We start from the raw sequence: 53556 nt of genomic DNA, 5'->3' as shown, positions 1-53556 counted from the left end.
ACCCTGCCCGCACTTCGGCGTCCGGCACCGAGAACGGCGGTCCGTCGATCAATCCCTGGTCGTACTCCAGGGTCACCAGCAGCCCCCGACAGGCCGCCGGCAACCGCTCCCCCAGCAACGCCATGTACCGCTCGCGCATCGCCACCGGCAAGGCGATCAGCGCCGCCCGGTCATACACCCCCGCGCAATCCGCCAGATCCTCGGCGCGCAGGGCGAACACATCCCCGCACCACAGCTCCACCTCGTCGCTGCGCCACACCTCGAAGGCACCGTGCCGGGAAATTTGCGCCACCAAGCCATGCTCGGTGAAGAAGTCCGCCACCGCCCTGCGCGACAGCTCCACCCCCAGCACCCGATAACCCTGGGCGGCCAGCCAGAGCAGGTCCAGGCTCTTGCCGCACAGCGGCACCAGCACCCGCTCCCCCGGGGCCAGCCCCAAGGTCGGCCAGTGTGCCTGCAGATAGGGATTCACCTGCGGTTGGTGAAAGCCAATCTGGTTGTCCGCCCACCGCTTGTGCCAGAACGCCGGCTCCATGATCCCTCCCGGTTTTTCGATAAAAGACTATGAAAACTTATATTGGATCTCGATCGAAGGCTGATCGAAGATGGCTGCATCTTACCTGCCAGGACCCCGCCATGCTGCCCAGCCTGTTCATCTCCCACGGATCGCCCATGCTCGCCCTGCAACCCGGCGCCAGCGGCCCGGCCCTGGCCACGCTGGCCCGCACCTTGCCCCGCCCGAAAGCGATCGTGGTGGTGTCGGCGCACTGGGAGAGCCGCGAACTGCTGGTGATGGGCAACCCGCAGCCGCAGACCTGGCATGACTTCCATGGTTTTCCGCCGGCGCTGTATGCGGTGCAGTACCCGGCCCCCGGCGCACCGGCTCTGGCCAGGCGGTTGTCCGAACTTCTCGGGGCCCGACTGGATGAGCAGCGGCCCTTCGACCATGGTGCCTGGGTGCCGCTTTCACTGATGTATCCCGAGGCGGATATTCCAGTGGTCCAGGTGTCGCTACCCAGCCAGGCCGGTCCTGATCTGCAACTGAAGGTTGGCCGGGCGCTGTCGGCACTGCGCGAGGAAGGCATCCTGCTGATCGGCTCGGGCAGTATCACCCATAACCTGGGCGAGCTTGACTGGCACGCCGGGCCGGATGCGGTCGAGCCCTGGGCGCTGGCGTTTCGTGACTGGGTGGTGGATCGGTTGAGTGCCGGGGATGAGACGGGACTTGTGGATTATCGGCGGCAGGCGCCGTTTGCGGTGCGCAACCATCCCAGTGATGAACACCTTTTGCCGTTGTTCTTTGCCATGGGGGCTGGCGGGCGATTTGGCATCGTGCACCAGGGGTTTACGCTGGGGGCGCTGGGGATGGATATCTATCGGTTCGATTGAAGGGCCTCTCGCGGGGCAAGCCCGCTCCCACGCACCTCCCGCCTATGTTAGACCTGCAAAAAAAATCCCCGGCCAAGCAGCCGGGGATTTTTTTATTGCAGCGCCAGGATCAATCTTCGCGGTAGCGGCGCAGCTTCAGTTGCTTGCCGGCAACGCGGGTGTCCTTGAGCTTGGTCAGCAGGCGCTCGAGGCCGTCTTCCGGCAGCTCGATCAGACTGAAGCTGTCACGCACCTGGATGCGACCGATGGCGTCACGCGCCAGGCCACCCTCGTTGAGGATCGCGCCCAGCAGGTTCTTGGCGGCGATGCCGTCACGGGCACCCAGGGCGGTACGGCAACGCACGCGGCCTTCGGCCAGCGGCATCGGCGCGCGGCGCTCGCGGTCACCACGGTCCGGACGCTCGCCGCGCTCGGTGCGCTCACCACGCTCACGCGGGGTGTAGGTCGGCACCAGCGGCTGCTCGCGCTCCACCGAAGCCAGGTCCAGCGCCTGGCCGTTGGTGGCCTTGCGCAGCAGGGCCGCAGCCAGGGCACGCGGGGTGCAGCCCAGGTCGGCGGTCAGGCGGTCGAACAGTTCGCCGTGGCTGGCTTCGGACTCGGCCACCAGCGGCGCCAGGCTCTTGGTCAGCTTCTTGATGCGCGCATCCAGCACGGCTTGCGGGTTAGGCAGGCGGGCTTCGGCGACTTTCTGGCCGGTGACACGCTCGATCACCTGCAGCATGCGACGCTCGCGCGGGGTGACCAGCAGCAGCGCACGGCCATCGCGACCGGCACGGCCGGTACGGCCGATACGGTGCACGTAGGACTCCGGGTCGTACGGCATGTCGACGTTGAACACGTGGGTGATACGCGGCACGTCCAGGCCACGGGCAGCGACGTCGGTGGCGACGACGATGTCCAGGCGGCCGTCCTTGAGCGAGTCGATCACGCGCTCACGCTGGTTCTGGGCGATGTCGCCGTTCAGCGCTGCAGCCTTGTAGCCTTTGGCTTCCAGGGCGGCGGCCAGGTCCAGGGTGGCCTGCTTGGTGCGCACGAAGGCGATCAGCGCGTCGAACTCTTCCACTTCCAGCAGGCGCAGCACGGCCGGGATCTTCTGGTCGGCGTGGACCATCAGGTGGGCCTGCTCGATCGCGGTCACGGTCTGGGTCTTGCTCTGGATCTTGACGTGCTTCGGCTCGCGCAGGTGGCGCTCGGCGATGGCACGGATCGAGGCCGGCAGGGTGGCGGAGAACAGCACGGTCTGGCGGGTGGCAGGGATGGCATCGAAGATCACTTCGAGGTCATCCATGAAGCCCAGCTTGAGCATCTCGTCGGCTTCGTCGAGTACCAGGTACTGGACGGTGGACAGGACTTTCTCGTCGCGGCGCAGGTGGTCGCACAGGCGGCCCGGGGTGGCGACGACGATCTGTGCGCCATTGCGAATGGCACGCAGCTGTGGGCCCATCGGGGCACCACCGTACACGGCCACCACGTTAACGCCCGGCATCTGCTTGGCGTAGGTTTCGAAAGCGGTGGCTACTTGCAGCGCCAACTCACGGGTTGGCGCCAGGATCAGGGCTTGCGGTTCGCGCTTGCTCACGTCGATCTTGTTGAGGATCGGCAGGGCGAAGGCAGCGGTCTTGCCGGTGCCAGTCTGCGCCTGGCCGATCATGTCGTGACCGGCGAGGATGATCGGGATCGACTGTTGCTGGATGGCCGACGGCTCTTCATAGCCGGTGGCCAGGACGGCAGCAACGATGTTCGGATTGAGTTCGAGAGCGGCGAATCCGCCGGTTTCCTGGGTCATGGGTCTGCCTCTAGGTGCATCCGCAAAGACCCATGCTCCAAAGCTGCACATGCCTTGAAAGACCAAACGGTCACCCAGGCAGCTTTGGCGGCGGGGATTTGCGAAAACGATTGAAATAGGAACGTCTTGGGGAGGTCCGCCTAGCGGACGCGCAGCCGAAGCTGGATTCGGAGGATTTGCACCACCTGATTTTGAGGTCCGCTAAAAGACCGGCGCGTACTATACCTGAAATAGCCGGGAGTTGTGAGAAATATTTCGAAGATCCAGACTCACATTGGATCCAGGCTGAATCGTTTCCCTGTAGACGCGTACATCCGGATCAGGTCGCCGGACGGATGGCCTTGATCAGGTACTCCAGCGAATAGCCCAAACGCGGCGCCAACGCCTGCGCCCGCGCCCGCACGGCATCGATGTCCAGCGTCTGCTCCAGGTCCGCCGGCACCAGCAGGATCACGTTGCCCTCCTTCACCGGCAGCTCCCAGTAATGCCGGTGATACAACCCACGCAACAAGGCCGCGCCCAACGGCTTGCCGTCATCCCCGGCCCACTGGTTGATCACCAGCCAGCCATCGGGGTTGAGCTGCTTCTGGCAGTTCTCAAGGAACCCCCAGGCCAGGTGGCCGACGCCGGGGCCATAGTCGGTATACAGGTCGACGAACAGCAGGTCGGCCTTCTCGGCGCTGGGCAGCAGTTCGAGGGCGTCGCCCACCCGCACATACAGCCGCGGGTCGTCGTCAAGGCCCATGTACTCCATGGCCAGGCGCGGCACGTCGGGGCGCAGCTCGATGGCCTCGACATCCTCCAGCGGCAGGAACTTCAGGCACGCCTGGGTCAGGGTGCCGGCGCCAAGGCCGAGGAACAGCGCGCTCTCCGGCTGCCCGTGGCACAGCGCACCGACCAGCATGGCGCGGGTGTAGTCGTACTCCAGCCAGCTGGGGTCGGCGGTGAAGGTGCAGCTTTGCTCGATGGCGTCGCCGAACTCGAGGAAGCGATAGTCATCCACCTCGTAGACGCTGATGACGCCAAAGGCGTCCTCGACCCGTGCCAGCAGCCGCTCTTCCCGCTCCGTCGCCATCCTTACCACCCGCCCGCGCAAAACGCCCATTGTCCGCCAATGCCGGTGGTGCAACAAGCACACCCGGGCGTACCATGACCGGCAGGCCTTAACGACACTTATGGATAGAGCTTGCAATGACCCGACAATGGACCCCTGACAGCTGGCGCGCCCTGCCGATCCAGCAGCAACCGATCTACCCCGACGCCGCGCACCTGCTGAAGGTGGAGCAGACTTTGGCCAGCTACCCGCCGCTGGTGTTCGCCGGCGAAGCCCGCGAGCTGCGCCGGCAGTTCGCCGAGGTGACCCAGGGCCGGGCGTTCCTGCTGCAGGGCGGCGACTGCGCCGAAAGCTTCGCCGAGTTCTCCGCGGCGAAGATCCGCGACACCTTCAAGGTGCTGCTGCAGATGGCCATTGTCATGACCTTCGCCGCCGGCTGCCCGGTGGTCAAGGTCGGGCGCATGGCCGGCCAGTTCGCCAAGCCGCGCTCGGCCAATGACGAGACCATCGGCGACATCACCCTGCCGGCCTACCGTGGCGACATCGTCAACGGCATCGGCTTCGACGAAAAGAGCCGCGTCCCCGACCCGGAGCGCCTGCTGCAGGCCTACCACCAGGCCACCGCCAGCCTCAACCTGCTGCGCGCCTTCGCCCAGGGCGGCTTCGCCGACCTGCACCAGGTGCACAAGTGGAACCTGGACTTCATCGCCAACTCGGCGCTGGCCGACAAGTACCACCAGTTGGCCAACCGCATCGACGAGACCCTGGCCTTCATGCGCGCCTGCGGCCTGGACACCGCGCCGCAACTGCGTGAAACCAGCTTCTTCACCGCCCACGAAGCGCTGCTGCTCAACTACGAGGAAGCCTTCGTGCGCAGCGACAGCCTGACCGGCGACTACTACGACTGCTCGGCGCACATGCTGTGGATCGGCGACCGCACGCGCCAGCTCGACGGCGCCCATGTCGAGTTCCTGCGCGGCGTGCACAACCCGATCGGGGTCAAGGTCGGCCCGAGCATGAACCCCGAGGAGCTGATCCGCCTGATCGACGTGCTCAACCCGGACAACGACCCGGGCCGCCTGAACCTGATCGTGCGCATGGGCGCCGGCAAGGTCGGCGACCACCTACCGGGGCTGATCCGCACCGTGCAGCGCGAAGGCCGTCAGGTTCTGTGGAGCTCCGACCCGATGCACGGCAACACCATCAAGGCCAGCAGCGGCTACAAGACCCGCGATTTCGCGCAGATCCTCGACGAGGTCAAGCAGTTCTTCCAGGTGCACCAGGCCGAGGGCAGCCACGCCGGCGGTATCCACATCGAGATGACCGGGCAGAACGTCACCGAGTGCATCGGCGGCGCCCGACCGATCACCGAGGACGCCCTGTCCGACCGCTACCACACCCACTGCGACCCGCGGATGAACGCCGACCAGTCGCTGGAACTGGCGTTCCTGATCGCCGAAACCCTCAAGCAGGTGCGCCGCTGAGCAACGCCTGACGCAGCCGGCTGCCCTCGGCGCGGGGGCAGTTGAGCTGCACCCTCTCCAGCCCCAGCCAGGCGGCTAGCCGCTGCAAGTTGGCCGCCAGCGCCAGATACCCTTCCCCGTCCAGCCCTGCCGGTTCCTCGTGCACTGCATGCACCGCCAACCGCCCGTGGGCGCGCTCGGCGCGCAGATCCACCCGCGCGGCAATGCGCTCCCGATAAAGAAACGGCAGCACGTAGTAGCCGTACACCCGCTTGTGCGCCGGGGTGTAGATCTCCAGGCGGTAGCGGAAGTCGAACAGGCGCTCGGTACGCTCACGCGCCCAGACCAGTGAATCAAACGGCGAGAGCAAGGCGCTGGCTTCGATGCGCCGGGGAACCCGTGGCACGCCCGCGACATAGGCTGGTTGTTTCCAGCCCTGCACGGTACAGGCCTGCAGGCGCCCGTCCTCGACCAATACGGCCAGGGCGGCCTTGCTCTGCTGCGGCGAGAGGCGAAAGTAATCACGCAGGTCCTGTTCGGTGGCCACGCCCAGGGCGCCGGCGGCATGCAGCAGCAAGCCCTGGTGCGCTTCGATCTCGCTGGGCTGGGCCTGCTCGAGGATGGCCACCGGCAGGACCCGCTCGGGCAGGTCGTACAGGCGCTCGAACCCGCGACGCCCGGCCACGGTGACCTCGCCGGCGGCGAACAGCCATTCCAGCGCATGCTTTTCTTCGCTCCAGTCCCACCAGGGGCCGGCGCGTTCCTCGCGGGTGGACAGGCTGCCCGCGCCCAGCGCGCCCTGGTCGCGAACCGCCGCCAGCACTCGCTCGATCACCTCGCGCCGCTCGCGGCCGAACACAGCCAGTTGCCGGTAGATGCCCTTGCCGTCGGCGGCGTGGGCCATGCGCCAACGCATCATTGGGTAAAGCGCCAGCGGCAGCAGCGACGCTTCATGGCCCCAGTATTCGAACAACCGGCGCTGGCGGCGCGGCCCCCAGGCGAGCTGGTCGAGCAGGTCGTGCGGATAGTCGCCCAGGCGCGAGAACAGCGGCAGGTAGTGGGAGCGCACCAGGGCATTGACCGAGTCGATCTGTACCACGCCCAGGCGCTGGAACATGCGCGTGAGGCTGGCAGGGGTCGGCGGGCCGCCGGGCGACTTGCCGAAGCCCTGGGCGAACAAGGCCAGGCGGCGGGCCTGGGCGAGGGACAGGCTGAGGGACATGCAGTGGGCTCCGTCTGATGTTCAGACAGTAAAGACGCAATCGCCGGACAGGTTTGTCCGGCGATTGCAGCCCTCTTCATTTACGCAGCGGGTCTTCCCAGAAATGCCGGTCGGCCTCCTGCTGGATATCGGCCCGCGACAACCCCAGGTCGTGCAGCGTGGCATCGCTCAGGCGCGCCAGTTCGTCGCGCTGGCGGTGCAGTTCGTACCAGCGCAGCAGCCGCCCGCCGGCATCGTGCAACAGGTGGCCGAGGGTAGACCCAGGCTGGTGAGCAACGTTGAAATGACCTTTCATCTTGACGCCCTCCTTGTGGATGGCTCCAGTCTCTGCCCAGGCCTAAGATCAATCCAACGAATGTTTCTGATGCCATGCATCTCGGAGATTGATGCCATGTCCCAGTATCAGAGTCTCGACGCGGACGTGCTGCGCACCTTCGTCGCCATCGCCGAGCAAGGCGGCTTCACCCGCGCCGGCGAGGTGGTCAACCGCACCCAGTCAGCGGTGAGCATGCAGATGAAGCGCCTGGAGGAGGACATCCTGCAGCGCCAGCTGTTCGAGCGTGACGGCCGCCAGGTGCGCCTCACCGCCGAGGGCCAGGTCCTGCTGGGCTATGCCCGGCGCATCCTCAAGCTGCACGGCGAAGTGTTCAACACGCTGCGCATGCCGCACATGGTCGGCGTGGTGCGCATCGGCACTCCGGACGACTACGCCATGCGCTACCTGCCGGGCATCCTCACCCGTTTCGCCCAGGCGTACCCGCTGATCCATGTCGAGGTGCACTGCGACTCGTCCAAGCAGCTGATGCTGCGCCAGGACCTGGACCTGACCATCGTCACCCGCGAGCCGGGCAACGAGGTCGGCCAACTGCTGCGCCAGGAGCGCCTGGTGTGGGCCGCGGCGAAGGGTTTCTGCCCCCACGAGCAGCGGCCGATGCCGCTGGCGCTGTTCAACACCGACTGCTTCTGCCGCGCCTGGACCTGCAACGCCCTGGAGCGCCAGGGCATCGAGTACCGCATCGCCTACACCAGCCCGAGCCTGGCGGCGATCTTCGCCATCGTGCATGCCGGGCTGGCGGTGACCGCACAGTTGCAGAGCCTGATCGGCGGCGACCTGCGCATCCTCGGTGCGGACGACGGCCTGCCGCAGTTGCACATGGCCAATGTGATGCTGCTGCGCAACGACCAGCAGCATTCGCCGATCACCGACTGCATGGCCGAGTACATCGTCGAAGGGTTCAAGTAACACGTCAAAACTATCGCGGGGCAAGCCCGCTCCCACCAGTGATCAAGCATGGGAGCGGCGGTGCGCCGATGCGACTTGCCCCGCGATCAGGCAGACTGCGCCTAAAGCTCGAACCCAAGCATCACCGCACACACCACCAAAAACCCGCAGAACAGCGTGCGCAACACCTTCTCCGGCAACGCATGGGCCAGCTTCACCCCCCAGCTGATGCTCAGCAACCCACCCACGGCCAGTGGAATCCCGATGCCCCAGTCGACACTCTGGTGCACCCCGTAGGTCAACAGCGTCACCATGGTGCTCGGCGCCGCCAATGCCAGCGACAGCCCCTGGGCCACCACCTGGGTAGTGCCGAATACCGAGGTCAGGATCGGCGTGGCCACCACCGCCCCGCCCACGCCAAACAGCCCACCCATGGTCCCGGCGAAGCTGCCCAGCACGCCCAGCCAGGGCCACGGATAACGCAGCTGGTTGCTCGGCGGCCGCACCGGCAGGAACATCCGCGCCACATTCCAAACCGCCAGCGCCACCAGGAAACCGACGAAGTACAGGCGCATCGACTGGGCATCGATGCCCACCGCCCAGATCGACCCCAGCCAGGCGAACACGAAGCTGCACAGCGACAACGGCACGGCATGGCGCAGTTCGATGCGGTTGCGCTGGTGATAGCGCCACAGCGCCAGCAGCACGTTGGGCACCACCATCACCAGGGCGGTGCCCTGGGCCAACTGCTGGTCAAGGCCGAACAGCACGCCCAGCGCCGGAATGGCGATCAACCCGCCGCCGATGCCGAACAGCCCACCCAAGGTGCCGAGCGCGGCCCCCAGCACGATATACATCACCCACTCGATCATCAGCGCCTCATCCGCCTGCTTTCAGAGAATGAGGGCATGCTAGCCAGTCACGGCTGGCGGGGAAACGCACAGCAGCGCACAATGGCTTTGCGCATTTCGCACAAGCATCGAACCGCCATGAGCCCCGACATCCTCACCGAACAACTCAGCCTGTTCCTCGACGTACTGGAAACCGGCAGTTTCTCCGCCGCCGCCCGGCGCCATCCGTTGACGCCCTCCGCGGTGGCGCGGCGCATCGACAACCTGGAAAGCGCGGTGGGCAGCCGCCTGTTCTCGCGCAGCACCCACGCCGTGCGCCCGACGCCGGCTGGCAATGCCTTCGCCGAGCGGGCCCGGCGCATCATCGAGGAGCTGCGCCTGGCACGCGCCGAGGCGGTGTCGTTGAGCAATGCCCCGGAAGGCTTGATCCGCATCGACGCACCAGCCGCCTTCGGCCGTCGCCACCTGGCCCCGGCCATCGCCGATTTCCTGGTGGCCTATCCCGGGCTCGACGTGCAGCTGCGCCTGATCGACAGCTTCGTCGACCTGCACGGCAGCCACCTGGGCGAGGTGGACCTGGTGCTACGCGCCGGCCCCCTGGCCGACACCCGCCTGGTGGCCACGCCCCTGGCCTACATGGTGCGCATCGCCTGTGCCAGCCCCGCGTACCTGGCCAGCCGCGGGGTGCCGGCCTGCCCCAGCGAGCTGCCCGGGCACGACGGCCTCGACTGGGACGGACTGGCCCCGCCGTTCGCCTGGCGCTTCGCGGTCGCCGGCCAGACCCGCCTGTACCGCCCGGCACGCATGCGCATGGCCGCCAACAACGCCGAGACCCTGCTGTTTGGCGCCCTGGCCGGCTTGGGCGTCGCCCACCTGCCGACCTGGCTGATCAGCGACTACCTGCTGCGTGGCGAACTGCTCCCGCTGTTCTGCGACAACGGCCTGCCGGAGCCCGAGACCAGCGGCATTTACGCCCTGCGTCTGGAACATGAAACGAACTCTCGCAGCCGCTTGCTGCTCGAATTCCTCAAGAGCCGTTTCAGCCCGGTGCCACCCTGGGACCTGGCGCTGAGAAGCGAGCTGCGCTGGCAATGAGCGCACAAAGCTTTGGCGTGCTAGATTTCAACCCTTACCGATTCCAAGGACCTGCATGAACGCCGACACCCAAGCCCCCTGCGACGCGCTGCTGCTGGACAACCAGGTCTGCTTCGCCCTGCACTCGACCTCGTTGCTGATGACCAAGGTCTACAAGCCCCTGCTGCAAGCACTGGGCCTGACCTACCCGCAGTACCTGGCCATGCTGGTCTTGTGGGAACAGGACGGCCTGACCGTGGGCGAGATCAGCCAGCGCCTGCTCACCGACCCCGGTTCGCTGACACCGCTGCTCAAGCGCCTGGAAAGCGAGGGCCTGCTCAAGCGCAGCCGCAGCCGTGAGGATGAACGGGTGGTGCTGGTGCAACTGACCGACCAGGGCCGCGCCCTGCAGGCCGAGGCCCAGCGCGTGCCGCAGTGCATCCTGCAGGCCAGCGGCCACAGTGCCGAGCAACTGCGCAAGCTGCAGGCCGACCTGCTCGCCCTGCGTGCGCAGCTGCAAGAAAACCTCTGACGTCTAAGCTGTGAGATGGCTGTTCGGATGAATGGTCAAATATTTAACTTGCGCACTAAATAATTGCGCGCTAAGTTAATCCCATACCCACTCAGCGCCGACGGCGCACAGCACCCAAGCGAGGCTCAAGATGCAAAAGGTCACTCCGCTGTACATCGCAGAAGCCACTTCCACCGGTGGTCGTGATGGCAAATCCCGCTCCAGCGACGGCAAGCTGGAAGTCAAGCTGAGCACCCCCAAGGAACTGGGTGGCGCAGGCGGTGACGGCACCAACCCCGAGCAGATGTTCGCCGCCGGCTACTCGGCCTGCTTCATCGGCGCGCTGAAGTTCGTCGCCGGCCAGGAGAAAAAGGCCCTGCCGGCGGATGCGTCGATCACCGCCAAGGTCGGCATCGGCCAGATCCCGGGCGGATTCGGCCTGGACATCGACCTGCACATCAACCTGCCGGGCCTGGCCCAGGCCGACGCCGAAGGGCTGGTGGAAAAGGCGCATAAGGTCTGCCCTTACTCCAATGCCACCCGCGGCAATGTGGATGTGCGGTTGCATGTGACTGTCTGAGGACGCCGCTGCGACTTGCCCCGCGATGAAGGCGGCACGGTTCCACAGACACAAAAAAACCCGGCCGAGGCCGGGTTTTTCGTGCTCATCGCAAGAAGGATTACTTCTTGGAACGGCCCTTGAAGGAGCCATCGCGAGTGTCGATGTCGATCATCTCGTCGATTTCGATGAAGTCGGCAACTTGTACTTCGGTACCGTTGGCCAGCTTGGCAGGCTTCATGACCTTGCCCGAGGTGTCGCCGCGAGCAGCGTTCTCGGTGTAGACGACCTGACGGCTGATGGTGGTCGGCAGTTCTACCGAAACCACTTTCTCTTCGTACATGGTCAGGGCGCAGACGTCCTGCATGCCTTCTTCGATGTACGGCAGAACGGCGTCGATGTCCTCGGCGTTCAGTTCGTACATGGTGTAGTCGGTGGTGTCCATGAAGGTGTACGCGTCACCACTGATGAAGGACAGGGTCACTTCCTTGCGGTCGAGGATCACGTCGTCCAGTTTGTCGTCGGCGAAGTAGACGGTTTCGGTCTTGTAGCCGGTCAACAGGTTCTTCAGCTTGGTCTTCATGATCGCGCTGTTGCGACCGGACTTGGTGAACTCGGCTTTCTGGACCAGCCACGGGTCGTTGTCGATCCGCAGTACGGTACCGGGTTTCAGCTCTTTACCAGTTTTCATTACGCAATATCCGAATCTGGATGGATTTATAAAAATCGAGGCCGCGTATCATAGCGAATTTCGGTAAAACTGTACCAGCGTCGTGGCAAGGTCCGGCCGAGCGGCCTGAACCGCGCACCATTGGTCGGCGTGCCGTTGCAGCTCCGGCAAGTGCCGCAGCACCCCACGCCAGGCCGCGCCCATGTCGCGGTCCATGTTCCAGGCCCGCCACAATTCCACCAGTACGTCGCCCGCCGCCTCCGACAGGCCCTGGCGATAATGCGCCAGGAACGCCTCGAGTTTTTCCCAATGGGCGTTCTCATCCTGTACGTAGATGTGCCAGAGCAGCGGCTTGCCCGCCCACTGCGCACGGACGAACGAGTCCTCGCCGCGCACGGCGTTGAAATCGCAGCACCAGAGCAGGCGATCATAGTCGTCCTGGCTGACGAACGGCAGTACCTGCAACGTCAACGCGCCCTGCTGGCGGACATCGCCTACGCCGAAGCCGGGTTCGCCCAGCCAGGCGCGCAGATCGGCCAGGATGCGCCCCTCGGGCACCAGCAGATGGCTGGGCACGTCGTCCTGGACCATGGCATCGAGCCAACTCCCCAACTGGCCGTTTTCATAGGCGAACAGTGAAATCAGCCGCGTGCCGGGTTGCGCGTGCACGCCGAGCCCGGCGAGGAAAGCCTGGCGCGTGGCCGAGTCGCCCAGCAGCGCGTCACGCCGCGCCAGCAACGGGCCTTCGCGCAGCAGCCCGCCGGTGCCCTCGGTGAACCCTGGAAAGAAGAACACCGTGCGCAGGCCATTGCCCTGGGGCGAGGTCAGGCCATGGCAACCTTCGACCCAGTCCTCGGCGCTGAGGTACTCGAGGTTCAACCACAGCGCGCGCGGCTGGCGCGTGGCCAGGGCCTCGACATAGGCCGGTGGCAGGCGGCAGCCGAAGGCGCCGATCACCACGTCGGCGGGCGCCAGCGCCTGCCAGTCCGCCGGCCAGTGGCGCACTTCCACGCCCTGCTGCCATTGCTGCGCGGCGCCGCCATCGGCTTCGGGACACAGGCGCACGAAAGCCTGCAGGTCGTCCACCCACAGGCGCACCGCCAGGTCGTGCTCGGCCACCAGCTGGCGCGCCAGGCGCCAGGTGACGCCAATGTCGCCATAGTTGTCGACGACCGTGCAGAAGATGTCCCAGGTGGTTTTCATCGCCACGTTCCGTTACCTGCGAAAAAGACCGCGGATTTTGCGGATATTTGCCCGCCAGCAAAAGCGCGGCGCTGAAAAAACCTGTCGCGCCATGCGAGAATGGCCCCCACTAACCTGCCTGCCAGGAGGCCGCCATGCCCCGCCCCCGCGAATTGAAGATCACCCTCAGCCCCGTGCAACTGGTGCTGTGCGTCGCCCTGGGCCTGTGGCTCGGCGCCGTTGCCATCGCCCTGAGCCTGTGGCTGGCCTTGCGCCTGTGGCCGGCACAGGTGCAGCCGCTGGTCGAGGCCGCCGTCCCCGCCGTGGTACAGCCTGCGCCTGCCGCCGCGCCGGCACAACCGGCCGACGCCCAGGCGCAGATGTTCGAGCGCTACAAGGAGATCCTGCACAAGCAGGAACTGCAACAGGCCGCCGAGGCCGCCCAGGGCAACCCGCGCAACCTCAACAGCCCCAAGTGCCAGTTCTGGCTGCAGCAGAACCGCACCGCGCCGACCGACAAGAGCCAGGCCAACGTGCTGGAGTTCTGCTACTGACCATGGACAAGGCCAGCCTGCTGCAACTCATCATCGCCACCCTCGAGCACGACATGGAGGTGCTGCGCCGCGCCGCCCAGACCGCCTACGAGGCAGCCACCGCCGAAGAGAACATCGCCGAGAACAAGTACGACACCCTGGGGCTTGAGGCGTCGTACCTGGCCACCGGGCAGGCGCGGCGCACGGCCGAGATCCGCCAGGCGTTGCTGACCTACCAGCAGTTGGCGCTGCGCGACTACGACCCGGCGCGGGGGATCCAGATCGGTTGCCTGGTGACCCTGGAAGACGAGGCGGGCCAGCGGCGCCGGCTGTTCCTCGGGCCGGAAGGAGCCGGGCTGAAGATTGGCGAGGGGGATGGGCTGGTAACGGTGATCACGCCGCGCGCACCACTGGGGCAGCAACTGCTCGGCAAGCGGGTGGATGATGAAGTGAGCCTGGTGGTGTCCGCAGTGGCGCAGGTGCAGTTCATCATCGAGATCACCTGAGCCAGCGCGATCGCGGGGCCATCAATGACCCTGCAACGCATCGAACCGCCCCGCCAGCCCCCGCTCGGCGAACTGCTCCACCACGAAATCGATGAAGGCCCGGGTCTTGCCCGGCAACAGCTTGCGCTCGGCGTAGTACAGGCTGATATGTCCATCGTCCACGTACCAGTCCGGCAATACTCGGCTCAGGCGCCCTTCGGTCAGGTAGGGCAAGGCGAACGGCAGGCTGACCAGGGCGATGCCCAGGCCTTGCTCGGCCACCGCGCAGGCGGCGTCCGAATCGCTCATGGTCAGGCGCTGGGGCAGTTGCAGCGGCTGTTGCTCCTGCCAGCGACTGGTCAGCGGCCAGCTGCGCACCCGGCCGGTCTGCGGCGAGCGGATAAGGATGCCGGCGCACGCCTGCAACTGCTCAGGGCGGCTCAGTGGTCCGTGCTGTTGCAGGTAGCCCGGCGAAGCGACCAGCACCCGGTGCGCCGGGGTCAGCTTGCGTGCCACCACCCCGGGCGGCAGTTCGAAGCCACCACCGATGGCGGCATCGAAGCCCTGGCCGATCAGGTCGACCTGGCGGTTGTCGAAGTGCCAGTCCGCGGTCACCGCCGGAAAACGGGCGAGGAACTCACCTAAAAGCGGCAACACGTACAGGCGCCCGAATACCGTGCCCATGCTGACCCGCAGCACGCCCGAAGGATGCCCTTCGCAGTTGGCGAGGTTGGCCACGGCATATTGGATGGTGCGAAAACTCTCGCTCACCTCGGCCAGAAAGCGCTGCCCGGCCTCGGTCAGGGTCAGCTTGCGCGTGCTGCGCAGAAACAGGCGCACGCCGAGCCGCGCCTCGAGCTGGGCGACGTTCTTGCCGACCGCCGCCGGGGTGAGCGACAGGCGCCTGGCCGCCTCGGCAAAGCTGCCGACTTCGGCGCTGCGGATGAAGCATTCCAGGCTGCTGAACGATTCCACCACGGCCATTATCAACTCCAGGTTTATTCTAAGTAACTCGATTGCCATCTTATCAACAGGTAATCGAGCGCGGATACTGCGTCCATCCCAAGGCATCCGGCCTTGCTTCACTGCAGGAGATCAGCATGTCCCAAACACTTCCCCTCACCGGCAAGGTGGCCCTGGTCCAGGGCGGTTCACGCGGTATCGGCGCGGCCATTGTCCGGCGCCTGGCCCGCGACGGCGCCAAGGTCGCCTTTACCTACGTCAGCTCCAACGCCAGCGCCGAGGCCCTGGCCGGTGAAATCAACAACGCCGGCGGCCAGGCCCTGGCCCTGCGCGCCGACAGCGCCGATATCCAGGCCGTGCAACAGGCCGTCGCCGACACCGCCAAGGCCTTCGGCGGCCTCGATATCCTGGTCAACAACGCCGGCGTGCTGGCGGTGGCGCCGGTGGCCGAGTTCGACCTGGCCGACTTCGACCGCCTGCTGGCAATCAACGTGCGCAGCGTGTTCGTGGCCACCCAGGCGGCGGTGAAACACATGGGCAAGGGTGGGCGGATCATCAACATCGGCAGCACCAACGCCGAGCGCATGCCGTTCGCCGGCGGCGCCCCCTATGCCATGAGCAAGTCGGCGCTGGTCGGCCTGACCAAGGGCCTGGCCCGGGACCTCGGGCCGCAGGGGATCACCGTCAACAATGTGCAGCCGGGGCCGGTGGACACCGACATGAACCCGGCCAGCGGCGAGTTCGCCGAGAGCCTGATTCCGTTGATGGCCATCGGGCGCTACGGGCAGGCGGACGAGATCGCCAGTTTCGTGGCTTACCTGGCGGGGCCTGAAGCGGGCTACATCACCGGGGCGAGCCTGCTGGCCGATGGTGGGTTTGCGGCTTGATTCACCGCTCCTACAGGGGAGCGTCAGGTCGAAGGGAGGCTCTGCTCCATGACATCGAGAAAAGCCCGCGCCGCGGGCGTGGGGCTCGGCGACCAGACCGCGTAAAGATGCCGCACCGGCGCATCCACCAGCGGTACCGTGGCCACGCCCTGAAAACCCCGGGCGATACGCTCGGGCACCAACCCCAGCGCCATCCCGCGCTGGACGAACTTTTCCACCAGGCGAATATGGCCGATCTCGAACTGCACCCGATGCCGCAACCCCGCCGCCTGGAACGCCTCGTCGGTCTGCCGACGCGCCCCGGTACCCTCGGGAAAGTCGACCAGTACCTCATCGGCCAGATCGACCAGGGCCAGCTGCGCCCTGTCCGCCAGCCGGTGGCCGGGCGGCAACACCGCCACCAGTTCCTCCCGCGCCAGCAGGCGATGCTGCACGCCATGCAGCGCCTCGCCCTGCCACAGGCCGATGAAGCCCACGTCCAGGCGCCGTTCGCAGACATCCGCCACCAGCAACTCGCTCTTGGCGGTCAACCAGCGCACGTCCACATCCGGATAACGCTCATGGAACACCGCCAGCAGATCGACCAGATCCAGCGCGGTGAGCGAACTGATCTCACCGATCGACAGACGCCCACGTACCTGCCCGCAGGCGGCGGCCACATCCTCGGCCACCCGCCGCGCCGCTGCCACCGCCGGCCGGGCGCTGAGCACGAAGGCCTCGCCCGCCGGGGTCAGGCGCACGCGCCGCGAGCTGCGCTCGAACAGGCTCACCCCCAACTGCGCCTCCAACCGCGCCACCTGGTGGCTGAGGGCCGACTGCACCACGTGGCAGCGCTCGGCGGCACGGGTGAAGCTGCCGGTGTCGGCCACGGCCAGGGCGTATTCGAGCTGCTTGAGGTTCATCGAACTATCTGCTTTCAAGATGAATAAGTTGATAACTATACATTGGCGTCATGCCAGACACTTCCTGATACTTGTCGCCACACAACCTTGCCTGCAACGAGACTGCCCATGAACACCCCGACTCTCGGCCGCGCCCTTATCCTGCTGATGGCCACCGCCACCGGCCTGGCCGTGGCCAGCAACTACTACGCCCAACCGCTGCTGCACAGCATCGCCCAACAGTTCGGCCTGAGCACCGCCAGCGCCGGCACCATCGTCATCGCCGCCCAACTCAGCTACGGCGCCGGGCTGCTGTTGCTGGCGCCGCTGGGCGACCTGTTCGAGCAGCGCCGGTTGATCGTCACCATGGTGCTGATCGCTACCGCCGGGCTGGTGATCAGCGCCTGCGCGCCGAGCCTGCCTTGGCTGCTGTTGGGCACCGCGCTGACCGGGCTGTTCTCGGTGGTGGCCCAGGTGCTGGTGCCCATGGCCGCCGCCCTCAGTGCCCCGGAGCAGCGTGGGCGCGCCGTGGGCACGCTGATGAGCGGGCTGTTGCTGGGCATCCTGCTGGCGCGCACCGCCGCCGGCTTCATGGCCGAACTGGGCGGCTGGCGCAGCATCTACGTGCTGGCGGCGGTGCTGATGGCGATCAGCGCCCTCGCCCTGTACCGCAGCCTGCCGCAACACCACAGCCACGCGGGGCTCAAGTACCCGGCGCTGATCGGCTCGGTGTTCCGCCTGTTCGTCGAGGAGCCGGTGCTGCGCCTGCGTTCGCTGCTGGGGTTGCTGGCCTTCAGCCTGTTCGCGCTCTTCTGGACGCCACTGGCGTTCCTGCTGAGCAATGCGCCCTACCACTATTCCGACGCAGTGATCGGCCTGTTCGGCCTGGCCGGCGCGATCGGCGCGCTGGCAGCCAACTGGGCCGGGCGCCTGGCCGATCGCGGCAAGGGCCCGCTGGGCACTACCGTGGGGCTGGTGGCACTGCTGCTGTCGTGGGTGCCGCTGGGCTTTGCGCAGCAGTCGCTGGTGGCGTTGCTGGTGGGGGTGCTGCTGCTCGACCTGGCGGTGCAGCTGGTGCACGTGAGCAACCAGAACGCGGTGATCGTGCTGCGGCCGGAGGCGCGTACACGGCTCAATGCCGGGTACATCACCTGCTACTTCATTGGCGGGGCGCTGGGGGCGTTGCTGGGGACGCAGCTGTTCGAGGTGCATGGCTGGGATGGGATCGTGGTGGCGGGGCTGGTGATCGGGGCGCTGGCGCTGGTGGTGTGGGGGTTGGCTGAGCGCAAGCGCGGGAAGCTGGTCGTGGCCGCCTGAATGCCCGGCCACTCCTACAGGGATTTGTGCATGACCTGGAGCCTTGGGCTCAGCCTGACTTGCCCTCGATGAACGCTTCATCCACCCGCGCCAGCTGCGTCTCGCTCAGCACCCCGGCCTGGTAGTGCAGCTTGATCCACGCCAGCAGGTAGTCGTAACGCGCCTGGGCCAGGTCGCGGCGGGTGGTGGCCAGTTGCTGCTCGGCGTTGAGCACATCCAGGTTGACCCGCTCGCCGCCCTGCACGCTCTTGCGGGTGGACACCACCAGCGCCTCGGCCGCCACCAGCGCCCGCTCGTAGGCGCGCAGGCGGCTGGCGCCGGACTCGCAGGCGTTGTACTGCTTGCGCAGCTCGATCAACGCGCTGCGGGTGTTGCCGTCGAGCTCATACTCGGCCTGCTCCAGGTGCCGGCTGGCCTGGCGGGTCGAGGCCAGCACCCCGCCCCCGGCGAAGATCGGCACGCTGACTTCGATGCCCACGGTGTTGGTGTCGTAGCGCTGGTTGTAGGTGTTACCGCTGTCCGACTCCTGGCGCCGCGAGGTGGCGAAGGCAGTCACCTTGGGCAGGTGCCCGGCACGGTTGCGTTCGACTTCGTACCGCGCCACTTCCAGCGCCTGGCGCGACGAGGCCAGTTGCGGGTTGTTGGCCAGGGCCCGCTCCTGCCACGCCTCGTAGCCGCTGGGGTCGACCACCGGCAGGGCGAAGCCCAGGCGCAGCGGCGCCAGGTCTTCTACCCGCACCGCCGGCTCGCCGATCAGCGCCCCCAGCTCGCGCAGCGCGGCATCCTGCTCGTTGCGCGCCTTGATCTCCTCGGCATCGGCCAGCTCATAGCGGGCCTGGGCCTCGAGAATGTCGGTGCGGGTGCCTTCGCCGGCGTCAAACAGGCGCTGGTTCTGCTGGAACTGCTGGCGGTAGGCCTGCTTGCTGGCCACGCTGATGGCGATCTGGTCCTGGGCGAACAGGGCCTGGGTGTAGCTGGTCATCACCCGCACCAGCAACTGCTGGCTCTGGTCGCGGAAGCTCTCATCGGCGAACAGCGCCTGGGCCACGCCCTTGCGGTAGCTCGAATAGGCTTCGTAGTCGAACAGCGGCTGCTGAAGGATGAAGGTCGAGCCCATGCTGTTGTAAGTACGGTCCTCCTTCTGCCGACGCGAATCGCCGAGATAACGCACCTCGGAGTCGTTGCGCCCCTTGTTGTAGCTGTACGACAGGCTGGGCAGCAGGCCGGCGCGACCGATGGCGCGGTATTCCTGGCCGGCCTCGCGGGCCTTGAACGCCGCGAGGTAGGTCGGGTCGCGGCGCAGGGCCTGCTCGTACACCTGGAACGGCCCCATGGCCGCCTGGACGGCGGTCGGCAGCCAGACACAGGCCAGCAGCAGCCCGATCAGTGGGAACTTCTTCACTGGGCGGTCCTTATTGTTCGGTCAAGGCGGTGCCTGCACGGTCGAGCAGGGGTTTGAACAGGTAGTTGAGCAGCGAGCGCTCGCCGGTGCGCACGAACAGCTCGGCGGGCATGCCCGGGCGGATCGCCAGTCCCTGCAGACGCGCAAGCGCTTCTTCGCTGACGGTGCTGCGCAGCACGTAGTACGGCTGGCCGCTGCGCTCGTCGATCAGTTGGTCGGCCGACACCAGCGCCACCTCCCCGGTCACCCGTGGCGTGCGGTTCTGGTTGAAGGCAGTGAACAGGATGTCCACCGGCAGCTGCGGCGCTACCTTGTCCACCAGGTTCACCGGCAGGCGCCCTTCCACTTCCAGCGCGGTGCCCTGGGGCACGATTTCCAACAGGGTGTCGCCAGCCCGCACCACGGCGCCCTCGGTATGCACGCCGAGGTTGACCGCCACGCCGTCCGCCGGCGCCAGGATCTCGCTGTGCTGCAATTCGAAGTGCGCGGAATTGAGCTGCTGCTCCAGGGTCGCGGCCTTGACCTGGGCTTCGGCCAGCTGGGTGCGCACTTCTTTCTGATACTCCTCACGGCGCTGCTGCAGATTGAGCCGGGCCTCGACTATCACCTGCTCCAGGCGCGCGCTCTCGCCGGCGTTCTGCGCCAGGTCGCGCTGCACCTGCGACAGCTGGCGCTGGTACTCGAGCACACGGTTGCGCGGGATATAGCCGTCGCCGGCCAACGGGCGCAGGCTGTCGAGCTGCTCGCGCAACGAATCGGCCTGGGCCTGCAGGTCGCTGCGCGCGCGGCGCATGCCGGTCAGCTGGGCCTGGGAGCCGTCAATGCTGGCGGCCAAGGCGCCCTGCTCGCGGGCCTGGGCCTGGCGGCGGCTGTCGAACAACTGGCGCTGGCCTTCGACAATCAACGCCAGGCGGGCGTCGGAATCTTCCAGCAACTCAGCGGGAAACTGCACCTGCCCCAGGTTGTCGCGCTCGCTCTGCCAGCGCGCCAGGGCGGCGCGGGTCATGCGGTACTGGGCCTGCAGCGCATCGACATCGGCCTGCACCTGGGTGCGGTCGAGGCGGAACAGCGGCTCGCCCTGGCGCACCAGCTGGCCTTCGCTGACCAGAATGCGGCTGACCACGCCGGCGGCCATCGACTGCACCGCCTTGCGCTTGCCCGACACCACCACGGTGCCCTGCACCGGCACGCCCTGGTCGAGCGGGGCGAGACTGGCCCAGGCCATGAAACCGCCGAAACCGACCAGGGTCAGCAGCCACCCCAGGCGAACATGGAAACGTGCATCACGGGTGTGCTGGCTCATGCGCCACCTCCGGCTTGCAGCGGGCGTTGCGCCGGGGCCTGGCCCATGGCGTGGAGGATGTCGCGGGCCGGGCCGAAGCCTTGCATGCGCCCTTCGTTCATTACCAGCAGCTTGTCGGCTTGTGCCAGCGCCGCGCTGCGGTGGGTCACCAGCACCACGGTGCGGCCCTGGGCCTTGAGCTGGACAATGGCACTGGCGAGCGCGGCCTCGCCGTGGCTGTCCAGGTTGGAGTTGGGTTCATCGAGCACGATCAACCGAGCATCGCCGTACAGGGCGCGGGCCAGGGCGATACGCTGCTTCTGACCACCGGAAAGGTCGACCCCCTCTTCGCCCAGGCGTGTGTCGTAGCCCTGGGGCAAGCGCAGGATCAGATCATGCACGCCCGCCAGGCGGGCCGCCTCGACCACCTTGACGCCGTCCAGCTCGCCGAAGCGGGCGATGTTCTCGGCGATGCTGCCGCGCAACAGCTCGATGTTCTGCGGCAGGTAGCCGATATGCGGGCCCAGGGCATCGCGGTCCCACTGACTGAGCTCGGCGCCGTCGAGGCGCACATGGCCGCTGATGGTCGGCCACACACCGACCAGCACCTTGGCCAGGGTCGACTTGCCCGAGCCCGAAGCGCCCAGCACGCCGAGCAATTCACCCGGCGCCAGGGCGAAGTTCACCTGCTGCAGGGTGGCCAGGTTGCGCCCGGGCGGGCCGGCGCTGACCTGCTCCACCGCCAGTTGCCCGGTGGGCACCGGCAGCGGCATCGGCGTCGGCGGCTCGGGGTGCTCGCGCAGCAGGACGTCCAGGCGCTGGTAGGCCAGCTGCGCGCCACTCCACTGCTTCCATACCGCGATCAGCTGGTCGATCGGGGCGAGCACACGGCCCATCAGGATGGAACCTGCGATCATCATGCCCGGGGTCATCTGCCCCTCGATCACCAGCAGTGCGCCCAGCCCCAGCACCAGCGATTGCAGGCACAGGCGCAGGCCCTTGCTGGTGGCGGTGATCACCGCCGAAGTGTCGCTGGCCTTGTTCTGCAGGTCGAGGAAGCGCCCGTGCAAGGTGTACCAGCGCTGGCGCAGGGCGCCGAGCATGCCCATGGCCTGGATGCTCTCGGCGCTTTGCAGCTGGCTGCCGGCCAGTTGCGTCGACTGCTGCTGGAAGCCACTGGCTTCGGCCAGGGTGGCGTGGGTGAGGCGTTCGTTGAGGATCGCCAGGGCGATCAGCAACAGCGCGCCGACCGTGGCCATCACCCCCAGCCAGACGTTGAAGGCGAAGATCACTGCCAGGTAGATGGGGAACCAGGGGGCATCGAAGAAGGCGAACAGCGCGGGGCCGGTAATGAACTGGCGCAGCTGGGTCAGATCGCCCAGGGCCTGCCCGGCGGCGCCGTCACGCTGGCGCAAATTGCGCTCGAAGGCCGCGCGGTAGACCTTCAAGTTGAAACTTTTCTCCAACTGGTTGCCCACGCGGATGACAATGAAACTGCGGATTGCTTCAAGCCCGCCTATATAAACGAAGAAACCGACCACCATCAGCGTCAACACCCACAAAGTTGTGGTGTTCTGCGAACTCAGTACACGGTCGTACACTTGAAGCATATAGATCGACGGCACCAGCATGAGCAAGTTTATCAATGCCGTGAAACAGCCCACGCTGATCAAGGTCGACTTATGTTGGCCGAGTGCCGCCCACAAAGGCGCCCCGGGCTTTTTGCTCGGTAGTTTCATGTTTCGCCCTGGCTCAACTGGAACTTTTTAGTTCCAGGCTGGGATTATTTGTCGAGGCGCTCAAGCACCAGTTGCTTGCCGTCCGGGGTGGTCCAGGCGTAACGCTGGGCGCCTTCGCGATTGAAGTGCACCACGCTGCTGCCGTCACCGCCCACCAGGGCCAGGGTGTCGGGGGTCACCAGCCAACTGCCGGGGCGCAGGCCTATCAGCCCCTTGGCACACTCCAGATCACCTTCGATTTCGCCTTCCGTGGCGCCAAGACGCAGGTCGCAAGCCTGGGCCTGCTGCTGTTCGGGGTAAAGCTGCCAACGGCCGGCCAGTTGCGCGGCGTTGGGGAGTAACAGGCTGCTCGCCATGACTACCTCGGTCATCGACACCATGGGGATCGCGGCCAGCGCGATCGTTCTCAAGTTTGCTTTCATTGGTTCGCCTCACCGGCAAAAAGGGGCGACGCGCAAGCGCCACCCCCTGTTGCATCAGACCACGATGTCGGTGACAGCGGCCTGGCCAACGGTGGTCACCAGGAAGTCAGCCGAGCTGTTTCCGGTGAAGTCGATGGCCAGGCTGCCCAGGTTGGTGGCCTGGTCGTAGGTCAGCAGCGCCTCGCCGGCATGACCGGTAAAGGCGTTGACGAACTGCAGCGGCAGCTTGTTCACGGCGAACGCGGAGATGGCCGACAGGTCGATCTTGTCCACGCCCGAAGTGAAGTCCATGATGCGATCCGGCGCCGCCTTGGTGGAGTCGCTGACGGCCGCGAACACGAAGGTGTCCGAGCCGCTGCCGCCCCACAGCTGGTCGGCACCGCCGCCGCCGTAGATGATGTCGTTGCCGGCACCACCCTTGAGCACGTTGGCCAGCGCGTTGCCGATCAGCAGGTCGTTGCCCGAGCCGCCGATGGCGTTTTCGATGGTCACGCCCTTGGCGATGGAGACGTTGCCGACCATGCCGCCGACGTCGGAGAACGACGCTTCGTTGAGGTTGATCTTCTGGTTCTGGGTGAACCCGGAGAAGTCGAAGGTGTCGTTGCCGCCACCGTCCCACACCGAGAACACCAGCTTCGACGAGGCCGAGGTGGCCGAGTAGAAGTCGCGATCAGCGGTGGAGTTGAAGCCGTAGGTGGTGTCGCTGGCACGGGTGGCGTAGTTGGCGCCGTAGAGCTTCTGGATCGCCAGGATGTCGTCCATCAACGGGGCCGAGGCGTAGTACTGACCGCCGCCCTTGATGAAATTCTGCCCGTTGTTGCTCTCGCTCCAGTAGCTCATGACGCTGTAGCCACGGGTATCCTGGGCATAGTCGGCGTCACGGTAGGTCGGGTTACCCTCGCCGGCGTTGTAGTCGCCGGGGTGGGACAGGCCCAGTACGTGGCCGATCTCGTGGGTCAGGGTCTGACGACCGTAGTTGCCGGTGCCCGGGTTGATGTTGACCTGGTAGCCGCTGTTGATCAGGTACCAGGACTCCCCCTTGTGCGAGCCAGGCCCGTCGAACGGCAGGTAGGCGAATGCCGCGCCGCCGTTGCTGGCGCTGAAGTTGCCGAAGGTCATGTGACCGTCGCCGCCCGATGCCGCCTCGGTGAAGGTGACCTTGGCCACGTCAGCCCAGGACTGCATGGACAGCTTGGCCTGTTGCTTCTGCAGGTCGCTGAACTGGCTGAAGGAGCCCAGTCCGCGGCTGTAGAAGTCCGACGGTGCCTTGGTCAGGAAGGTGTAGGTGAGGCTGATCGTGCCGTCCTTGTTCAGGTCTTTCCAGGCAGCGCCGTCACGCAGGATGTGATCGGCGGCCTGGTCGGCCGTGAAGGACTTCTTGCCATTGATGTTCGCGCCGCCGCGGTCGTACTGGTGGGCAAAGCTGTCGATCAGGCCGAAGGACGAACTTGGGCCCTTCGGTTGCAGTGCGGAAACGGCGGAAACAATGGCGTTTTCTTTGACTTTCGACATGCAGATTACTTCCTTGTGTACAAAAAAGCAGTTGATGTCCGACAGGGTTCTCCCACCGGGCGAGAACTTCCTGTCACTCGCCTTTATGAGGCGCAAAAAAACTGACACACATTGAAACTTGATGTCCAGCGTTTTTTGACGCCATTTTTTCGTTTTCGAAAACCAAACTGCGCTGCACTAATTTGCGCAAACTGCGATGGATCAACGGCGCCAGCTATAAGCATTAGTTACAGTCATGCCCCATGACAGTTAGAGACAACAGTTCGAAGTTTACTTTCGAAAATGCGACTTGCGCTTGTTGAACGCCCCGGCTCGTTCGTCTAGGTGATTTGCTGCGCGACAACCGGTCACACGACCCTCCGTCGCCTGCTCGTTGACTTGCCGAGGTGGCAAGCGCTCAGTAGGCGTTGGTCAACGACCCCTTCCTGACAGGACGACACAATGACAAGACTCACGGTTCAATCCGGCGATTTCTTGCAAGGTGAAGGCGAGTATCGCAACGGAGCGCTCACACTCAAGACCCCACGCAGCCCCTCGCCCGGCGAGCGCATTTCGCTGGCGCGGATCAAGGATCTGAAGCTGGCCAACCTCGAATCGACCCGCAGCCTCGGTAGCGCCCTGGGCTGGGGCATGGCCGGTGCCCTGGTGGCCGGTCCGGTCGGCCTGCTGGCCGGTCTGCTGCTGGGCGGCAAGGAGGAGGAAGTCACCTTCCTCGCCACCTTCAAGGATGGCCGCAAGCTGCTGGCCATCACCGACGGCAAGACCTGGTCGAAGATCGACGACAGCTGGCGCCGGCACCAGCGGCCGGCGGCGGCCTGAATCGACGGCTGTTTCGTTCGTTCTGACATTACAGGCCTGATTGCCGGCAAGCCGGCTCCCAGAGGGGCAGATGCATCTGTAGGAGATCGCCCAGCCCTTCGGGCTACGCTGTCGCGCAGGGCATGCATCAGCCATACGAACGTTTCCCCTGAAACATCGAATCCCACCTTGGCAGCCTGCTACCATGGCGCCCTTTTGCCTGCCCGACAGCTGCCGAGCGATAACGGCGCGTCCTCTTTCAAGGAGCCTTGCATGACCCCGCTTCGCCCCCGCCTGCCCCTTGGCCTGCTCGGCCTGGGCCTTGCCCTGCACAGTAGCCAGGGTCTGGCCGAGGACAGCGTGACCCTCGGCCCGGTGCGTATCTTCGAGGTTCAGGACGACACCAGCTACCAGGCACGCGAAGCCCAGGTCGGCGGCCTGCACAGCGCGCCGCTGCTCGACACCCCGGCCTCGGTCAGCGTGTTCAGCCGCCAGCTGCTGGACGACCGCCAGGTGCGCAAGCTGAGCGAGGTGCTGCAAAGCGATGCCTCGGTGGGCGAAAGCTACGCGCCCATCGGCTACTACGAGAACTTCAACGTGCGCGGCTTCGAGCTCAACGCTGCCAGCAGTTATCGGATCAACGGCCAGACGATCGCCGGCGAGCAGAACGTGGCACTGGAGAACAAGCAGCAGGTGGAGTTGCTCAAGGGGCTGTCGGGGTTGCAGAGCGGCGTGTCGGAGCCCGGAGGACTGGTCAACTATGTGACCAAGCGGGCCGAGGACGTGCGCACGGTAACGGTCTCGAGCAATGAACAAGGCGAACGCTACCTGGCCACCGACCTGGGCGGCTGGTTCGGCGCCGAGCGCCAGTTCGGCCTGCGGGTCAACCTGGCCCACGAGGACATCCGTTCCTATGTCGACCACGCCGACGGCAAGCGGGATTTCGCCTCCCTGGCGCTCGACTGGCAGATCAACCCGAATGCCGTGCTGGAACTGGACGCCGAATACCAGCACCGCGAGCAATATTCGGTTCCGGGGTATCAACTGCTCGGCGGCAGCCAACTGCCCCACGACATCGCCCCCAAGGATCACCTGGCCTGGCAGTCCTGGGCCAAGCCGGTGCAGAACGACTCGCTGAACCTGGGCGGGCGCTTCAAGTACCAGTTCAACGACAACTGGAACGGCACCCTGAGCGCTTCGCGCAGCAAGGTGGTGATCGACGACTACAGTGCGTTTGCCTGGGGCTCGAGTGAGGGCGCCTTCTTCGGCAGCAACGGCGACTACGACATCTACGATTTCCGCAGTCCCGACGACACGCGACGGACCGACGAAGCGCAGGCCACGCTCGACGGGCGTTTCGACGCCTTGGGTGTAAGCCATGAGCTGACCCTGGGCACCAGCGCGCAACGCCGTACGCTGGATCAGCGGCCGTATTACAACGAATGGATCGGCAGCGGCAATATCAACTCGAATGCGCCAGCCTACGCGCCCTCCGGCAAACCGATCGGCGCCAGCGAACGTCGCCTCGACAGCCGCCAATACGGCCTGTTCTTCAGCGACCGCATCACCTTCGACGAACACTGGCAGACCGTGATCGGTGCCCGGGAGGTCCGGCTGGACGAGAAGACCTGGAATGAGAACGGTGTCGCCGGACGGCATACCCAACAGTACCAGTTGCTGCCCAATGCGGCACTGATCTACAAGCCGCAGCCCGATACCACGCTCTATGCCAGCTATTCGAAGGGCCTTTCCGCAGGCGGCACTGCGCCCTGGTTCGCCAGCAACGCCGCCGAGATCCTCGCCCCCACCCTGTCGCGCCAGCTCGAAATCGGCATCAAGCGCGACTGGCAGGGCATGAGCTTCAGCGCGGCGCTGTTCCAGATCCGCCAGGCCTACCAATATGCCCGCCCCGACGACACCCCTGCACCGACCTACGTGCAGTCGGGCCAGCAGAAGAACACCGGCCTCGAACTCGGCGCCAGTGGCTGGGTGACCTCCAACCTGCAGATCCAGGCCAGTGCGGCGGCAATCCGCGCCCGCGTGCAGAACAGCGACACCGACGCCTACGAAGGCCACCAGGCGATCAACGTCCCGCGCCTGCGCGCGGCACTGCAGGCCGACTACGCCCTGCCCGTCCCCGGCCTGGCCCTGCTCGGCGGCGCCCGCTACAGCGCCAGCAAGTATGCCAGCCACACGGGTGATATCGAGGTCGGTGGCTATACCGTGTTCGACATCGGCAGCCGCTACCGTACAACTATCGGCGGCTACGACACGGTACTGCGCCTGACCGTGGACAACGTCTTCGACAAGCGCTATTGGCGTGATGTGGGCGACTACCTGGGCGACAACTACCTGTTCCAGGGAGCACCGCGAAGCGCCCGGCTGTCGGCCAGTGTCAATTTTTGAGCGCTGCGGCGGGCGAGCGGCAAACATAATCCCCCGTTCGCGGTCGAACGGCGCGCAGGCCTCTCACCGTGCCGCTACCCCCTGCGACACAATCGTCACCACACCAGTTGAAAGCCGTTTGGAGGCTTCAACACGCATATGGCATTATGCCACCCGGTAGGCGCAGAGCCGGATAGGGATATTGGAATTCAGTTTTTATGCAGTCGAATCATCTGTTGTACCTTCTGTACGGAAAGAAAACCGCTTACCTGCACGAAGCAAAGTTCAGCATCCTCTCCGCCCTGCGCCACCAAGCCGATCGCGAGAGTTTCAGCATTAGCGTGTTCACCGACCATCCCGAGGCCTTTGCAGGCTGGCCGGTTCATACGCAATTTCTGGACGAGGCGACATTGGCGGACTGGATGGGACCGGCCGGTTACGTTCACCGACGCAAGGCCATGGCGATTCGCCGGGGCATGGAGCTCGCCGAAAAGACCATATTCGTCGATACCGACACCATCTTCGTGAAAGATCCGGCACTGCTCTTCGAGCGCGTCAGCGATGAGCACTTCCTCATGGACCAGTACGAGTTCTGCTGGCAGCACGCGTCGCAGCGCGACGACTACACCGGGCTGGTCGCGGAACTGGCGGCGAGCAAACGTTCCCCCAGCCCTTCGCTGCGTCTCTACAACAGCGGTATCTGCGGAATGACTCGCCGGCACACCGGACTGCTGGACGAAGCGATCGCCCTGATCGATCAATGGGCACACTTGCATACGCAACTGCACACCATGGAGCAGATCGCCGTTTCCTTCATGCTGGGCGACAAGCAGGTGGTCGAGGCCCGCGACTGCGTGCATCACTACTATTCACAGAAGTCCTATTACCACGCCATGGTGGGGCTGTTCTTCCAGCGTTTCGATGAGCAGTTCAGCCGCGCACTGGTCGAGGTTTCGCGGGGAGTGCCCAGCCACCTACCGCCCCCGAGCCTCAAGCACAGGCTGGGCAACAGACTCAGACTGATTGGCCTGAGCCGAGAACTGCGCAAGGCTGGCCGCTATTACCTGCTAGGCCGCAACCCGAACGATTGCGCCTACCTGAATGCGACCCGCTACGTGTTTTGGGGCAAAGCGCTTGAAGCACTGAACGCCACGCCTTCGACAAGGCGAAAGGCCGAGATCGACAAGCTCTGGGCAAGCGACCGGGAATTTCGGGCATTTGCCGAGCGCCGGCCCCACGGCTAAATCCGACCACTGACTGCTGCGCAAGCCTGCCCAGGCCTGCGCAGCCACACACCATGCCGTGATAAACAAAAAGCCCCCGAACCTTTCGATTCGGGGGCTTTTCGTAGAATGTGGCGGTGAAGAAGGGATTTGAACCCTTGATACGATTTCTCGTATACACACTTTCCAGGCGTGCTCCTTCGACCACTCGGACACTTCACCGTTTTCTCTTCAAGCTATTCAGCCTGTCGAGGCGCGCTAATTTAGTAGAAGACTTATCCTTTGGCAAGCATTTTTTTCAGAATTTTCATGCGCTTAAGCCAACCGACCAAAAAACCGGGTCAATCAGGGCAATGCTGCCATTGTGCCCAGCGCTTTTCCCGCACCTTGCGCCGCCGCCCCGAGGCTACAGGGCGCAAGGACGCAGCGCTGACTGACCAGTCAGTCTTGGCGCTTTACCTGACCGGTGTCGCTGGGTAACGTCATCGCCACGCCATCCAAAGGACTCTGCCATGAGCGAGCTGATTACCTACCATGCCGAAGACGGCATCGCCACCCTGACCCTGAACAACGGCAAGGTCAACGCCATCTCCCCGGACGTCATCAACGCCTTCAACGCCGCACTCGACCGCGCCGTCGAGGAGCGCGCGGTGGTGATCATCACCGGCCAGCCGGGCATTCTCTCCGGCGGCTACGACCTCAAGGTGATGACCGCCGGCCCCAAGGAGGCCGTCGGCCTGGTCACCGCCGGCTCCACCCTGGCCCGCCGCCTGCTGTCGCACCCGTTCCCGGTGATCGTCGCCTGCCCCGGCAATGCCGTGGCCAAGGGCGCTTTCCTGCTGCTGTCGGGTGACTACCGCATCGGGGTCGAAGGCCCCTACAAGATCTGCCTGAACGAAGTGCAGATCGGCATGACCATGCACCATGCCGGTATCGAACTGGCCCGCGACCGTCTGGGCCGCGCGGCGTTCCAGCGTTCAGTGAACAACGCCGAGATCTTCGACCCACAGGGCGCCCGCGAAGCCGGCTTCCTCGACAAGGTGGTGCCCGCCGAGCAGTTGCAGGAAACCGCCCTGGCCGCGGCCCGCGAACTGAAGAAGCTGAACATGCTGGCGCACAAGAACACCAAGCTGAAAGTGCGCAAGGCACTGCTGGAAGCGCTGGACGAGGCGATCCTGGCGGACCAGAACCACCTGGGCTGAGCCCGTCCACAGGCTTTTCTAAATACCCTTTGTGGGAGCGGGCTTGCCCCGCGATGGTATCCGCCTGGCGATCGCATCGCGGGGAAAGCCCGCTCCCACGAGGTCAAAGCCCCATACGCCATAGCAACGTTTGCCCCTGACAGTGCACACCCGTACACTGCGCCGCGACTGTCCGGTGTGAGTCGTACCATGCTTTTTATGCTTCGCATGCTCCTGTTGGCGCTGCACTTCCTGCTCGTAGGTGTCGTCGGTCTGGTGATCGGCCTGCTGCGCCCGTTCAATCCCGACAACAGCCGCCTGTTCGCCCGCCTGTACAGCGTGCCGGCTGCCTGGCTCATGCGCATCAAGGTCAAGGCCGAGGTCGGTCCGTTGTGGGACCAGCCCCCCGGCTGCGTGATCATCGCCAACCACCAGTCCAACTATGACCTGTTCATCCTCGGCCAGGTCGTGCCGCGCCGCACCGTGGCCATCGGCAAGAAGAGCCTGGGCTGGATTCCGCTGTTCGGCCAGCTGTTCTGGTTGGGCGGCAATGTGCTGGTCGACCGCAAGAACGCCTACCAGGCACGCAAGGCCATGCAGACCACCACCCGGACCCTGCGCGACGACACCTCGATCTGGATCTTCCCGGAAGGCACGCGCAACCCCGGCGAGCAATTGCTGGCGTTCAAGAAGGGCGCTTTCCACATGGCCATCGAGGCCGGTGTGCCGATCGTGCCGGTGTGCGTCAGCCGCTACACCCAGCGCCTGGGCCTGAACAGCTGGCGCCAGCGCACCGTGATCATCCGCTCGCTGGCCCCGATCGCCACCGCGGGCCTGACCCAGCAGGACCTGCCCGCGCTGATCGAGCAATGCCGCAGCCAGATGCAACACTGCATCGACCATATGGAAAGCGAAGTCACCACGCCCTGACCTGCGTGCGGACTTGCCCCGCACCGCTACACAGCCCAAGCTGTGTAGCGTGTTCAATCGGATAAGCGGACAACCATGGGTCGAGTCGTCGCATCGGCGGTGTACAGCGCCGGCAGGAAGGTCACCAACATCAGCCTTGACGAGGGCGCCGAATGGGCGTGCAAGCCCGGACACTTCGTCTGGATCGGCCTGGAAGAGCCCAACGCCGAGGAACTGGCCAACCTGCAGCGCCAGTTCGGCCTGCATGAGCTGGCCATAGAAGACGCCCTGGAGAAACATAGCCGGCCAAAACTCGAGACCTTCGGCGACGCGCTGTTCATCGTTACCTACTCGCCGGTACGCCACGAAGGAAAGCTCGAGTTCATCGAGACCCATATCTTCGCCGGCAACGGCTACATCATCACCTGCCGCAACGGGCACTCGAAGTCCTATGCCCTGGTGCGCCAGCGCTGCGAAGCGCGCCCGCTGCTGCTCGAACACGGCGAGGACTTCGTGCTCTACGCACTGCTGGATTTCGTCACCGAGAACTACCAACCGGTGAGCGAGGCCATCCACGGCGAGATCGAGGAGCTGGAACAGAGCGTACTCGGCAACTCGCTCAAGGAAGAAGACATCCAGCGCCTGCACAGCCTGCGCCGCGACATCCTGCGCCTGCGCCGCTACGTGGCGCCGATGGTGGAGATCAGCGAAGAACTGCAGCGCCTGAGCTTTCCGTTCATCGACAAGAACATGCGCCCGTACTTTCGCGACGTGCAGATCCATGTCACGCGGCAGATGGAGGACCTGGCCGGGATCCGCGACATCGCCAGCCAGACCATCGAGATCGGCATGCTGCTGGAGTCGTCACGGCAAAGCATCACCCAGCGCAAGTTCGCCGCCTGGGCGGCGATCCTGGCGTTTCCCACGGCGGTTGCCGGGATCTACGGGATGAACTTCCAGAACATGCCGGAGCTGGCCTGGCACTATGGTTACTTCGGCGTGCTGGGGGTTATCGCCCTGGGCTGTTCGGGGTTGTACTACAGCTTCAAGCGTTCGGGCTGGCTGTAACGCCAATCGCGGGGGAACCCGCGATTGAGGTCGATGCGGATCTCAGATCGCACGGCGGCCGGGCTGCTGGACGAAACGCAACATCCACTCGCCCACCAGGTCCCCCTGGTGTTCGGTGGCCAGGCTGGCCACCGCCTTCTCATAGACTTCATTGCCCAGCGACGCCTGCCGCGCGTCAAGCAATGCCCGGGAGTAGTCGTGGACGAACTCCGGGTGTCCCTGGAAGCACAGCACCTGGTCACGGATGTGGTAGGCGGCGTTCGGGCAGAAGTCGCTCGAGGCGATGACCGTGGCCCCTTCGGGCAGCTCGGTGACCTGGTCCTGGTGGCTGATCAGCAGGGTCAGCTCGGACACCTGCGGGTCCATCCACGGCGCATGGGCCGCCAGGCTGTAGCGGTGAACGCCCACACCCCAACCCTTGTCGGCGCGCTCGGCCTTGCCGCCGAGGGTCAGCGCCAGCAACTGGTGGCCGAAACACACGCCCAGCAGTTTCTCGCCACGTTCGTAGAGCTTGAGCAGGTAGGCCTTGAGCGTCTGGATCCAGGGATCGTCGCCGAACGAGTCGGCCTTGCTGCCGGTCACCAGGTAGGCATCGAAGCGTTCGCCGTCCGGGGGGTAGTCGCCATTCATCACGTTGTACACATCGAATTCGGCCGCGATCGGCTGACGCGAAAACAGCTGCTCGAACATCCTGCCGTAGCCCTGGTACTGCGCGATCAACTCCGGTCGCAGGACATCGGTTTCAAGGATGCAGATGCGTAACGACATAGGGGTAGTCCTGAACGACATGTGGGTGGGATTTGCTGTAGAGACTGACGCGAAAGGGCCGTACAAGCAAGTAGGATGTCCGGACGAACGGTAGGCCATGTAACCCTTCGTAACCCCTGCCGCGCACTCGTCTAGCCTGAGCGTGCCAGCGGGGTGGCCAGTGGCCTTAAAGCCATGAGGAATCGACATGATAAATCTTAGAACAAAGGGTTCTGAATCAGGGATGACGCGGGCCCTACTGTTGGTTGTATATCCAGATGTACGCGGCAAGCAGGAACGGTGTGCCATCACGCCGCTGCGATCGACCCGACGCTAGACAAGGAAGCCAAGGGTTATTCAGGAATAACAACAAGAAGGCGGTCCGCCATGTTCAGACAATCCAAGGTACGCCAAGCCGGCCTCATACTCTTCGCCACGACGCTGCTGCTGATCCTGCCGAACCTCACCCGGCTCTTCGGCTGAACGCGGCAGTGGCATTTTCCGATTGCGCGCAGGTACTCTGCCGACCTTGATGGTTGGAGATCGCCCATGCGCCTGTGTCTTGCCCTGCTCTGCCTGCTGCTCGCCCCGACATCACCGGCGGCACAGCTGACGCTCGAACTGGGTGGGGATAGCAGGCACTGGAGCAGTGAACAGCTGCTTGCCCATCCGCAGGCGCGCGATATCACCATCGAACAGGACGTGGCCTACAAGCGCACCTTGCATTACCGCGCCGTACCTCTGGCGGTGCTGCTGCCGGGCGTGACCCCGAGCGATCACCTGCAGGCCGTGGCCCTCGATGGCTTTGCCGCCGAGATGCCCGCCGGGCCGCTGTTGCAGGCGGGCCCCGCGCAGGCTTGGCTGGCCATCGAAGACCCCAGCCACCCTTGGCCCGCGCTGAGCCAAGGCAAGCCAGGCGCAGGGCCGTTCTACCTGGTATGGACCCAACCGCAGGCCAGTGGTATTCGCCCGGAACAATGGCCGTATCAGATCGCCAGCATCCGCCGCCTGCCGCCGGTCGAGACACGCTTCCCCGCCCTGCTGCCCGACCCGGCCGTGGCCGAGAACGACCCCGTGCGCCAGGGTTTTGCCCTGTTCCAGCAGAACTGCCTGGCCTGTCATCGCCTCAATGGCGCCGGCGACGCGCACCTGGGGCCGGACCTGAACCTGCCGCACAACCCCACCGAGTATTTCCAGCCGGCCTTCCTGCGCCAGTACATCCGCGACCCGCAGAGCCTGCGGCGCTGGCCACAGGCGAAGATGCCCGGGTTTTCCAGCCAGGTGCTGGATGAGCCGGCGCTTGATGCCGTGCTGGCGTACCTGAAGCATATGGCGGGGCGCAAAACGCACTAATGGCCTCGCAGGGCCTAGGCGATCGGCCTTTCCTGCTTGACGCCCCAGCCCTCGACTTCGCCGCCATAGGGTGACACAACCCGTTCGAAGGCCTGCTCGAAGGCGCCGATGCCACCATGGGTGGCGTACATCACCTTGCTCAGTTCCAGGTGCCAGGCTCCGTCGTCGCGCTCGCTCACCTGGGCGTTGAGCGATTCGCCACGAAATTGCCCCGCCGCCCTGCGGGCACCGGCCTCGCTGGGGAACACGGCATAGAACTCGATGGGGTGGATGCGGGTGAAATCGAAACCGCCAGCTTTCATCTGGCGCAGGACACTGCTGCTGATGTCGTCGTTCTGGCTGCTCATGAAACGTCCTCCTGCAAAGCAATGGATAGACTTTCCGTGCACAACGCACCTGCCTGGCACACAAGGAATGCCTGACAATACGAGCGGATTGCAAGACGCGATGAAAACGGCGGCGGCCCGCAGAGAAGGCCGGCGCCTGACTTGAGCGTAGCGCCTGCGTGGGCGCTACGCCAGAGACACCCGGTTCAGGGCGCTTCGCGAATGGTGGTGATGGTCACGCCGCTCTGTTCCTTGAGCCAACGTGCCGTGGGGGAAAAGCTGCGGTCCTGGAAGTCGTTGAGGTCCAGTTCGTCCATGAGCGGAAACAGCCGCGAGCGGATCGCGCGGGCGGCATCCTCCTCGCTGGGGCATTGCTCGGCATTGAGCAGCAGCGTCTGCGGCTCGCCCTTCTGGTCGGCAAAGCTGACTTCCCATGCTTTCATCGATCGACCCTCGCTGGCGCAACGGTGAATGGAACGGCGTACTCACTTGACCATCGCGCTGGAATGAATGTTCAGCCACGTACATGAAACCGCATGAAAAAAGCCCGCCGGTTCAGGGCGGGCTTCATGAGGCAGGCGGCGACCTTACTTCGGCGTGCCGTGGACGACACCGGCGGTGTTGTCCAGCAGGCTCTTGGTCGCGGTCTGGATATAGGCCTCGAGTTTCTTCAGCATTTCCGGCTGGTCCGGGCTTTCGATGAGTTCGGCCTTGAACTCGCGACCCAACTGATAACGGTACATCCGCGGGGTCATGTCCTTGGACTCGATGAGGATGCGGTCGCCCTGTACCAGGCCAACGATCTGCTCGCTGCCCGACGGCTTGATCATGCCCACGCCCTGGTCGCCCTCAGGCAGGTTGAGCAGGTCGCGGCCCCAGCACTGGTGACGGGCCTGGCCACCCAGGCGGCCCATGATGGTCGGCACGATGTCGACCTGGGTGCCCACGGTGTGGTTGACCGCGCCAAACTTCTCCTGGATACCCGGGGCGATCAGCAGCAACGGCACGTTGAAGCGGCCCAGGTCCAGCTCGGTGACCTGCTGGTGGTTGCCGAAGCCGTGGTCACCGACGATGACGAACAGGGTGTCCTTGAAATACGGCTCCTTGCGGGCCTTCTCGAAGAACTGGCCCAGCGCCCAGTCGGAATAGCGCATGGCGGTCAGGTGCTCGTCCAGGCGCCCTTGCCCGGTGACCTTCTCCACCGGCAGGTCCTTGGGCAAGGCGTAAGGCGTGTGGTTGGAGAGGGTCTGCAGCAGCGCGTAGATCGGCTTCTTGCCGTCATGTCTGGCCAGTTCCTCGTTACCACGGTCGAACATGTCCTGGTCGGACACGCCCCAGGTCGGGTCGGAGAACACCGGATTGACGAAGTCGTTGCGGCCGATGAAGGTGGTCATGCCCTGGTTGCCGAAGAACCCGGACTGGTTGTCCCAGGCGAAGTCGCCGTTGTAGACGTAGACATCGTCATAGTCACGGGCACTGAGCAACGCCGGCAGGCCGGACAGCTTGTGGCCGCCTTCGGGGGTCTGCATCAGGTATTCGAAGCCCGGCAGGTTGGGGAAGCAGGCCATGGTGGCGAACATGCCCTGGTGGGTATGGGTGCCGTTGGAGAAGAAGCGGTCGAACAGCAGCCCCTCCTTGGCCAGCTTGTCGAAGTACGGGGTGATGTTGTTCGGGCTGCCCAGGGCGCCCACCGAGTGGCCGGCGAAGCTTTCCATGAGGATGACCACGACGTTCTTGACCGCCAGGGTGTTCTTCTGCGGCGGCAGGAAGTCACGACGGATCGGTGCTTCGTCGGCATCGACCAGGGTGTCGTTGGCAGTCAGCAGTTGCTCGCGCACGGTCTGGGTGGCCAGCGGCTGGTCGAGTACCGGCTTCCAGATGTTGGCGCGGTCCTCGCCGAAGCGGCTCTTGGCGGCGTCGATCAGGGTCAGCGTACCGTTCAGGCCCAGCTGGTTGACGAAGTTCGAGTCGGTGGTGAAGGCATCGCCCCAACGCATTGGCGGGCCCTGGCGCAGGGTGCCACGTGCGGCGACCACGGCCACCAGCAGCACGACCATGAACACCGCCAGGCGGCCATACCATGGCGCGACCTTGCGGCTGCCGGCGGGCTGGACGCTTTGCTCGCCACGGGTCAGGCGATCAATGCCCTTGAACAGCAAGCTCAGCAGCCAGGTGCCGACCAGCCAGGCCAGCAGGTAACGGACCACCGGGAAGCCGTACCAGAGCATGCTCATGACGGTCTTGGGGTCTTCCTTGATGTACTGGAACACCAGGCCATTCAGGCGCTGGTGGAACTCGCGGTAGAAGTCCATCTCCATCAGGCCGAGGAACATCACCACGCTCGAGGCGATGGTCAGCCAGAAGCGGAACAGCCCACGGCGCGCCATCAGCCAGGGGCTGAGCAGCGCCAACAGCAACGGGATGCTGATGTACACCACCACCCGCAGGTCGAAGCGCAGGCCATTGAAGAAGCCTTCGGCGACGGTGGAGTACGGCGTGTCGCCGATCATGTCGCTGTTGTAGACCAGCAGCGCCAGGCGCACCAGGCTGAGCATCAGCATGATCACCAGGCCACTGAGCACTGTGTAGGCCAGGTGGGATTTCAGGGTCGGCGAGAACGAGCCTCGCACGCCCTGTTGCTTCAAGGCGTCCGTGTTAGCCATGAATGGAGAGGTCCTAGGATTGCGGTTTGCGGGAAGGCGAGATCGCCGACAGCCTGGTGGTCGACCCCTCGAACGCGAGGTGGGACCAAGGCCGCATTGTGCGGCGCGGATTTTCAAAAATCGAGTGTGAAAATTTTGTCGAGAGCAGCCGGCCCTTACAAAGTTACACAGTTGGGATGAGCGGCTTCAGATCCGCACATTGCCCCGTGGCCCGGCAATCGCCCAGATGATCAGCCCCAGCACCGGCAGCAGCAGGATCAGCAGGATCCACAGCACCTTGATGCCGACCTCGGCGCCGCTCTTGAGCACATTGAGAATGGCCCAGATATCCAGGGCCAGGATGATCAGGCCGACCAGGCTGTTGAAGGTGGACCCCATGGCGCCGCTCCCGCACGGTAAATGTGTTCAAGAGCATAGCTGGCTATGGCCTCGATAGAAGGGAATCCTTGGCCGGGCGCACAGGTCAGTGGATAAACTGCTGTCATTCACTGCTCCGAGGTTCGCATGCCCCCCGCCCACACCCAAAGTGCCGCTCCCGACTCAATGCTCAGCGCCTGGCGGCAACAGGCCCGGGAAACGCCCTGGCTCAGCGCCGGCCTGGCCCTGAGCCTGCTGGCCGTCGCCGCTCTGCTGCTGGCGAGTCTGTGGAACGCGGTCAACGGCGACCATGCCGACAACCTGCACCTGGCCCTGCTTGGCGGGTTGTCGGGCTTCGGCGCGACCGCCCTGGGCGCGGTGCTGGCGGTGGTCCTGCGCGACGTCAACGCCCGCACCCAGGATGTGATGCTGGGCTTTGCCGCCGGCATGATGCTCGCCGCCAGTTCGTTCTCGCTGATCCTGCCGGGCCTGGATGCCGCCCGCGAAATCACTGGCAACGGCCCGGCGGCGGCCTTCACCGTGGTCCTGGGCATGGGCCTCGGGGTGCTGCTGATGCTGGGCCTCGACCGCTTCACCCCGCACGAGCATGAAAGCACCGGCCCTTGTGGCCCGCAGGCCGAGCGGGTCAACCGGGTGTGGCTGTTCGTGCTGGCCATCACCCTGCACAACCTGCCCGAGGGCATGGCCATCGGTGTGAGCTTCGCCAACGGCGACATGAACATCGGCCTGCCGCTGACCAGCGCCATCGCCATCCAGGACATCCCCGAAGGCCTGGCCGTGGCCCTGGCCCTGCGTGCCACGGGGCTGTCGAACTTCAAGGCGATGATGGTGGCGATCGGCTCGGGCCTGATGGAGCCGATGGGCGCGGTGATCGGCCTGGGCATTTCCACCGGCTTCGCCTTGGCCTACCCGATCAGCATGGGTCTGGCGGCGGGGGCGATGATCTTCGTGGTGTCCCACGAGGTGATTCCGGAGACCCACCGCAACGGGCACCAGACCGCGGCGACGCTGGGGCTGATGGGCGGATTCGCGGTGATGATGTTTCTTGATACCGCGTTAGGTTGAGGCACACATTCTCAGGCCGCTCCTACAGGGGAAGGTGCAAAATTCGTTGCTTAGACGTGCACCGCCACCTTCAGCGCCTCCAGCGCCGGCTCCACCTTGATGCCGACTGCCTCGCCCAACTCCAGCACACGGGCCAGGTCGTTCTGCCCCACCATCACCATCTGCAGCTCGTCATCGAGCAACTGGCTGAAGTTCAGCAGCACGTAGCCCCCGGCTTCCTTGTTCAACGCGCCCATCTGCACCTGGATGCGGTTGAGCGCGGTCAGCGCCTCGGTGCGCGCCAGCTGCTTGGGCTTGAGGGTGAACGGCACGCTCTTGTCGAACGAGTCGCTGATCTGCTGGAACAGGTCCTGGTAGCTGTCGGCCTGGAACAGCACGGTGTCGGGCAGGCTGCCGACCACCACCCATTCGCCCAGCGGGAACGGGAAGGTGTCGTCGTAGTTGATGTCCGGGTTGGCGGCGAGGAAGGCGGCGGGGTCGGCGTAGGCCTGGGCGGCCTCGGCGGCGATGCGCTCGATGTCCTCGTCGCGCATGCAGCCGGCGCCGATGAGGCTGATGAATTCGAGCAACTGGTCTTTCATGGGGGGCCCTGCGGATTGGCGTGAAAGGCGCCAAGGATAGCCGCAAACGCCCCCTAAGGGTTAGCCGGCCTTCGCCTCCAGGCGTGCGGCGGCATCCACCGCGCCCATGGTGCGCGCGGCCGTCAGCGCGGTGGCGCCGGCCGCGTCACGCCGTGCCGGATCGGCCCCCTGGGCCAGCAGGTAGTCGATGATCTCCAGGCGGTTGAACATCGCCGCCAGCATCAGCGCGGTGCGGCCGTCCGCGGCGGCGGCATCCACCGGCACGCCGTGCTCGAGCAGCAGGCGGATCATGGCCAGGTCGCCCTTGAAGGCAGCGCCGGCAATCGGCAACTGGCCGTTGTCATTGGCAATCAACGGATCGGCGCCATGGGCCAGCAGCACCCGCACGGCGTCGTGGTGGCCATGGTAGCTGGCCAGCATCAACAAGGTGTCGCCCTTGTGGTTGCGCAGGTCGGCGGGCAGGCCACCGTCAAGCAAGCGGCCGAGCATCGTCGCGTCGCCGCGGCGGGCGCGCTCGAAGACCTCGTCGGCGAAGGCCGCGGTTTCTTCGGCGGTCATGGTGGCGGGCTGGTGATCGGACATCGGGAACCTCCTGGCATCTGGCAATGGGCCAAGTCTCCATCAGGCAGCGGCGAGCGGTCCAAGGTTCAGATTCTATCGGCGGCACAGAGCCAGGCTATGACCATGGCCAGGCCATGACCGTGCAAAATGCACTGTGCAAAATGCACGGGCGTGCAGATTGCAATGCACAACCTTGAGCAAACAAATTTAACTCATTGATTTAAAAGGATTTTATCCAAATAAAAGGCTGGCACGGTCACTGCAATCATCAACTCAAGTCTGCCAGTACAACAGTCAGGAGTTGATATGGACCTCATCCAGGAAAAATTCGCCTCGGTCTTCGCCGCCTACCAGGTCACCACTCAACCGCGTCCGGACGGGGGTGTACTGCTGACCCTGCGCGCCAGCGACGGCGTGGTGACCCGCCGCGTGCTGACCTACGCGCAACTGCACAGCGCCGAGCAACTGTCCTGGGCGATCAGCGCCATCCGCCGTGACCTGGCCGGGCAGCCAAGCGAGCTGCCGGTAATCTCGATGCTGCAGAGCCAGCAGCGCTTCGCCCTGCCGACCTACCGCTGATCGCGCAACCCTCTTCGCGGGGCACGCCTGCGCTCACCCAAGGACAGCGTGAGCACAGGCGGCCCCGCGAGCCAATTCCTTTAGAATTCGTCGAGTCCGGCAAATTGCCGGGCCGTGGCATCGCCGGTGAACCGCGGCTGCACCGCCGAGTCACTGGCGAACAGACGCAGGGCCAGGCAGAACGGCGTGGCGCCCAGGTCCAGCCAGCGGCGCGTGCCGGCCGGCACCACCAGCACATCATCCTTCTCGCACAGCACGGCGTACACCGCATCCCCCAGGCGCAGGCTGACCTGGCCGCGCCCGCTGATCAGCGCGAACACTTCCTCGCCGTCATGCACATGCTCGTCGCGCAGGTCAGCCTGGCTCGGGTCGACGCCATCGCGGCTGAGCACGCCGAACACCCGGCTGCCATGGGCAGTCATCAACTGATCGAGCGGCCCACGGCACGCGGCAACCACCTCATCCTGGCTGCTGCCCGGGCGCAGCCGCGCACCAGACTGCCAGCGACCGAAGCGCACGCCCTGCTCGGCCAGGGTCACGGCGATGTCGTCGTGGTGGGTCAGCACCTTGTGCGGCAGTTCCGGGCTGGACGGGTCGAATACGCTAAGGATGCTCATCAGGGGTGGTTCCTGCTGTCTTTGAGTCGGGAGGCAATGATAACGGCTGCCGCGAGCGCCGCGACGCTGGCCATACCAAAGGTGAAGTGCGGGCCCAGCAATTTCCAGCTGTAGCCCGAGTACAGGGCGCCCAACGCGCCGCCGGTGCCCGAGAGCGCCGCGTACAGCGCCTGGCCCTGGCCCTGCTGGCGGGCGCCGAAACTGGCCTGGACGAAGGCGATGGCCGCGGCGTGGAAGCAGCCGAACGTGGCCGCATGCAGCACCTGGGCGAACACCAGCACTGCCGGGATATCCGCCAGGTTGCCCAGCAGCAGCCAGCGCAAGGCGGCCAGCACAAAGCTGGCCAGAAGCACCTTGCGCACGGAAAAACGGGCGAAGATCCGGCTCATGGCCATGAACACCAGTACCTCGGCCACCACTCCGAGCGCCCACAGCAGACCGATGGCACCACGGCTGTAGCCCAGGTGCTCCAGGTGCAGGGTGAGGAAGGTGTAGTACGGCCCGTGGCTGAGCTGCATGAGGGCCACGCACACATAGAAGGCCAGCACGCCGGGTGCCCGCACCTGCGCGAGAAAGCCCCCTGCCCCGCGACGCTCGGTCTGCTCCACGGGTTGCGCGTTGGGCACCCAGAGGCTGGCGGCGACAATCCCGGCCATGATCGCTACCAGCGCCACCGGGTAGATGTCCAGACTCAGCCATTCGAACAGGCGCCCAAGCCCGACCACCGCGAGGATGAAGCCGATCGAGCCCCATAACCGCACCTGGCTGTAGCGCGCCGTCTGGCCATGCAAGTGGGCCAGGGTGATCACCTCGAACTGCGGCAGCACCGCATGCCAGAAGAACGCGTGCAGGGCCATGACCATCGCCAGCCAGGCATAGCTCTTGGCGAAGAAGATCAGCGAAAAGGTCGCCAGTGTCGACAGCGCGCCCAGGCGCACGATCAGCAGGCGCTGGCCGCTGCGGTCGCCCAGCCAGCCCCACAGGTTGGGAGCGATGCAGCGCATCAACATGGGGATGGCCACCAGCTCGCCGATGCGTGCCGGGGAGAAACCCAGGTGGTCGAAATACAAGGCCAGGAACGGCGCGGTGGAGCCGAGCAGGGCGAAGTAGAAGAGGTAGAAGCTGGAGAGGCGCCAGTAGGGGATCGGAGGCATGGGAAGTCCGTTCAGAAGCTTGCGGCCCTATCGCGGGGCAAGCCCGCTCCCACGCTGGAGTTCGTGGGAGCGGGCTTACCCCGCGATAGGGCCGGGACTGTCAGAGCTGGCCCAGCACCGGGGTGTTGACCCTCACTTCGGCATTCTGCGCCCGGTGGCGCAGCAGGTGGTCCATCAAGGCGATGGCCATCATCGCCTCGGCGATCGGCGTGGCGCGGATGCCCACGCATGGGTCGTGACGGCCCTTGGTAATCACCTCGACCGGGTTGCCGTCGACGTCGATCGAGCGGCCCGGGGTGGTGATGCTCGAGGTCGGCTTGAGCGCCAGGTGGGCGACGATCGGCTGGCCCGAAGAGATACCGCCGAGGATGCCGCCGGCATTGTTACTGAGGAAGCCCTCCGGGGTCAGTTCGTCACGGTGCTCGGTGCCACGCTGGGCGACGCTGGCGAAGCCGGCGCCGATTTCCACGCCCTTGACCGCATTGATGCTCATCAGCGCATGGGCAAGCTCCGCGTCGAGGCGGTCGAAGATCGGCTCGCCCAGGCCCGGCATCACGCCTTCGGCGACCACGGTGATCTTCGCTCCCACCGAGTCCTGGTCGCGGCGCAGTTGGTCCATGTAGGCCTCGAGCTCCGGCACCTTGTCCGGGTCGGGGCTGAAGAAGGCGTTCTGCTCGACCGAGTCCCAGGTCTTGAACGGGATCTCGATCGGGCCGAGCTGGCTCATGTAGCCGCGCACGCGGATGCCCTGGGTGGCCAGGTACTTCTTGGCGATGGCGCCAGCCGCCACACGCATCGCGGTTTCGCGCGCCGAACTGCGGCCACCGCCGCGGTAGTCGCGGATACCGTACTTGTGGTGGTAGGTGTAGTCGGCGTGGGCCGGGCGGAAGAGGTCCTTGATCGCCGAATAGTCCTTGGACTTCTGGTCGGTGTTGCGAATCAGAAGCCCGATCGAGCAACCGGTGGTGCGGCCTTCGAATACGCCGGAGAGGATCTCCACTTCGTCCGGTTCCTGGCGCTGGGTGGTATGCCGGCTGGTGCCGGGCTTGCGCCGGTCGAGGTCGTGCTGCAGGTCGGCGAGGGAGATTTCCAGGCCTGGCGGGCAGCCGTCGACAATGGCGACCAACGCCGGACCATGGCTCTCGCCAGCGGTGGTGACAGTGAACAGCTTGCCGTAGGTATTGCCGGACATGGACGCTCCGCGAATCTGCCTGAAGTGGTCGAAACCGGCAGTATACGGAAAACAGCGGGGATTTGGGGGCCGTGCTTACCCGGCGACGAGCCCCGCGAACCTTCAGCTTGGCCAAAGGTCGAAACATCAACTTCCCATGTAGTCCCCGTCCATGAAGTCGCGCCTCGCCGCCCTGCTCCTGCTGTTCTGCGCCAGCCTCGCCCAGGCAGCCCCCACCGTGCTGCAACGCCCCATCGACCTGGACACCGGCCAGGGCGTGCTGCATGGCAGCCTGCTGCTGCCGCAACAAGCCACCCCGCCGCCGGTGGTGCTGATCATCGCCGGCTCCGGCCCCACCGACCGCGATGGCAACAACCCCGCCTCCGGGCGCATCGACAACCTCAAGCGCCTGGCCTTGTTGCTGGCCGGCGAGCACATCGCCAGCGTGCGCTTCGACAAGCGTGGCGTGGCCGCCAGCCAGCCGGCCACCCCCGATGAGCGCGACCTCAGCGTCGAGCGCTATGTCGCCGATGTGGTGGCCTGGGGGCGTGCGTTGCGCCAGGACCCGCGCTTCGGCCCGCTGATCCTGGTCGGCCACAGCGAAGGCGCGTTGATCGCCAGCCTGGCCGCCGAACAGGCCGGCGCCAGCGCGGTGATCACCTTGGCCGGCAGCGGCCGGCCGGTGGCCGACGTGTTGCGCGAACAACTGGCCCTGCGCCTGCCCCCGGCGCAATTGGCCGGTGGCGTGGCACTGATCGACCGCCTGCAGGCCGGGCAGACCAGCCTCGACGTGCCCGCCCCGCTGCGTCAGGTGTTCCGCCCCAGCGTGCAGCCGTACCTGATCACCCTGCTGCACCAGGACCCGGCGGCGGCGTTCGCCCGGCTCAAGGTGCCCGCGCTGATCGTCCAGGGCCGCAACGACATCCAGGTGGAGGTGGCCGACGCCGAGCGTCTCAAGGCCGCAAAGCCCGACGCCCAACTGGCGCTGATCGACGGCATGAACCACATGCTGCGCATCAGTCCCCGGGAGATGGGCCAGCAGCGGGACAGCTACCGCAATCCTGAATTACCGCTGGCCCGAGAGCTGGGAGAGCGCATCGTCCTGTTCATCCACGGGCTGCCGCAGGCCTGAAAGCACCCTCAGGTATTGGCTTGGCCTGCCGATAACGCGGCTAAGAAGGCAGTGATCCGGGGGCATGCGCGCCCGAATCGCGGGCAAGCCCACATCTGCGATGTCCTTGCAGGTACTGGCACCCGGCCGCCGTGCACCTGAGGATTCCCTGATGACCGATGCCCCCGCCGCCGAGGCGACCGAAGAACAAGCCCCGGAAAGCGCCCCGCTGCCCTGGGCGGACCTTGCCGCCGAGCATTTCCAGTTGCTGCGCCTGGCGCCGCTGCCGACCGACCGCAACAGCGGCGCCCGCCCCCTGCGATTTGTCCAGTTCGGCTACGCCGAACGCCACGACAAGGCCCACAGCCTGCTGCGCATGGAAATCCGCCTGCCGGGGCAGAAGGTGCGCAAGGAGCAGAACCAGCTGGACATCCGCGTCGACCATGAAACGCGTACAGTGCGCATCGGCGACCCGGCCGGCCTGCAGCTGGAGCCGCTGAACCGTGGCCTTGGCCGCTACCTGCTGGCGCAGGCGGTGCAGTGGCTGCAGCAGCGTTGCTCGCACTATCAGGTCGAGGGCATGAGCTTGCCGAACAAGGACGCTCTGAACGAAGACACCCGCCTGCGCCGCGACCGCGTGCTGAGCAGTGTCGGCCTGGCGGTGGAGTACACCGACGGCCAACTGCTCAAGGGGCGCTTGGTGGAAACGCCAGTGGGCCAGCTCAAGGGCGGCTGGAACACCGAGAAGGTCCAGCGCGTGGACAATCTCGAGGCTGCCGGCATGCTGCAGCAAGCCGAGCAGAATCTGATGGAGAAGGAAGCCCAGTTACGCGAACGTGACGAGCGCGTGGCCAAGTACCGCCGCGAGGACAGCGGCCTGCGCTTCACCATCACCTGCCTGGTGGCGTTCGCGGTATTCCAGGCCGGGTTGCTGATCTGGATCGCCACTCGCTGACCCGCCCCACGCGATCCGCGTAGGAGCGGCCTTGCCGAGGCGTCGGACCGGTCGGAAAGGGCCGCAAAGCGGCCCCAGGGTTGAAGCGTTGACACATCAATCGCCGGGGCTGCTTCGCAGCCTTTCGCGACACAAGGCCGCTCCTACAGGGGGCGGTGTGAATCCTTCAGACCCGCGCCTTGAACAGCTCCTGATGCTGCCGGCACTGTTCGGCCGTCAGCATGAACACCCCGTGCCCACCGCGCTCGAACTCCAGCCAGGCGAAGTCCACCTCGGGATAGAGCGACTCGACGTGCACCTGACTGTTGCCCACCTCGACGATCATCAGGCCCTTGTCGGTCAAGTGGTCGGCCGCCTCCGCCAGCATGCGCCGCACCAGGTCCAGGCCGTCGTTGCCACAGGCCAGGCCCAGCTCGGGCTCATGATGGTACTCGGCCGGCATGTCGCCGAAATCCTCGGCATCGACATACGGCGGATTGGACAGGATCAGATCGAAGCGCTGCCCCGGCAGGCCGGCGAAACCATCGCCCTGCACGGTGTACACCCGCTCATCGAGGCCATGGCGCTCAATGTTCTGGTTAGCCACTTCCAGCGCATCGAAGGACAGGTCGGCCAGCACCACCTCGGCGTCCTGGAACACCTCGGCGGCGACGATGCCGATACAGCCCGAGCCGGTGCACAGGTCGAGGATGCGCGCCGGCTCCGCAGCCAGCCACGGCTCGAAGCGTTTCTCGATCAGTTCGCCGATGGGCGAGCGCGGTACCAGCACCCGCTCGTCGACGATGAACGACATGCCGCAGAACCAGGCCTCGCCCAGCAAGTAGGCGGTGGGCACGCGCTCTTCGATACGGCGCTTGAGCAGGTGCTGCAGGCGTACCGTTTCGTCATCCTCCAGCGCGCAGTCCAGATAGCTGTCGGCCACCTCCCAGGGCAGGTGCACCGCGCCGAGCACCAGCAGGCGGGCTTCGTCCCAGGCGTTGTCGGCACCGTGGCCGAAGAACAGCTCATGTTCATGGAAGCGGCTGACCGCCCAGCGGATATGGTCGCGCAGGGTGCGCAGGCGGGATGTGATCACGGGGTACTCCTTTTCAGACAGGACAAAAGTCTAACAGCCCACACCACACATTTGTTTCCTCCGATCGCCTAACCGATAGCCACAAGCCAGCAACCACGCTGCCTGCGCTGTCAACCATTCACATTGGCGTCAAGGCAAGGGAGAATAGGAGCACAAAAGCCCTACCCAAGGAGCCCTTGATGTCCGTTCCAACCACGATGTTCCGCCTCACTGGCCGCGACTACCCGCCGGCCAGGCTGGGCCAAGCCAGCCTGATCGTCATCGACGCGCAGAAGGAATACCTGAGCGGTCCGCTGGCGCTGTCGGGCATGGACGAGGCCGTGGCGAACATTGCCAGGTTGCTCGATGCCGCCCGCAAGGCCGGCCGCCCGATCATCCACGTGCGCCACCTCGGCACCGTCGGCGGTCGCTTCGACCCCCAGGGCCCGGCGGGCGAGTTCATCCCGGGCCTGGAGCCGCGCGCCGGTGAGATCGTCATCGAAAAGCGCATGCCCAACGCCTTCAAGAACACCAAGCTGCACGAAACGCTGCAGGAGCTCGGCCACCTCGACCTGATCGTCTGCGGTTTCATGAGCCATTCCAGCGTCAGCACCACCGTGCGCCGCGCCAAGGACTATGGTTATCGCTGCACCCTGGTGGAAGACGCCTCGGCGACCCGCGACCTGGCCCTGGGGGACACCGTGATCCCCGCCGCGCAGATCCACCAGTGCGAAATGGCCGTGATGGCCGATAACTTCGCCTGCGTCGCGCCCACCGCCAGCCTGGTCTGAACCACGACCGCCCGGCGGACAGGCGGAACCCGAAGGTGACCCACAGGTCGAAATCCGGATCAGCTCCACCAGATCCAGAGGAATTCGAATGAAGCTCAAAGGCAGTTTCGATGCCAAGCGCCTGCGCCAGCGCGAGCCGAGCAACTGGGGCGCACGGGTTGCCGCCGCCCTTTCCGTGCTGCTGGCCACCCTGGGCATACTGCTCGCCATGGCCGGCTTCGCCGGCCTGCTGGGCAATTACGCCGCGCTGGCCGAGCTCAATGCCAACCGCCCACTGTCGGCGATTCTCGTCGTGGTCGGGTTTTTGCTGCTGTGGATCGGCGTGCGCGTCTGGCGACGCAGCCGCATCCGCCTGCGCCGTGGCCGCGAGTTGAACCTGTCGCCGCACCTGATGAAGAAGCACGACTGACAGATTTACACGTCCCCCTGTTGGAGCGGCCTTGCGTCGCGAAAGGGCTGCAAAGCAGCCCAGGATTTCCGCTTCGATGTATAGATCGCCGGGGCCGCGTTGCGGCCCTTTCGCGACGCAAGGCCGCTCCCACAGGGGGGGCAGTTCCCTAGGCAATCTCCAAAAAAAAACCTCGCGCAGCTCAGGGCTTCACTCCGGCGCACAGTCGCGTAAACTACGCCGCCCACGTGGAGGCACCATGCAAGACGACGACTTTTCCCTCTTCCGCAGCCAAGTGCAGGGCGTCAAGCCGATCAAGCACGACCGCGCCGAAGTCGGCAAACCCAAGGCCGACCGCAAGCAGCTGGCCGGTCTGCGCCAGGCAGCGACCGTCCGCAGCGACCAGCCGCTGGTGATTGATGGCCTGTCCGACCAGTTCGTCATCGACGTCGGCGCCGAGGATGAACTGATGTGGCGCCGTGACGGCGTCCAGGAAACCCAGATCCGCAAGCTCAAGCTCGGCCAGATCGCCTTCGAGGGCAGCCTCGACCTGCATGGCATGAGCGTCGAGAAGGCCCGCGAGACACTCTGGGACTTCATCGCCGAGGCGACCAAGCTCGAAGTGCGCTGCGTGCGCGTCACCCACGGCAAGGCCGCGCGCCTGGACGGCAAGCGCCCGATGATCAAGAGCCACGTCAACACCTGGCTGCGCCAGCACCCGCAGGTGCTCGGCTTCGCCTCATGCCAGGCCCGCCACGGCGGTACCGGCGCGGTGTACGTGATGCTCAAGCGAACCATGCTCGAAGGCCGCGACGAGTGACATCGCGCTTGCAGCGCCGCCGTCGCCGCCGTACCCTTCGTCTTTGCGAAATTTTCCACAGGTAGATCCATGTCCCTGGAACAGAACTACACCGCGATCCTCAGCCAGATCGGCGAGGACGTCTCCCGCGAGGGCCTGCTCGACACGCCCAAGCGGGCCGCAAAGGCCATGAAATACCTTTGCCGCGGTTATGAGCAAACCCTGGAAGAAGTGACCAACGGCGCGTTGTTCACCTCCGACAACAGCGAAATGGTGCTGGTCCGGGATATCGAGCTGTACTCGATGTGCGAACACCACATGCTGCCGTTCATCGGCAAGGCCCACGTGGCCTACCTGCCCAAGGGCAAGGTGCTGGGCCTGTCCAAGGTGGCGCGTATCGTCGACATGTACGCCCGTCGCCTGCAGATCCAGGAAAACCTCAGCCGCCAGATCGCCGAGGCCGTGCAGCAGGTGACCGGCGCCGCGGGCGTGGCGGTGGTCATCGAGGCCAAACACATGTGCATGATGATGCGCGGTGTCGAAAAACAGAACTCGACCATGCTCACTTCGGTGATGCTCGGCGAATTCCGTGAGAATGCCGCCACCCGTAGCGAGTTCCTCAGCCTGATCAAGTGATCGGCCTGTGTCCCGAGCCGACCCTATGGGGTCGGCTTTTTCATTTCAGGAGTTGCCCATGATCGTCAAAGCCCTGCGAGTCGGCCTCGGCCAGCTAATCGTGTTCGGCGACTGGATCAGCCGCCCGGCGAAAAAGAAGCGCGATGCCGCGGCCCAGGCCCAGGTCGAGCAGCAGGCCAAGGACCTGGCGCTGTACCAGTTCCACGCCTGCCCGTTCTGCGTGAAGACCCGTCGCACCCTGCACCGCCTGAACGTACCGGTGGCGCTGCGCGATGCCAAGAACGACCCGCAGCACCGCCAGGCGCTGCTCGAAGGCGGCGGCCGGGTGAAGGTACCGTGCCTGCGGATCGAGGAGGACGGCAAGGTGACCTGGATGTATGAGTCCAAGGACATCATTGCCTATCTGGACAAACGCTTCGCGGCGGTCTGACAGATCGCCGATGCGACTTGCCCCGCGATGAGGCCGGTCAATCCACCATCGGCACATGCCGTGGATGACTGGCCACCCGCGCCAGCCAGGCCTGCACGGCCGGGTAACCCGCCAGGTCGAAACCGCCCTGATGCGCCACATGGGTATAGGCATACAACGCCACATCGGCAATCGAATACTGTTCGCCGACCAGGTAAGGCGTCATTTCCAGCTGTTTGTTCATCACCTTGAGCGCCTTGTAGCCGCCCTTGTGCAGCCCCCTGTACTCCTCCAGGCGCTCGTCGGGCAAGCCCAGGTAGAACTGGATGAAGCGCGCCACGGCAATGTACGGCTCATGGCTGTACTGCTCGAAGAACTGCCACTGCAGGACCTGGGTACGCAAGCGTGGCTCGCTGGGCAGGAACTCGCTGCCATCGGCCAGGTAGTTGAGAATCGCGTTGGACTCCCACAAGCACGTGCCGTCCTCGAGCTTGAGCACCGGCACCTTGCCGTTGGGGTTCATGGCCAGGAACGCGGGGGTTTCGGTCTCGCCCTTGAGAATATCCACCGGGTGCCACTCATACGGACGGTCGAGCAGGCTCAGCATCAGCTTGACCTTGTAGCAGTTGCCCGACTGGTAATCCCCATACACCTTGTACATCGCCCCTCCCCTTTCACGCAGTTGCGCAGTAATACCCCATAGTTGGCGACTGTACGGCTAAATGCAATGCCTGCTGTATGGCAAGGATCACGCCATTGCACGGTAGCCTGAAAAAACTGCTTACACCTGCACAAGGAATTCCCCATGACCGATGCCACCTCCGCGCGCCTGCGGCCGCTGGCGGACAGCTCCCCGTCGGCGGTCGTCGCCGGCTTCATCGCCATGCTCACCGGCTATACCAGCTCGCTGGTGCTGATGTTCCAGGCCGGCCAGGCCGCCGGCCTGACCAGCGCGCAGATCTCGTCGTGGATCTGGGCCCTGTCGATCGGCATGGCGGTGTGCAGCATCGGCCTGTCGCTGCGCTACCGTACCCCGGTCACCGTGGCCTGGTCGACACCCGGCGCGGCGCTGCTGATCACCAGCCTCGGCGGCGTCACCTACGGCGAGGCCATCGGTGCCTATATCACCTGCGCCGTGCTGGTGCTGATATGCGGCCTGACCGGCAGTTTCGAGCGCCTGGTGCGACGCATCCCCGCCTCGCTCGCCTCGGCCCTGCTGGCCGGCATCCTGTTCAAGATCGGCAGCGAGATCTTCGTCGCCGCCCAGCATCGCACGGTGCTGGTGCTAGGCATGTTCTTCAGCTACCTGCTGGTCAAGCGCCTGTCACCGCGCTACTGCGTGCTGGCCGCGCTGCTGGTTGGCACCGCGCTGTCCGGCGCCCTGGGGCTGCTGGACTTCAGCGGCTTCCAGCTGGAGATCGCCACCCCGGTATGGACCACGCCGAGCTTCTCGCTGGCGGCGACCATCAGCATCGGCATCCCTCTGTTCGTGGTGGCCATGACCTCGCAGAACATGCCCGGCGTCGCCGTGCTGCGCGCCGACGGCTACCAGGTGCCGGCCTCGCCGCTGATCTCGGCCACCGGGTTCGCCTCGCTGCTGCTGGCGCCGTTCGGCTCCCACGGCATCAACCTGGCCGCAATCAGCGCGGCGATCTGCACCGGGCCACATGCCCATGAAGACCCCGCCAAGCGCTACACGGCAGCGGTGTGGTGCGGAATCTTCTACGGCATCGCCGGCACCTTCGGCGCGACCCTGGCGGCGCTGTTCGGCGCCCTGCCCAAGGAACTGGTGCTGTCGATCGCCGCCCTGGCGCTGTTCGGCTCGATCATGAACGGCCTGAGCGTGGCCATGGGCGAGGCACGCGAGCGCGAGGCGGCGCTGATCACCTTCATGGTCACGGCGTCGGGGTTCACCCTGTTCTCGATCGGCTCGGCGTTCTGGGGGATCGTGGCGGGGGTGCTGACCTTGCTGATCCTCAGTCCGCGCAGGGGCTGACAACGCTATCGCGGGGCAAGCCAGCTCCCACGCCCAGCCCCCGTGAGCGGGCATGCGTGGGAGCGGGCTTGCCCCGCGATAGGGCCGCCACCGCCAATCACAGGCGAAAGTGCCCCACCATCCCCTTCAGGTCACTGCCCAGTTGCGCCAGCTCGACGCTTGAGCGGGCATTGTCCTGCATCGCCAGCGCCGCCTGGTCGGCGCTGCCACGGATCTGGGTGACGCTGCGGCTGATTTCCTCCGCCACCGAACTTTGCTGCTCGGCCGCCGCAGCAATCTGCTGGTTCATCTGCTGGATCAACGACACCGCCGCGGCGATGCTGCCCAGGGCGCTCTCGGTCTGCAGCGTGTCGGCCACCGCCAGGCGCACCAGCTCGGTGCTGCCACGGATCTGCGTCACCGACTGCTGGGCGTTGCCGCGCAGGCTGGCGACCAGCCGTTCGATCTCCTCGGTGGACTGCTGGGTACGCCGGGCCAGCGCGCGCACTTCATCGGCCACCACGGCGAAGCCACGGCCCTGCTCGCCGGCGCGGGCTGCCTCGATCGCCGCGTTGAGCGCCAGCAGGTTGGTCTGTTCGGCCACGCTCTTGATCACCTCCAGCACATCACCGATGGTATGGATCTCGGCGCTGAGACTGTCGATACCACTGCTGGCGGTTTCGGCCGCCACCGCCAGCTGCTCGATGCGCTGCATGCTCTGGCGCACCACCTGCTGCCCCGACTCGACCTTGTCGTCGGCATCCTGGGCCGCCTGGGCTGCCTGCTCGGCGTTGCGCGCCACATCGTGAACCGTCGCGGTCATCTGCTGCATGGCGGTGGCCACCTGCTCGGTCTCGTCCTTCTGGCTGCCCACTTCGCGGTTGGTCTGCTCGGTCACCGCCGACAAGGCCTGGGCGCTGCCGGCCAGCTGATCGATACCCTGCTGCAGGCCACTGACGATGCCCGACAGCCCCTCGGCCATCTGCTGCATGGCCTGCAGCAGTTGACCGACCTCGTCGGCACGCGGCGGCTCGGCCTCGATACCCAACTCGCCTGCGGCAATGCGCCGGGCACGGCTGATCACCCGCTTGAGCGGCGCGACCACGGCACGGGTGATCAACCAGGCCGCCAGCACGCCTACCAGCAGAGCCAGGGCCGTGGCCGCGGCGATGGCCACGGTGTTGCGCGCAAGCTCCGCCTGCATGGCCTGATCCTGGGCGACGTAGGCCTGGTCGACCCGCGTGGTGACCTGCTCGGCCCGGGCCTGCAACTGATCCTTGATCCCCCGCTCCTGGCCCAGCAGGTCGGTGTACTCGTTGAGTTTTTCGGAAAAACTCGCGATATGCCCAGCCACTTCGCCCAGCACGCTCTGGTAGCCGGCGTCGGTGACCGCCGACTTGAGCTGCTCCACCAGGCCGGCCGCCTCCACCGTTTGGGCGATGCGCCCCTCGGCAACGGCCTCGCCGCCCTTGCGGCTCTGCTCCAGGCGTACCCGGGCCTCGTCCATGGCCTGCAGCATCAGCCGCGACACCTGCGCCACCTGCCCGGCCTGCTCGAGGAACTCACCGCCCTGCTGCCCCTGGGACTGCTTGAGGGTATAGGTGCCATCGTCGGCCAATCCGGCCTGCAGCACATCGAGGTTGTTGGCCACGCTCGACACCGACCAGCTGGCCATGTCCAGCGCCAGCTCCTTGGCCTGCACGGCCTGGACGAACTGATCGAAGGCCTGCCCGTAGGCGTTAAGGTCGGCCTCGGCCCAAGACAGCGCCGGCACCGCGCGGGCCCGCTCCACCAGCCCCTGCAGGCCAGTACGCAGGGCATCGGCCTCCTTGACGTCCGAGCGCAGGGCGAAGGCCTGTTCGTGCTGGCGCAGCTTTAACAGGTCAGTGTTGAACTGGGCCATCTGCCGCAGCTCCTCGAAGCGCTGGCCGACGTTGCCCAGGGCGTACACACCGATGGCGGCCACCACCAGGGTGAGCAGCAACACCAGGGCGAAACCCAGGCCCAACTTGCGCGCCATGCCCAGGTTGGCCAATACACCGTGCTTGGTCGCCGTCATCACCGCCCTCCTCGCCTTTTGGCCCTCTGCCAACGGCAAGAGTGACAATGGCGCCGACCTCGTCACAAGGGGCGGGCGCGCGAATGGTGTCATTTAGCTATGAGCGTGTCGCTTTCAGACTGCCGGAGGTCGCCCCGCATGCCGGAAAAACGCCTGGGCCCGGGAATCCTGTCCATAGGCGACATTGATCCGCAGCCAGTCACTGGCCCGCCCC

The 53556-nt window shown here is 65.5% G+C and carries 55 protein-coding genes, 1 tRNA gene and 2 pseudogenes (2 of these 58 only partly in view); 27 read left to right on the top strand and 31 right to left on the bottom strand.

Translation table 11 applies throughout. The annotated features are described in order from the left end of the window. Nucleotides 1-535, bottom strand: partial view of a thiopurine S-methyltransferase gene (locus ACVWZ5_RS09895; RefSeq protein ID WP_062573266.1) — the 5' portion only. The gene continues 116 nt to the left of window position 1, outside the view; 535 of the gene's 651 nt are visible here — the first part of the coding sequence; it begins with the start codon at nt 533-535; its stop codon lies off the left edge, out of view. Between the two features lie 101 nt (nt 536-636). Between ACVWZ5_RS09895 and ACVWZ5_RS09890 the strand changes: the two genes are divergently transcribed. After that, nucleotides 637-1389 carry a DODA-type extradiol aromatic ring-opening family dioxygenase gene (locus ACVWZ5_RS09890; RefSeq protein WP_062573265.1) on the top strand — a complete coding sequence of 251 codons (753 nt, stop codon included), beginning with the start codon at nt 637-639 and terminating at the stop codon, nt 1387-1389. Between the two features lie 109 nt (nt 1390-1498). Here ACVWZ5_RS09890 and ACVWZ5_RS09885 read toward each other — a convergent pair. Continuing rightward, nucleotides 1499-3209 (bottom strand): annotated as a pseudogene (locus ACVWZ5_RS09885) (DEAD/DEAH box helicase). A gap of 285 nt (nt 3210-3494) precedes the next feature. Beyond that, the gene (locus tag ACVWZ5_RS09880) at nt 3495-4250 is read right to left on the bottom strand and encodes a spermidine synthase (protein ID WP_062573264.1); all 756 of its coding nucleotides are present in this window, start codon (nt 4248-4250) and stop codon (nt 3495-3497) included. 116 nt (nt 4251-4366) lie between these two features. On the opposite strand from ACVWZ5_RS09880, the gene ACVWZ5_RS09875 reads away from it, so the two are divergent. Continuing rightward, complete coding sequence (locus ACVWZ5_RS09875) at nt 4367-5713, top strand: class II 3-deoxy-7-phosphoheptulonate synthase (protein WP_028691729.1); 1347 nt, start codon at nt 4367-4369, stop codon at nt 5711-5713. Here ACVWZ5_RS09875 and ACVWZ5_RS09870 read toward each other — a convergent pair. Together ACVWZ5_RS09870 and ACVWZ5_RS09865 are read right to left on the bottom strand one after the other, a co-directional pair. Continuing rightward, entirely contained in the window at nt 5694-6914 is a 1221-nt protein-coding gene (locus ACVWZ5_RS09870) for a winged helix-turn-helix domain-containing protein (protein ID WP_062573263.1), read from the bottom strand. The two genes, ACVWZ5_RS09875 and ACVWZ5_RS09870, sit on opposite strands and share 20 nt — an antisense overlap. A gap of 76 nt (nt 6915-6990) precedes the next feature. Continuing rightward, nucleotides 6991-7209 carry a DUF1127 domain-containing protein gene (locus tag ACVWZ5_RS09865; RefSeq protein ID WP_028691731.1) on the bottom strand — a complete coding sequence of 73 codons (219 nt, stop codon included), beginning with the start codon at nt 7207-7209 and terminating at the stop codon, nt 6991-6993. A gap of 96 nt (nt 7210-7305) precedes the next feature. Here ACVWZ5_RS09865 and ACVWZ5_RS09860 point away from each other — a divergent pair, with 96 nt between their 5' ends. Beyond that, complete coding sequence (locus ACVWZ5_RS09860; protein ID WP_028691732.1) at nt 7306-8157, top strand: LysR substrate-binding domain-containing protein; 852 nt, start codon at nt 7306-7308, stop codon at nt 8155-8157. A gap of 101 nt (nt 8158-8258) precedes the next feature. Here ACVWZ5_RS09860 and ACVWZ5_RS09855 read toward each other — a convergent pair whose 3' ends face one another. After that, nucleotides 8259-9008, bottom strand: coding sequence for a sulfite exporter TauE/SafE family protein (locus tag ACVWZ5_RS09855; protein WP_028691733.1), 750 nt, complete (start codon nt 9006-9008; stop codon nt 8259-8261). Between the two features lie 117 nt (nt 9009-9125). Between ACVWZ5_RS09855 and ACVWZ5_RS09850 the strand changes: the two genes are divergently transcribed. The 3 genes from ACVWZ5_RS09850 (at nt 9126) to ACVWZ5_RS09840 (ending at nt 11152) form a co-directional block, all read left to right on the top strand. Further along, nucleotides 9126-10082 (top strand): LysR family transcriptional regulator, encoded by a 957-nt coding sequence (locus ACVWZ5_RS09850; RefSeq protein ID WP_028691734.1) that lies wholly within the window; start codon nt 9126-9128, stop codon nt 10080-10082. Nucleotides 10083-10137: 55 nt separating this feature from the next. Beyond that, a complete protein-coding gene (locus tag ACVWZ5_RS09845; protein ID WP_028691735.1) occupies nt 10138-10593 on the top strand; it encodes a MarR family winged helix-turn-helix transcriptional regulator in 456 nt (151 codons plus the stop codon). Nucleotides 10594-10723: 130 nt separating this feature from the next. Continuing rightward, nucleotides 10724-11152, top strand: coding sequence for an organic hydroperoxide resistance protein (locus ACVWZ5_RS09840; protein WP_023632623.1), 429 nt, complete (start codon nt 10724-10726; stop codon nt 11150-11152). A gap of 100 nt (nt 11153-11252) precedes the next feature. On the opposite strand, the gene efp is transcribed toward ACVWZ5_RS09840, so the two are convergent. Both efp and earP read right to left on the bottom strand, forming a co-directional pair. Next, complete coding sequence (gene efp / locus ACVWZ5_RS09835) at nt 11253-11822, bottom strand: elongation factor P (protein ID WP_062573262.1); 570 nt, start codon at nt 11820-11822, stop codon at nt 11253-11255. Between the two features lie 48 nt (nt 11823-11870). Further along, nucleotides 11871-13004 carry an elongation factor P maturation arginine rhamnosyltransferase EarP gene (earP, locus tag ACVWZ5_RS09830; protein ID WP_096048388.1) on the bottom strand — a complete coding sequence of 378 codons (1134 nt, stop codon included), beginning with the start codon at nt 13002-13004 and terminating at the stop codon, nt 11871-11873. A 134-nt stretch (nt 13005-13138) separates the two neighbouring features. Between earP and ACVWZ5_RS09825 the strand changes: the two genes are divergently transcribed. Beyond that, entirely contained in the window at nt 13139-13537 is a 399-nt protein-coding gene (locus tag ACVWZ5_RS09825; protein ID WP_336196503.1) for a hypothetical protein, read from the top strand. Nucleotides 13538-13539: 2 nt separating this feature from the next. Then, nucleotides 13540-14022 (top strand): GreA/GreB family elongation factor, encoded by a 483-nt coding sequence (locus ACVWZ5_RS09820; RefSeq protein WP_457340584.1) that lies wholly within the window; start codon nt 13540-13542, stop codon nt 14020-14022. Between the two features lie 21 nt (nt 14023-14043). Here ACVWZ5_RS09820 and ACVWZ5_RS09815 read toward each other — a convergent pair whose 3' ends face one another. Further along, nucleotides 14044-14985, bottom strand: coding sequence for a LysR family transcriptional regulator (locus tag ACVWZ5_RS09815; protein WP_062573259.1), 942 nt, complete (start codon nt 14983-14985; stop codon nt 14044-14046). Nucleotides 14986-15101: 116 nt separating this feature from the next. On the opposite strand from ACVWZ5_RS09815, the gene ACVWZ5_RS09810 reads away from it, so the two are divergent. After that, nucleotides 15102-15851 (top strand): 3-oxoacyl-ACP reductase family protein, encoded by a 750-nt coding sequence (locus ACVWZ5_RS09810; protein ID WP_062361607.1) that lies wholly within the window; start codon nt 15102-15104, stop codon nt 15849-15851. 23 nt (nt 15852-15874) lie between these two features. Here ACVWZ5_RS09810 and ACVWZ5_RS09805 read toward each other — a convergent pair whose 3' ends face one another. Continuing rightward, the gene (locus tag ACVWZ5_RS09805; RefSeq protein WP_062573258.1) at nt 15875-16753 is read right to left on the bottom strand and encodes a LysR family transcriptional regulator; all 879 of its coding nucleotides are present in this window, start codon (nt 16751-16753) and stop codon (nt 15875-15877) included. 108 nt (nt 16754-16861) lie between these two features. On the opposite strand from ACVWZ5_RS09805, the gene ACVWZ5_RS09800 reads away from it, so the two are divergent. Further along, nucleotides 16862-18049, top strand: coding sequence for an MFS transporter (locus ACVWZ5_RS09800; RefSeq protein WP_457340583.1), 1188 nt, complete (start codon nt 16862-16864; stop codon nt 18047-18049). Between the two features lie 49 nt (nt 18050-18098). Here the strand turns inward: ACVWZ5_RS09800 and ACVWZ5_RS09795 are convergent, their stop codons facing one another. From ACVWZ5_RS09795 to ACVWZ5_RS09775, 5 genes are all read right to left on the bottom strand, one after another. Continuing rightward, nucleotides 18099-19451: a TolC family outer membrane protein gene (locus tag ACVWZ5_RS09795; RefSeq protein WP_028691745.1), complete on the bottom strand. Its 1353-nt coding sequence runs from the start codon at nt 19449-19451 to the stop codon at nt 18099-18101. Between the two features lie 10 nt (nt 19452-19461). Then, complete coding sequence (locus ACVWZ5_RS09790; protein WP_028691746.1) at nt 19462-20754, bottom strand: HlyD family type I secretion periplasmic adaptor subunit; 1293 nt, start codon at nt 20752-20754, stop codon at nt 19462-19464. Beyond that, nucleotides 20751-22472, bottom strand: coding sequence for a type I secretion system permease/ATPase (locus ACVWZ5_RS09785; protein WP_084941790.1), 1722 nt, complete (start codon nt 22470-22472; stop codon nt 20751-20753). The genes ACVWZ5_RS09790 and ACVWZ5_RS09785 overlap by 4 nt, the downstream gene beginning before the upstream one ends. Before the next feature lie 44 nt (nt 22473-22516). Then, the gene (locus ACVWZ5_RS09780; protein WP_230962648.1) at nt 22517-22882 is read right to left on the bottom strand and encodes an AprI/Inh family metalloprotease inhibitor; all 366 of its coding nucleotides are present in this window, start codon (nt 22880-22882) and stop codon (nt 22517-22519) included. Between the two features lie 66 nt (nt 22883-22948). Beyond that, nucleotides 22949-24406, bottom strand: coding sequence for a serralysin family metalloprotease (locus ACVWZ5_RS09775; RefSeq protein ID WP_028691749.1), 1458 nt, complete (start codon nt 24404-24406; stop codon nt 22949-22951). Between the two features lie 441 nt (nt 24407-24847). On the opposite strand from ACVWZ5_RS09775, the gene ACVWZ5_RS09770 reads away from it, so the two are divergent. From ACVWZ5_RS09770 to ACVWZ5_RS09760, 3 genes are all read left to right on the top strand, one after another. Next, on the top strand, nt 24848-25225 hold the full coding sequence (locus ACVWZ5_RS09770) for a hypothetical protein (RefSeq protein WP_062573253.1): 378 nt from the start codon (nt 24848-24850) through the stop codon (nt 25223-25225). Between the two features lie 252 nt (nt 25226-25477). Next, entirely contained in the window at nt 25478-27610 is a 2133-nt protein-coding gene (locus ACVWZ5_RS09765; protein ID WP_457340582.1) for a TonB-dependent siderophore receptor, read from the top strand. Nucleotides 27611-27807: 197 nt separating this feature from the next. Beyond that, on the top strand, nt 27808-28833 hold the full coding sequence (locus ACVWZ5_RS09760; RefSeq protein ID WP_062573251.1) for a hypothetical protein: 1026 nt from the start codon (nt 27808-27810) through the stop codon (nt 28831-28833). A 111-nt stretch (nt 28834-28944) separates the two neighbouring features. On the opposite strand, the gene ACVWZ5_RS09755 is transcribed toward ACVWZ5_RS09760, so the two are convergent. Next, nucleotides 28945-29034: transfer RNA gene (locus ACVWZ5_RS09755), tRNA-Ser, on the bottom strand. A gap of 290 nt (nt 29035-29324) precedes the next feature. Here ACVWZ5_RS09755 and ACVWZ5_RS09750 point away from each other — a divergent pair. The 3 genes from ACVWZ5_RS09750 to ACVWZ5_RS09740 all read left to right on the top strand — a co-directional run bounded on the left by ACVWZ5_RS09750 (nt 29325) and on the right by ACVWZ5_RS09740 (nt 31970). After that, nucleotides 29325-30014 carry a crotonase/enoyl-CoA hydratase family protein gene (locus ACVWZ5_RS09750; protein WP_062573250.1) on the top strand — a complete coding sequence of 230 codons (690 nt, stop codon included), beginning with the start codon at nt 29325-29327 and terminating at the stop codon, nt 30012-30014. 189 nt (nt 30015-30203) lie between these two features. Continuing rightward, complete coding sequence (locus tag ACVWZ5_RS09745) at nt 30204-30923, top strand: lysophospholipid acyltransferase family protein (RefSeq protein WP_028691753.1); 720 nt, start codon at nt 30204-30206, stop codon at nt 30921-30923. Between the two features lie 75 nt (nt 30924-30998). Continuing rightward, complete coding sequence (locus ACVWZ5_RS09740; protein WP_062573249.1) at nt 30999-31970, top strand: magnesium and cobalt transport protein CorA; 972 nt, start codon at nt 30999-31001, stop codon at nt 31968-31970. Nucleotides 31971-32012: 42 nt separating this feature from the next. On the opposite strand, the gene ACVWZ5_RS09735 is transcribed toward ACVWZ5_RS09740, so the two are convergent. Continuing rightward, nucleotides 32013-32738, bottom strand: coding sequence for an amidotransferase (locus ACVWZ5_RS09735; protein ID WP_062361585.1), 726 nt, complete (start codon nt 32736-32738; stop codon nt 32013-32015). A 528-nt stretch (nt 32739-33266) separates the two neighbouring features. Between ACVWZ5_RS09735 and ACVWZ5_RS09730 the strand changes: the two genes are divergently transcribed. Beyond that, the gene (locus ACVWZ5_RS09730) at nt 33267-34070 is read left to right on the top strand and encodes a c-type cytochrome (protein WP_062573248.1); all 804 of its coding nucleotides are present in this window, start codon (nt 33267-33269) and stop codon (nt 34068-34070) included. Between the two features lie 14 nt (nt 34071-34084). Here the strand turns inward: ACVWZ5_RS09730 and ACVWZ5_RS09725 are convergent, their stop codons facing one another. From ACVWZ5_RS09725 to ACVWZ5_RS09710, 4 genes are all read right to left on the bottom strand, one after another. Beyond that, nucleotides 34085-34417: a ribonuclease E inhibitor RraB gene (locus ACVWZ5_RS09725; RefSeq protein ID WP_028691757.1), complete on the bottom strand. Its 333-nt coding sequence runs from the start codon at nt 34415-34417 to the stop codon at nt 34085-34087. Nucleotides 34418-34602: 185 nt separating this feature from the next. Next, nucleotides 34603-34839 carry a hypothetical protein gene (locus ACVWZ5_RS09720; protein WP_028691758.1) on the bottom strand — a complete coding sequence of 79 codons (237 nt, stop codon included), beginning with the start codon at nt 34837-34839 and terminating at the stop codon, nt 34603-34605. Between the two features lie 144 nt (nt 34840-34983). Continuing rightward, nucleotides 34984-37059, bottom strand: coding sequence for an LTA synthase family protein (locus ACVWZ5_RS09715; RefSeq protein ID WP_260270282.1), 2076 nt, complete (start codon nt 37057-37059; stop codon nt 34984-34986). A gap of 186 nt (nt 37060-37245) precedes the next feature. Further along, nucleotides 37246-37437: a PLDc N-terminal domain-containing protein gene (locus ACVWZ5_RS09710; protein ID WP_023629733.1), complete on the bottom strand. Its 192-nt coding sequence runs from the start codon at nt 37435-37437 to the stop codon at nt 37246-37248. Between the two features lie 126 nt (nt 37438-37563). On the opposite strand from ACVWZ5_RS09710, the gene ACVWZ5_RS09705 reads away from it, so the two are divergent. After that, nucleotides 37564-38502, top strand: coding sequence for a ZIP family metal transporter (locus tag ACVWZ5_RS09705; protein ID WP_457340581.1), 939 nt, complete (start codon nt 37564-37566; stop codon nt 38500-38502). A gap of 50 nt (nt 38503-38552) precedes the next feature. Here ACVWZ5_RS09705 and ACVWZ5_RS09700 read toward each other — a convergent pair whose 3' ends face one another. Together ACVWZ5_RS09700 and ACVWZ5_RS09695 are read right to left on the bottom strand one after the other, a co-directional pair. Further along, nucleotides 38553-39083 carry a hypothetical protein gene (locus ACVWZ5_RS09700; protein ID WP_062573245.1) on the bottom strand — a complete coding sequence of 177 codons (531 nt, stop codon included), beginning with the start codon at nt 39081-39083 and terminating at the stop codon, nt 38553-38555. A gap of 60 nt (nt 39084-39143) precedes the next feature. Further along, nucleotides 39144-39665 (bottom strand): ankyrin repeat domain-containing protein, encoded by a 522-nt coding sequence (locus ACVWZ5_RS09695; protein WP_050704643.1) that lies wholly within the window; start codon nt 39663-39665, stop codon nt 39144-39146. A gap of 285 nt (nt 39666-39950) precedes the next feature. Between ACVWZ5_RS09695 and ACVWZ5_RS09690 the strand changes: the two genes are divergently transcribed. Beyond that, on the top strand, nt 39951-40223 hold the full coding sequence (locus ACVWZ5_RS09690; protein WP_028691763.1) for a DUF3509 domain-containing protein: 273 nt from the start codon (nt 39951-39953) through the stop codon (nt 40221-40223). A gap of 80 nt (nt 40224-40303) precedes the next feature. On the opposite strand, the gene ACVWZ5_RS09685 is transcribed toward ACVWZ5_RS09690, so the two are convergent. The 3 genes from ACVWZ5_RS09685 to aroC all read right to left on the bottom strand — a co-directional run bounded on the left by ACVWZ5_RS09685 (nt 40304) and on the right by aroC (nt 43186). After that, the gene (locus ACVWZ5_RS09685) at nt 40304-40840 is read right to left on the bottom strand and encodes an oxidase (protein ID WP_258800841.1); all 537 of its coding nucleotides are present in this window, start codon (nt 40838-40840) and stop codon (nt 40304-40306) included. Continuing rightward, nucleotides 40840-41994, bottom strand: coding sequence for an MFS transporter (locus tag ACVWZ5_RS09680; RefSeq protein ID WP_457340580.1), 1155 nt, complete (start codon nt 41992-41994; stop codon nt 40840-40842). The genes ACVWZ5_RS09685 and ACVWZ5_RS09680 overlap by 1 nt, the downstream gene beginning before the upstream one ends. Before the next feature lie 100 nt (nt 41995-42094). Beyond that, complete coding sequence (gene aroC, locus ACVWZ5_RS09675) at nt 42095-43186, bottom strand: chorismate synthase (RefSeq protein ID WP_062573242.1); 1092 nt, start codon at nt 43184-43186, stop codon at nt 42095-42097. Nucleotides 43187-43337: 151 nt separating this feature from the next. Between aroC and ACVWZ5_RS09670 the strand changes: the two genes are divergently transcribed. Together ACVWZ5_RS09670 and ACVWZ5_RS09665 are read left to right on the top strand one after the other, a co-directional pair. Further along, nucleotides 43338-44297, top strand: coding sequence for an alpha/beta hydrolase (locus ACVWZ5_RS09670; protein ID WP_062573241.1), 960 nt, complete (start codon nt 43338-43340; stop codon nt 44295-44297). 151 nt (nt 44298-44448) lie between these two features. Further along, entirely contained in the window at nt 44449-45231 is a 783-nt protein-coding gene (locus ACVWZ5_RS09665; RefSeq protein WP_062573240.1) for a hypothetical protein, read from the top strand. A gap of 166 nt (nt 45232-45397) precedes the next feature. Here the strand turns inward: ACVWZ5_RS09665 and prmB are convergent, their stop codons facing one another. Beyond that, a complete protein-coding gene (gene prmB / locus ACVWZ5_RS09660) occupies nt 45398-46306 on the bottom strand; it encodes a 50S ribosomal protein L3 N(5)-glutamine methyltransferase (protein WP_028691769.1) in 909 nt (302 codons plus the stop codon). 179 nt (nt 46307-46485) lie between these two features. On the opposite strand from prmB, the gene ACVWZ5_RS09655 reads away from it, so the two are divergent. From ACVWZ5_RS09655 to ACVWZ5_RS09635, 5 genes are all read left to right on the top strand, one after another. Further along, entirely contained in the window at nt 46486-47076 is a 591-nt protein-coding gene (locus ACVWZ5_RS09655; protein WP_062573239.1) for a cysteine hydrolase family protein, read from the top strand. A gap of 88 nt (nt 47077-47164) precedes the next feature. After that, nucleotides 47165-47485: a hypothetical protein gene (locus ACVWZ5_RS09650; RefSeq protein WP_062573238.1), complete on the top strand. Its 321-nt coding sequence runs from the start codon at nt 47165-47167 to the stop codon at nt 47483-47485. 238 nt (nt 47486-47723) lie between these two features. After that, nucleotides 47724-48284 carry a Smr/MutS family protein gene (locus ACVWZ5_RS09645; protein WP_062361568.1) on the top strand — a complete coding sequence of 187 codons (561 nt, stop codon included), beginning with the start codon at nt 47724-47726 and terminating at the stop codon, nt 48282-48284. Nucleotides 48285-48353: 69 nt separating this feature from the next. Next, a complete protein-coding gene (gene folE / locus ACVWZ5_RS09640) occupies nt 48354-48899 on the top strand; it encodes a GTP cyclohydrolase I FolE (RefSeq protein ID WP_023631546.1) in 546 nt (181 codons plus the stop codon). 58 nt (nt 48900-48957) lie between these two features. Then, nucleotides 48958-49329: a glutaredoxin family protein gene (locus tag ACVWZ5_RS09635; RefSeq protein ID WP_084941784.1), complete on the top strand. Its 372-nt coding sequence runs from the start codon at nt 48958-48960 to the stop codon at nt 49327-49329. A 37-nt stretch (nt 49330-49366) separates the two neighbouring features. Here the strand turns inward: ACVWZ5_RS09635 and ACVWZ5_RS09630 are convergent, their stop codons facing one another. Continuing rightward, nucleotides 49367-49969 carry a glutathione S-transferase family protein gene (locus ACVWZ5_RS09630; RefSeq protein WP_069017490.1) on the bottom strand — a complete coding sequence of 201 codons (603 nt, stop codon included), beginning with the start codon at nt 49967-49969 and terminating at the stop codon, nt 49367-49369. 144 nt (nt 49970-50113) lie between these two features. Between ACVWZ5_RS09630 and ACVWZ5_RS09625 the strand changes: the two genes are divergently transcribed. Further along, nucleotides 50114-51304: a benzoate/H(+) symporter BenE family transporter gene (locus tag ACVWZ5_RS09625; protein ID WP_050704631.1), complete on the top strand. Its 1191-nt coding sequence runs from the start codon at nt 50114-50116 to the stop codon at nt 51302-51304. A gap of 97 nt (nt 51305-51401) precedes the next feature. Here ACVWZ5_RS09625 and ACVWZ5_RS09620 read toward each other — a convergent pair whose 3' ends face one another. The 3 genes and pseudogenes from ACVWZ5_RS09620 to ACVWZ5_RS09610 all read right to left on the bottom strand — a co-directional run. Then, nucleotides 51402-52265 (bottom strand): methyl-accepting chemotaxis protein, encoded by an 864-nt coding sequence (locus ACVWZ5_RS09620; RefSeq protein WP_374982302.1) that lies wholly within the window; start codon nt 52263-52265, stop codon nt 51402-51404. Then, nucleotides 52260-52487, bottom strand: a pseudogene (locus tag ACVWZ5_RS09615) (HAMP domain-containing protein); the annotation flags it as partial. The gene ACVWZ5_RS09620 and the pseudogene ACVWZ5_RS09615, both read right to left, overlap by 6 nt. A gap of 969 nt (nt 52488-53456) precedes the next feature. Continuing rightward, nucleotides 53457-53556: the end of an aminotransferase-like domain-containing protein gene (locus ACVWZ5_RS09610; protein ID WP_241411926.1), read on the bottom strand. It continues 1298 nt past the right edge of the window; only the last 100 of its 1398 coding nucleotides appear in the window; its start codon lies off the right edge, out of view — the gene reads right to left on this strand; it ends in the stop codon at nt 53457-53459.

The sequence above is a fragment of the Pseudomonas sp. TE6283 genome, from assembly GCF_054060555.1.
The sequence above is the reverse complement of the archived record's forward strand: the minus strand, read 5'-3'. Positions and strand labels throughout refer to the sequence as shown.

Coding starts and splice junctions, on each gene's coding strand:
- ACVWZ5_RS09890 (WP_062573265.1), top strand. CDS start 637: ATGCTGCCCAGCCTGTTCATCTCCCACGGATCGCCCATGCTCGCCCTG.
- ACVWZ5_RS09880 (WP_062573264.1), bottom strand. CDS start 4,250: ATGGCGACGGAGCGGGAAGAGCGGCTGCTGGCACGGGTCGAGGACGCC.
- ACVWZ5_RS09875 (WP_028691729.1), top strand. CDS start 4,367: ATGACCCGACAATGGACCCCTGACAGCTGGCGCGCCCTGCCGATCCAG.
- ACVWZ5_RS09870 (WP_062573263.1), bottom strand. CDS start 6,914: ATGTCCCTCAGCCTGTCCCTCGCCCAGGCCCGCCGCCTGGCCTTGTTC.
- ACVWZ5_RS09865 (WP_028691731.1), bottom strand. CDS start 7,209: ATGAAAGGTCATTTCAACGTTGCTCACCAGCCTGGGTCTACCCTCGGC.
- ACVWZ5_RS09860 (WP_028691732.1), top strand. CDS start 7,306: ATGTCCCAGTATCAGAGTCTCGACGCGGACGTGCTGCGCACCTTCGTC.
- ACVWZ5_RS09855 (WP_028691733.1), bottom strand. CDS start 9,008: ATGATCGAGTGGGTGATGTATATCGTGCTGGGGGCCGCGCTCGGCACC.
- ACVWZ5_RS09850 (WP_028691734.1), top strand. CDS start 9,126: ATGAGCCCCGACATCCTCACCGAACAACTCAGCCTGTTCCTCGACGTA.
- ACVWZ5_RS09845 (WP_028691735.1), top strand. CDS start 10,138: ATGAACGCCGACACCCAAGCCCCCTGCGACGCGCTGCTGCTGGACAAC.
- ACVWZ5_RS09840 (WP_023632623.1), top strand. CDS start 10,724: ATGCAAAAGGTCACTCCGCTGTACATCGCAGAAGCCACTTCCACCGGT.
- efp (WP_062573262.1), bottom strand. CDS start 11,822: ATGAAAACTGGTAAAGAGCTGAAACCCGGTACCGTACTGCGGATCGAC.
- earP (WP_096048388.1), bottom strand. CDS start 13,004: ATGAAAACCACCTGGGACATCTTCTGCACGGTCGTCGACAACTATGGC.
- ACVWZ5_RS09825 (WP_336196503.1), top strand. CDS start 13,139: ATGCCCCGCCCCCGCGAATTGAAGATCACCCTCAGCCCCGTGCAACTG.
- ACVWZ5_RS09820 (WP_457340584.1), top strand. CDS start 13,540: ATGGACAAGGCCAGCCTGCTGCAACTCATCATCGCCACCCTCGAGCAC.
- ACVWZ5_RS09815 (WP_062573259.1), bottom strand. CDS start 14,985: ATGGCCGTGGTGGAATCGTTCAGCAGCCTGGAATGCTTCATCCGCAGC.
- ACVWZ5_RS09810 (WP_062361607.1), top strand. CDS start 15,102: ATGTCCCAAACACTTCCCCTCACCGGCAAGGTGGCCCTGGTCCAGGGC.
- ACVWZ5_RS09805 (WP_062573258.1), bottom strand. CDS start 16,753: ATGAACCTCAAGCAGCTCGAATACGCCCTGGCCGTGGCCGACACCGGC.
- ACVWZ5_RS09800 (WP_457340583.1), top strand. CDS start 16,862: ATGAACACCCCGACTCTCGGCCGCGCCCTTATCCTGCTGATGGCCACC.
- ACVWZ5_RS09790 (WP_028691746.1), bottom strand. CDS start 20,754: ATGAGCCAGCACACCCGTGATGCACGTTTCCATGTTCGCCTGGGGTGG.
- ACVWZ5_RS09785 (WP_084941790.1), bottom strand. CDS start 22,472: ATGAAACTACCGAGCAAAAAGCCCGGGGCGCCTTTGTGGGCGGCACTC.
- ACVWZ5_RS09775 (WP_028691749.1), bottom strand. CDS start 24,406: ATGTCGAAAGTCAAAGAAAACGCCATTGTTTCCGCCGTTTCCGCACTG.
- ACVWZ5_RS09770 (WP_062573253.1), top strand. CDS start 24,848: ATGACAAGACTCACGGTTCAATCCGGCGATTTCTTGCAAGGTGAAGGC.
- ACVWZ5_RS09765 (WP_457340582.1), top strand. CDS start 25,478: ATGACCCCGCTTCGCCCCCGCCTGCCCCTTGGCCTGCTCGGCCTGGGC.
- ACVWZ5_RS09760 (WP_062573251.1), top strand. CDS start 27,808: ATGCAGTCGAATCATCTGTTGTACCTTCTGTACGGAAAGAAAACCGCT.
- ACVWZ5_RS09750 (WP_062573250.1), top strand. CDS start 29,325: ATGAGCGAGCTGATTACCTACCATGCCGAAGACGGCATCGCCACCCTG.
- ACVWZ5_RS09745 (WP_028691753.1), top strand. CDS start 30,204: ATGCTTTTTATGCTTCGCATGCTCCTGTTGGCGCTGCACTTCCTGCTC.
- ACVWZ5_RS09740 (WP_062573249.1), top strand. CDS start 30,999: ATGGGTCGAGTCGTCGCATCGGCGGTGTACAGCGCCGGCAGGAAGGTC.
- ACVWZ5_RS09735 (WP_062361585.1), bottom strand. CDS start 32,738: ATGTCGTTACGCATCTGCATCCTTGAAACCGATGTCCTGCGACCGGAG.
- ACVWZ5_RS09730 (WP_062573248.1), top strand. CDS start 33,267: ATGCGCCTGTGTCTTGCCCTGCTCTGCCTGCTGCTCGCCCCGACATCA.
- ACVWZ5_RS09725 (WP_028691757.1), bottom strand. CDS start 34,417: ATGAGCAGCCAGAACGACGACATCAGCAGCAGTGTCCTGCGCCAGATG.
- ACVWZ5_RS09720 (WP_028691758.1), bottom strand. CDS start 34,839: ATGAAAGCATGGGAAGTCAGCTTTGCCGACCAGAAGGGCGAGCCGCAG.
- ACVWZ5_RS09715 (WP_260270282.1), bottom strand. CDS start 37,059: ATGGCTAACACGGACGCCTTGAAGCAACAGGGCGTGCGAGGCTCGTTC.
- ACVWZ5_RS09710 (WP_023629733.1), bottom strand. CDS start 37,437: ATGGGGTCCACCTTCAACAGCCTGGTCGGCCTGATCATCCTGGCCCTG.
- ACVWZ5_RS09705 (WP_457340581.1), top strand. CDS start 37,564: ATGCCCCCCGCCCACACCCAAAGTGCCGCTCCCGACTCAATGCTCAGC.
- ACVWZ5_RS09700 (WP_062573245.1), bottom strand. CDS start 39,083: ATGAAAGACCAGTTGCTCGAATTCATCAGCCTCATCGGCGCCGGCTGC.
- ACVWZ5_RS09695 (WP_050704643.1), bottom strand. CDS start 39,665: ATGTCCGATCACCAGCCCGCCACCATGACCGCCGAAGAAACCGCGGCC.
- ACVWZ5_RS09690 (WP_028691763.1), top strand. CDS start 39,951: ATGGACCTCATCCAGGAAAAATTCGCCTCGGTCTTCGCCGCCTACCAG.
- ACVWZ5_RS09685 (WP_258800841.1), bottom strand. CDS start 40,840: ATGAGCATCCTTAGCGTATTCGACCCGTCCAGCCCGGAACTGCCGCAC.
- ACVWZ5_RS09680 (WP_457340580.1), bottom strand. CDS start 41,994: ATGCCTCCGATCCCCTACTGGCGCCTCTCCAGCTTCTACCTCTTCTAC.
- aroC (WP_062573242.1), bottom strand. CDS start 43,186: ATGTCCGGCAATACCTACGGCAAGCTGTTCACTGTCACCACCGCTGGC.
- ACVWZ5_RS09670 (WP_062573241.1), top strand. CDS start 43,338: ATGAAGTCGCGCCTCGCCGCCCTGCTCCTGCTGTTCTGCGCCAGCCTC.
- ACVWZ5_RS09665 (WP_062573240.1), top strand. CDS start 44,449: ATGACCGATGCCCCCGCCGCCGAGGCGACCGAAGAACAAGCCCCGGAA.
- ACVWZ5_RS09655 (WP_062573239.1), top strand. CDS start 46,486: ATGTCCGTTCCAACCACGATGTTCCGCCTCACTGGCCGCGACTACCCG.
- ACVWZ5_RS09650 (WP_062573238.1), top strand. CDS start 47,165: ATGAAGCTCAAAGGCAGTTTCGATGCCAAGCGCCTGCGCCAGCGCGAG.
- ACVWZ5_RS09645 (WP_062361568.1), top strand. CDS start 47,724: ATGCAAGACGACGACTTTTCCCTCTTCCGCAGCCAAGTGCAGGGCGTC.
- folE (WP_023631546.1), top strand. CDS start 48,354: ATGTCCCTGGAACAGAACTACACCGCGATCCTCAGCCAGATCGGCGAG.
- ACVWZ5_RS09635 (WP_084941784.1), top strand. CDS start 48,958: ATGATCGTCAAAGCCCTGCGAGTCGGCCTCGGCCAGCTAATCGTGTTC.
- ACVWZ5_RS09630 (WP_069017490.1), bottom strand. CDS start 49,969: ATGTACAAGGTGTATGGGGATTACCAGTCGGGCAACTGCTACAAGGTC.
- ACVWZ5_RS09625 (WP_050704631.1), top strand. CDS start 50,114: ATGACCGATGCCACCTCCGCGCGCCTGCGGCCGCTGGCGGACAGCTCC.
- ACVWZ5_RS09620 (WP_374982302.1), bottom strand. CDS start 52,265: ATGGCCGAGGGGCTGTCGGGCATCGTCAGTGGCCTGCAGCAGGGTATC.